Annotated in this window: 52 protein-coding genes and 1 pseudogene (2 of these 53 running past the window's edge); 26 read left to right on the top strand and 27 right to left on the bottom strand. The window is 72.1% G+C overall.

Going from position 1 to position 55,738, the window contains the following annotated elements; all coding sequences use genetic code 11:
- On the bottom strand, positions 1-1,279 hold the 5' portion of the coding sequence (locus BLT36_RS06315; protein WP_092093002.1) for a hypothetical protein. Its footprint begins 155 nt before the window's first position; the window shows 1,279 of its 1,434 coding nt (coding positions 1-1,279); its start codon is at positions 1,277-1,279; the stop codon falls past the left edge of the window.
- Positions 1,280-1,351: 72 nt separating this feature from the next.
- Here BLT36_RS06315 and BLT36_RS06310 point away from each other — a divergent pair, with 72 nt between their 5' ends.
- Complete coding sequence (locus BLT36_RS06310) at positions 1,352-1,636, top strand: GNAT family N-acetyltransferase (protein WP_092092999.1); 285 nt, start codon at positions 1,352-1,354, stop codon at positions 1,634-1,636.
- Positions 1,637-1,671: 35 nt separating this feature from the next.
- Here BLT36_RS06310 and BLT36_RS06305 read toward each other — a convergent pair whose 3' ends face one another.
- Positions 1,672-2,001 carry a hypothetical protein gene (locus BLT36_RS06305; protein ID WP_092092996.1) on the bottom strand — a complete coding sequence of 110 codons (330 nt, stop codon included), beginning with the start codon at positions 1,999-2,001 and terminating at the stop codon, positions 1,672-1,674.
- Positions 2,002-2,198: 197 nt separating this feature from the next.
- Here BLT36_RS06305 and BLT36_RS06300 point away from each other — a divergent pair, with 197 nt between their 5' ends.
- Positions 2,199-3,716: an AAA family ATPase gene (locus BLT36_RS06300; RefSeq protein WP_092092994.1), complete on the top strand. Its 1,518-nt coding sequence runs from the start codon at positions 2,199-2,201 to the stop codon at positions 3,714-3,716.
- Positions 3,717-3,757: 41 nt separating this feature from the next.
- On the opposite strand, the gene BLT36_RS06295 is transcribed toward BLT36_RS06300, so the two are convergent.
- A complete protein-coding gene (locus tag BLT36_RS06295; RefSeq protein ID WP_092092990.1) occupies positions 3,758-4,807 on the bottom strand; it encodes a lipoate-protein ligase LplAB in 1,050 nt (349 codons plus the stop codon).
- Between the two features lie 111 nt (positions 4,808-4,918).
- Positions 4,919-5,788: an alpha/beta hydrolase gene (locus tag BLT36_RS06290; RefSeq protein ID WP_092094391.1), complete on the bottom strand. Its 870-nt coding sequence runs from the start codon at positions 5,786-5,788 to the stop codon at positions 4,919-4,921.
- Positions 5,789-5,875: 87 nt separating this feature from the next.
- Between BLT36_RS06290 and BLT36_RS06285 the strand changes: the two genes are divergently transcribed.
- Positions 5,876-7,012, top strand: a complete 1,137-nt coding sequence (locus BLT36_RS06285) for an inorganic phosphate transporter (protein ID WP_092092987.1) — start codon at positions 5,876-5,878, stop codon at positions 7,010-7,012.
- Positions 7,013-7,023: 11 nt separating this feature from the next.
- Complete coding sequence (locus BLT36_RS06280) at positions 7,024-7,293, top strand: hypothetical protein (RefSeq protein ID WP_092092983.1); 270 nt, start codon at positions 7,024-7,026, stop codon at positions 7,291-7,293.
- 148 nt (positions 7,294-7,441) lie between these two features.
- On the opposite strand, the gene BLT36_RS06275 is transcribed toward BLT36_RS06280, so the two are convergent.
- Positions 7,442-8,194, bottom strand: coding sequence for an SDR family NAD(P)-dependent oxidoreductase (locus BLT36_RS06275; RefSeq protein WP_092092980.1), 753 nt, complete (start codon positions 8,192-8,194; stop codon positions 7,442-7,444).
- 115 nt (positions 8,195-8,309) lie between these two features.
- Between BLT36_RS06275 and BLT36_RS06270 the strand changes: the two genes are divergently transcribed.
- The gene (locus BLT36_RS06270; RefSeq protein ID WP_092092978.1) at positions 8,310-8,729 is read left to right on the top strand and encodes a MarR family winged helix-turn-helix transcriptional regulator; all 420 of its coding nucleotides are present in this window, start codon (positions 8,310-8,312) and stop codon (positions 8,727-8,729) included.
- The gene (locus BLT36_RS06265) at positions 8,726-10,072 is read left to right on the top strand and encodes an MFS transporter (RefSeq protein WP_092092975.1); all 1,347 of its coding nucleotides are present in this window, start codon (positions 8,726-8,728) and stop codon (positions 10,070-10,072) included. Before BLT36_RS06270 ends, BLT36_RS06265 begins: the two co-directional genes overlap by 4 nt.
- Positions 10,073-10,167: 95 nt before the next feature.
- On the opposite strand, the gene BLT36_RS06260 is transcribed toward BLT36_RS06265, so the two are convergent.
- Entirely contained in the window at positions 10,168-11,064 is an 897-nt protein-coding gene (locus BLT36_RS06260; RefSeq protein ID WP_175529515.1) for an alpha-E domain-containing protein, read from the bottom strand.
- A gap of 132 nt (positions 11,065-11,196) precedes the next feature.
- Between BLT36_RS06260 and BLT36_RS06255 the strand changes: the two genes are divergently transcribed.
- On the top strand, positions 11,197-11,712 hold the full coding sequence (locus tag BLT36_RS06255; RefSeq protein WP_092092969.1) for a MarR family winged helix-turn-helix transcriptional regulator: 516 nt from the start codon (positions 11,197-11,199) through the stop codon (positions 11,710-11,712).
- A 9-nt stretch (positions 11,713-11,721) separates the two neighbouring features.
- Positions 11,722-11,943, top strand: a complete 222-nt coding sequence (locus BLT36_RS06250) for a hypothetical protein (protein WP_092092967.1) — start codon at positions 11,722-11,724, stop codon at positions 11,941-11,943.
- Here BLT36_RS06250 and BLT36_RS06245 read toward each other — a convergent pair.
- From BLT36_RS06245 to BLT36_RS06215, 6 genes are all read right to left on the bottom strand, one after another.
- Positions 11,940-12,782 (bottom strand): NAD(P)-dependent oxidoreductase, encoded by an 843-nt coding sequence (locus BLT36_RS06245; RefSeq protein ID WP_092094389.1) that lies wholly within the window; start codon positions 12,780-12,782, stop codon positions 11,940-11,942. The genes BLT36_RS06250 and BLT36_RS06245 overlap by 4 nt on opposite strands.
- Before the next feature lie 85 nt (positions 12,783-12,867).
- Positions 12,868-13,998 carry a M23 family metallopeptidase gene (locus BLT36_RS18885; protein WP_217638263.1) on the bottom strand — a complete coding sequence of 377 codons (1,131 nt, stop codon included), beginning with the start codon at positions 13,996-13,998 and terminating at the stop codon, positions 12,868-12,870.
- Positions 13,999-14,018: 20 nt separating this feature from the next.
- Positions 14,019-14,372: a hypothetical protein gene (locus BLT36_RS06230; RefSeq protein ID WP_092092964.1), complete on the bottom strand. Its 354-nt coding sequence runs from the start codon at positions 14,370-14,372 to the stop codon at positions 14,019-14,021.
- Positions 14,373-14,503: 131 nt separating this feature from the next.
- Complete coding sequence (locus BLT36_RS06225) at positions 14,504-15,247, bottom strand: lysophospholipid acyltransferase family protein (protein ID WP_092092962.1); 744 nt, start codon at positions 15,245-15,247, stop codon at positions 14,504-14,506.
- A 76-nt stretch (positions 15,248-15,323) separates the two neighbouring features.
- A complete protein-coding gene (gene recQ, locus BLT36_RS06220) occupies positions 15,324-17,150 on the bottom strand; it encodes a DNA helicase RecQ (protein WP_092092959.1) in 1,827 nt (608 codons plus the stop codon).
- A 9-nt stretch (positions 17,151-17,159) separates the two neighbouring features.
- On the bottom strand, positions 17,160-18,287 hold the full coding sequence (locus tag BLT36_RS06215) for a CPBP family intramembrane glutamic endopeptidase (protein ID WP_139166390.1): 1,128 nt from the start codon (positions 18,285-18,287) through the stop codon (positions 17,160-17,162).
- 36 nt (positions 18,288-18,323) lie between these two features.
- Between BLT36_RS06215 and BLT36_RS06210 the strand changes: the two genes are divergently transcribed.
- Complete coding sequence (locus BLT36_RS06210) at positions 18,324-19,214, top strand: EamA family transporter (RefSeq protein WP_139166389.1); 891 nt, start codon at positions 18,324-18,326, stop codon at positions 19,212-19,214.
- A gap of 157 nt (positions 19,215-19,371) precedes the next feature.
- On the opposite strand, the gene BLT36_RS06205 is transcribed toward BLT36_RS06210, so the two are convergent.
- Positions 19,372-19,800, bottom strand: a complete 429-nt coding sequence (locus tag BLT36_RS06205) for a GNAT family acetyltransferase (RefSeq protein WP_092092951.1) — start codon at positions 19,798-19,800, stop codon at positions 19,372-19,374.
- 96 nt (positions 19,801-19,896) lie between these two features.
- On the opposite strand from BLT36_RS06205, the gene BLT36_RS06200 reads away from it, so the two are divergent.
- Both BLT36_RS06200 and BLT36_RS18650 read left to right on the top strand, forming a co-directional pair.
- A complete protein-coding gene (locus BLT36_RS06200) occupies positions 19,897-20,712 on the top strand; it encodes a class E sortase (protein ID WP_254787368.1) in 816 nt (271 codons plus the stop codon).
- Positions 20,709-20,885 (top strand): hypothetical protein, encoded by a 177-nt coding sequence (locus tag BLT36_RS18650; protein ID WP_175529420.1) that lies wholly within the window; start codon positions 20,709-20,711, stop codon positions 20,883-20,885. Before BLT36_RS06200 ends, BLT36_RS18650 begins: the two co-directional genes overlap by 4 nt.
- 19 nt (positions 20,886-20,904) lie before the next feature.
- On the opposite strand, the gene BLT36_RS06195 is transcribed toward BLT36_RS18650, so the two are convergent.
- The 4 genes from BLT36_RS06195 to BLT36_RS06180 form a co-directional block, all read right to left on the bottom strand.
- Positions 20,905-23,889, bottom strand: coding sequence for an AAA family ATPase (locus tag BLT36_RS06195; RefSeq protein ID WP_092092948.1), 2,985 nt, complete (start codon positions 23,887-23,889; stop codon positions 20,905-20,907).
- Complete coding sequence (locus BLT36_RS06190) at positions 23,889-25,052, bottom strand: metallophosphoesterase family protein (protein ID WP_092092946.1); 1,164 nt, start codon at positions 25,050-25,052, stop codon at positions 23,889-23,891. The genes BLT36_RS06195 and BLT36_RS06190 overlap by 1 nt, the downstream gene beginning before the upstream one ends.
- A gap of 61 nt (positions 25,053-25,113) precedes the next feature.
- A complete protein-coding gene (locus BLT36_RS06185; RefSeq protein WP_092092943.1) occupies positions 25,114-26,277 on the bottom strand; it encodes a S24/S26 family peptidase in 1,164 nt (387 codons plus the stop codon).
- A 119-nt stretch (positions 26,278-26,396) separates the two neighbouring features.
- Positions 26,397-26,996, bottom strand: a complete 600-nt coding sequence (locus BLT36_RS06180) for a hypothetical protein (protein WP_092092941.1) — start codon at positions 26,994-26,996, stop codon at positions 26,397-26,399.
- A gap of 162 nt (positions 26,997-27,158) precedes the next feature.
- Here BLT36_RS06180 and BLT36_RS06175 point away from each other — a divergent pair, with 162 nt between their 5' ends.
- Together BLT36_RS06175 and BLT36_RS06170 are read left to right on the top strand one after the other, a co-directional pair.
- On the top strand, positions 27,159-27,797 hold the full coding sequence (locus BLT36_RS06175) for a MarR family winged helix-turn-helix transcriptional regulator (RefSeq protein ID WP_092092938.1): 639 nt from the start codon (positions 27,159-27,161) through the stop codon (positions 27,795-27,797).
- 36 nt (positions 27,798-27,833) lie between these two features.
- Positions 27,834-28,343 (top strand): mycothiol transferase, encoded by a 510-nt coding sequence (locus BLT36_RS06170; RefSeq protein WP_092092936.1) that lies wholly within the window; start codon positions 27,834-27,836, stop codon positions 28,341-28,343.
- Between the two features lie 79 nt (positions 28,344-28,422).
- Here BLT36_RS06170 and BLT36_RS06165 read toward each other — a convergent pair whose 3' ends face one another.
- The gene (locus BLT36_RS06165; protein ID WP_092092933.1) at positions 28,423-30,570 is read right to left on the bottom strand and encodes a DEAD/DEAH box helicase; all 2,148 of its coding nucleotides are present in this window, start codon (positions 30,568-30,570) and stop codon (positions 28,423-28,425) included.
- Positions 30,571-30,836: 266 nt separating this feature from the next.
- Positions 30,837-31,691 carry a PPK2 family polyphosphate kinase gene (locus tag BLT36_RS06160; RefSeq protein ID WP_254787365.1) on the bottom strand — a complete coding sequence of 285 codons (855 nt, stop codon included), beginning with the start codon at positions 31,689-31,691 and terminating at the stop codon, positions 30,837-30,839.
- Positions 31,692-31,869: 178 nt separating this feature from the next.
- Between BLT36_RS06160 and BLT36_RS06155 the strand changes: the two genes are divergently transcribed.
- Together BLT36_RS06155 and BLT36_RS06150 are read left to right on the top strand one after the other, a co-directional pair.
- Positions 31,870-32,988, top strand: a complete 1,119-nt coding sequence (locus BLT36_RS06155; protein WP_092092928.1) for an alpha/beta hydrolase — start codon at positions 31,870-31,872, stop codon at positions 32,986-32,988.
- Between the two features lie 300 nt (positions 32,989-33,288).
- Entirely contained in the window at positions 33,289-33,624 is a 336-nt protein-coding gene (locus tag BLT36_RS06150; RefSeq protein ID WP_092092925.1) for a hypothetical protein, read from the top strand.
- Here the strand turns inward: BLT36_RS06150 and BLT36_RS06145 are convergent.
- The 3 genes from BLT36_RS06145 to BLT36_RS06135 form a co-directional block, all read right to left on the bottom strand.
- Positions 33,621-36,890 (bottom strand): efflux RND transporter permease subunit, encoded by a 3,270-nt coding sequence (locus BLT36_RS06145; RefSeq protein ID WP_092092923.1) that lies wholly within the window; start codon positions 36,888-36,890, stop codon positions 33,621-33,623. The two genes, BLT36_RS06150 and BLT36_RS06145, sit on opposite strands and share 4 nt — an antisense overlap.
- Positions 36,891-36,974: 84 nt before the next feature.
- A complete protein-coding gene (locus BLT36_RS06140; protein WP_092092920.1) occupies positions 36,975-37,640 on the bottom strand; it encodes a DUF6518 family protein in 666 nt (221 codons plus the stop codon).
- A gap of 99 nt (positions 37,641-37,739) precedes the next feature.
- Positions 37,740-39,194, bottom strand: a complete 1,455-nt coding sequence (locus BLT36_RS06135; protein ID WP_092092918.1) for a MocR-like transcription factor YczR — start codon at positions 39,192-39,194, stop codon at positions 37,740-37,742.
- Between the two features lie 60 nt (positions 39,195-39,254).
- Here BLT36_RS06135 and BLT36_RS06130 point away from each other — a divergent pair, with 60 nt between their 5' ends.
- From BLT36_RS06130 to BLT36_RS06120, 3 genes are all read left to right on the top strand, one after another.
- Positions 39,255-39,929 (top strand): membrane protein YczE, encoded by a 675-nt coding sequence (locus BLT36_RS06130; protein ID WP_092092914.1) that lies wholly within the window; start codon positions 39,255-39,257, stop codon positions 39,927-39,929.
- 76 nt (positions 39,930-40,005) lie between these two features.
- On the top strand, positions 40,006-40,851 hold the full coding sequence (locus BLT36_RS06125) for a DUF4097 family beta strand repeat-containing protein (RefSeq protein WP_092092912.1): 846 nt from the start codon (positions 40,006-40,008) through the stop codon (positions 40,849-40,851).
- Positions 40,848-41,429: a PadR family transcriptional regulator gene (locus BLT36_RS06120; RefSeq protein ID WP_092092909.1), complete on the top strand. Its 582-nt coding sequence runs from the start codon at positions 40,848-40,850 to the stop codon at positions 41,427-41,429. The genes BLT36_RS06125 and BLT36_RS06120 overlap by 4 nt, the downstream gene beginning before the upstream one ends.
- A gap of 142 nt (positions 41,430-41,571) precedes the next feature.
- Here the strand turns inward: BLT36_RS06120 and BLT36_RS06115 are convergent, their stop codons facing one another.
- Positions 41,572-42,360, bottom strand: a complete 789-nt coding sequence (locus tag BLT36_RS06115) for a MerR family transcriptional regulator (RefSeq protein ID WP_175529514.1) — start codon at positions 42,358-42,360, stop codon at positions 41,572-41,574.
- 130 nt (positions 42,361-42,490) lie between these two features.
- On the opposite strand from BLT36_RS06115, the gene BLT36_RS06110 reads away from it, so the two are divergent.
- The 4 genes and pseudogenes from BLT36_RS06110 (at position 42,491) to BLT36_RS06095 (ending at position 46,488) form a co-directional block, all read left to right on the top strand.
- Positions 42,491-44,731: an APC family permease gene (locus BLT36_RS06110; protein WP_092092905.1), complete on the top strand. Its 2,241-nt coding sequence runs from the start codon at positions 42,491-42,493 to the stop codon at positions 44,729-44,731.
- 59 nt (positions 44,732-44,790) lie between these two features.
- The gene (locus tag BLT36_RS06105; protein WP_092092903.1) at positions 44,791-45,546 is read left to right on the top strand and encodes a hypothetical protein; all 756 of its coding nucleotides are present in this window, start codon (positions 44,791-44,793) and stop codon (positions 45,544-45,546) included.
- A gap of 73 nt (positions 45,547-45,619) precedes the next feature.
- Positions 45,620-45,894: pseudogene (locus BLT36_RS06100) on the top strand (DUF3072 domain-containing protein).
- 153 nt (positions 45,895-46,047) lie between these two features.
- Entirely contained in the window at positions 46,048-46,488 is a 441-nt protein-coding gene (locus tag BLT36_RS06095) for a DoxX family protein (protein ID WP_092092900.1), read from the top strand.
- 63 nt (positions 46,489-46,551) lie between these two features.
- Here BLT36_RS06095 and BLT36_RS06090 read toward each other — a convergent pair whose 3' ends face one another.
- Positions 46,552-47,685: an NAD(P)-binding domain-containing protein gene (locus tag BLT36_RS06090; protein WP_092092898.1), complete on the bottom strand. Its 1,134-nt coding sequence runs from the start codon at positions 47,683-47,685 to the stop codon at positions 46,552-46,554.
- A 158-nt stretch (positions 47,686-47,843) separates the two neighbouring features.
- On the opposite strand from BLT36_RS06090, the gene BLT36_RS06085 reads away from it, so the two are divergent.
- The gene (locus BLT36_RS06085) at positions 47,844-48,065 is read left to right on the top strand and encodes a DUF3073 domain-containing protein (RefSeq protein WP_092092895.1); all 222 of its coding nucleotides are present in this window, start codon (positions 47,844-47,846) and stop codon (positions 48,063-48,065) included.
- 309 nt (positions 48,066-48,374) lie between these two features.
- Here the strand turns inward: BLT36_RS06085 and purM are convergent, their stop codons facing one another.
- On the bottom strand, positions 48,375-49,469 hold the full coding sequence (purM, locus tag BLT36_RS06080) for a phosphoribosylformylglycinamidine cyclo-ligase (RefSeq protein WP_092092893.1): 1,095 nt from the start codon (positions 49,467-49,469) through the stop codon (positions 48,375-48,377).
- Positions 49,470-49,541: 72 nt separating this feature from the next.
- Here purM and purF point away from each other — a divergent pair, with 72 nt between their 5' ends.
- On the top strand, positions 49,542-50,999 hold the full coding sequence (purF, locus tag BLT36_RS06075; RefSeq protein WP_092092890.1) for an amidophosphoribosyltransferase: 1,458 nt from the start codon (positions 49,542-49,544) through the stop codon (positions 50,997-50,999).
- An 84-nt stretch (positions 51,000-51,083) separates the two neighbouring features.
- Here purF and BLT36_RS06070 read toward each other — a convergent pair whose 3' ends face one another.
- Positions 51,084-51,497 carry a hypothetical protein gene (locus tag BLT36_RS06070; RefSeq protein ID WP_092092887.1) on the bottom strand — a complete coding sequence of 138 codons (414 nt, stop codon included), beginning with the start codon at positions 51,495-51,497 and terminating at the stop codon, positions 51,084-51,086.
- 109 nt (positions 51,498-51,606) lie between these two features.
- On the opposite strand from BLT36_RS06070, the gene BLT36_RS06065 reads away from it, so the two are divergent.
- Positions 51,607-54,192, top strand: a complete 2,586-nt coding sequence (locus BLT36_RS06065; protein WP_139166388.1) for a helix-turn-helix transcriptional regulator — start codon at positions 51,607-51,609, stop codon at positions 54,190-54,192.
- Positions 54,193-54,532: 340 nt separating this feature from the next.
- Here BLT36_RS06065 and BLT36_RS06060 read toward each other — a convergent pair whose 3' ends face one another.
- A complete protein-coding gene (locus BLT36_RS06060; protein WP_092094383.1) occupies positions 54,533-54,895 on the bottom strand; it encodes a sterol carrier family protein in 363 nt (120 codons plus the stop codon).
- Between the two features lie 57 nt (positions 54,896-54,952).
- Between BLT36_RS06060 and purD the strand changes: the two genes are divergently transcribed.
- Positions 54,953-55,738 carry the 5' portion of a phosphoribosylamine--glycine ligase gene (purD, locus tag BLT36_RS06055; RefSeq protein WP_092092882.1) on the top strand. Its footprint extends 483 nt past the window's final position, so 786 of the gene's 1,269 nt are visible here — the first part of the coding sequence; its start codon is at positions 54,953-54,955; its stop codon lies beyond the right edge, outside the window.

Genomic DNA, 55,738 nt, shown 5'->3' with positions numbered 1-55,738 from the left:
GCACGGTCGCCGACGCACAGTCGGTCTCGGACGTGAGCTCCCAGCCCGAGCACCCGTAGTCCACGCAACCGTCCGGCCAGGAGCCGTCCGCGTCCTGCTCGTCCGAGTCGAGCAGGGTCTTCGTCGTCCCGACCGGGCTCTTCGGGGTGGTGTCGCAGGTGACGTCCTCGATCCCGCTGTAGTCCTCGGTGCCCTGCTCGGTGAGGACCAGCGGGTACCTGGAGTCGAGCTGCACCGTGCGGGTGTCGGTCCGGACGTCACCGCCCCCGACGGTGTCCGAGAAGCCCATCCTGATCGTCGCGGGGCCGTCGCACTCGCTGTCGACCTCCCACGCCCAGCAGCCGTCGGTGAAGTCGATCGCGCCGCAGCTCGCCTGCCAACCGTCGTCGTCGCCGATGAACGTCGCGGTGGTCGCGCCGTCGTCGGACGTCCAGGTGGACGAGTCGTCAGCACCGGAGCCGTCCTCGGGAGCTGCGCTCGGCCCGGCGGGGTCGCTGCCAGGGTCGCTGCCCGGGTCGCTGCCGTCGTCGCCCTGGAGCCCGTGCGCCAGCGTCTGTCCGGCGGCGTGGGCCTGCACGGTCTGCACGACCGGAGCACCGACCGCGGTCGCACCGACCACCAGCAGGAACGCGGCCGCGCCCGCGGTGACACCGAACGCCAGCCGGGCGCTCCGCCGGAACGATGCGGGAACCGCGGACGGCGACGACGAGCGTCCGGCGGGTGCCGCCGGGGGCAGCGAGGGGGTCGTCTCGAGCGGCCTCGCCACCGGCAGTCCCCACGCCGCAGCGTCCCACGCGGCGAGCGCCTCGGTGGCGCCGAGGTCCGGGCGTGCGGCCCCGGCTCGGACCGGGAGCTCGGTGCGCCGCCACACGGCTGCGTCGTCACGGATCGAGACCGCGGTCCGCGCGGCGAGGTCACCGTGTCGCGATGCCGTCACGACGACGACCGCGAGGCCGGCGACGAGCGGTGCGAGGCCGAGCACCGCCGGGCCGCCGAGCGCGGCGACCACCAGCACGGCGACGAACGACACGAGCGCGACCGCCAGCCCGATGCGCTGCGTGAGTCGGAGCCTCCGGGCGCCGGCGGGCAGGTAGGTGCGGAAGACGCCGGGCACCGTCCGCCAGAACACCCACTCCGCGGGTGCCGGCGGGACCTCCGGGGCGGGCGACCAGCCCACGGCCGGCTCGGCGGCCTGGTGGAGCTGCACCCACTCGTCGGACGGCGTCGGCCATCCGGGCGGGGTCCGGAAGCGGAACGGCGTGGTCGTCTCGTGGCGCACGGTGCGACCCTAGCCCGGCGCACAGCGGTCACACAGGCCCTTCTTCGGGAGGTCCGGCGTAGCGTCGTCGCCATGGCATCACCCGAGGTCCGCAACGACACCGACAAGCACCAGTACTCCCTCGTCGAGGACGGCGAGGTGATCGGGTTCGCGGCGTACGAGGTCGACGGCGACGAGATCCGGTTCGTGCACACCGAGGTCGATCCGTCGCACCGCGGTGGTGGCCACGCATCGATCCTCGTCGAGCACGCGCTCGACGACGTGCGGTCCGGGTCACTCCGCGTCGTGCCGCAGTGCAGCTACGTGAAGGCCTGGATCGAGCGGCACCCGGACTACCAGGAGCTCACGACGCGCTGACCGCGCTCCCCGCGACGTGCGGTCGGGACACGGCGTCAGTAGCTGCGGTCGTGCGTCCCGGCGCGCGCTTCGTGCCGGCCGGCGCCGCGGACCGCGGGCACCTTGATGAGGACGGTGCCGCTCAGCAGGTCGTGGTCGTCGTCGGCCGGCGTCGGTGCCTCCCTCGGGAGGCGCGACTGCCGTTCGTACGCCGCTTGCGTCTCGTGACGGGTGGGCGCGAACACCTCGTCCATCATCGAGATCACGCCGCCGGATCCGCCGCTGCGTGTGGCCTTGTTCGACAGGTCGATCCACCCCACACGATCGGCGATCCACATCACGACGGCCGCGGCGGCCACCGCCCCCAGGAGGATCAACCAGTTCACGCTGTCGAGGCTACGTGGGCTCCGCGGGCCGGACATCAGCCGCGCGGAGGATTCTCGTGATCCGCACACGTCGTTCACCAGGAGGACGCCCACACTGGGTGTGCGGCCGCTCGGGACCCCCTCCCCGGGCGGCCGACCACGTTCTTGCCCTGTCGCGTCGGTCGCCGGCGTGCCAGGACGACGCTGACCGCGACCTCATGCGGGCCTTCGCTCGCTACATCGAGAAGGCGAACGAACTCGCCGCCGCCGAGCAGCAGGCGGTGCTCACCCCGATCGGCGAACGCATCCGCGACCACATCGGGGTCGACCCGCAGACGGTGCCCGTGGTCACCGAGGACTTCCCGGACCACCGGCTCGTCGACGCCGACATCGCCCTCGACGAACTGTCCGGCGGCGTTCCCGACGCCCTCGTCGGCATCGCCGGTGACGACAGCCGCTTCCACAGCTCGGTGAGCGAGCTGATCGCGAACCCGCACTCCCGCTGGGCGCCGGGTCCGGTGAGCTACGCGACCCGGGCGACGAGTGCTGACACGTCCCGGCGGGTCGTGTCGTTCGGCCTGCGACTCCTCCGGTTCGACGGCGCTCCGGTCGCCGTCGTCCAGCGATCCGCCAAGCCCGAGTACGGCCGGGCGCAGGCGTCGCTCGAGATCCTCTCCCCCGACCAGGAGGCCTCGTCGGCGTTCCTGCTCCGCCTGCGGGCGCTGATGATCGAGCGGAGCGTGCTGCGCGGTCAGGTGCTGTCGTTCGTCCAGTCCGAGTACGGGTCGGACGCCGGCGCCACGTTCCTCCGACGACCGGACGTCGACGCGGACGCGGTGGTGCTCCCCGACGGTGTGCTCGACGAGGTGGTCGACCACGTGGTCGGGATCGGTGAGCAGCGGGAGGCGCTCCTCGCAGCCGGGCAGCACCTCAAGCGTGGTGTCCTGCTGTACGGGCCACCCGGCACCGGCAAGACCCTCACCATCCGGCACCTGCTCGCGCGGACGCCCGGGGTCACGGCGATCCTGCTCACCGGGTCGAGCATCTCCGCGATCGGCGCCGCAGCCGAGATCGCCCGGACGTTCCAGCCGTCGATCGTCGTCCTCGAGGACATCGACCTCGTCGCCATGGAGCGGCACAGCTCCCCACAGCCGCTGCTGTTCGAGGTGCTCGACGCCCTCGACGGGCTCGACGGGGACGCGGACGTCGCGTTCGTGATGACCACGAACCGGGTGTCCGTCCTCGAGCGTGCCCTCGCGGACCGTCCCGGCCGTGTCGACCTCGCCGTCGAGATCCCGCTGCCCGACCTGCCCGAGCGGGTGCGGCTGTTCCGGCGGTACGCGTCGGCGTTGCCGTTCTCCGAGGACGCCCTCGCCGAGGCGGCCGAGCGTGCGGAGGGCACGACGGGCTCGTTCGCGAAGGAGCTGATGCGGCGGAGCGTCCTCGGCGCGGCCCTGCGTCGTGCGGACCCGCACGACGTCGACCTGCGGGCGGCGCTCGACTCGCTCCTCACCGAGCGTTCGGCGCTGACGCGGAAGCTGCTCGGCACCCGGAACCCCGCGGACCCCGACGAGGAGGGCGACGACGGCTTCGAGGACGAGGACGAGGTCACGTACTCGGGCTCGTACGTCGCGCTCGGTCCGATCCGGTCGGGCCCGGGATGGTCCGTCGGGACCGCGATGCAGCACGTCGACGCGCCGGACGCAGACGACGCCACCGAGGACGACGGCCACTGACGATGAGCCGCTGACGACAGCAGCCCGCCCGCGGCTGCGGCTCAGGGCACCCGCTCGAGCCACTCCTGCGTCTGGAACTTCGTGCGCACGAGCTCCTGCGCGCGCGCCCGCTCGGCCTCGGTCACGTGCCCCTCGTGCGCCCCGTACATGCGCGTGAACGTCGCGATGAGCCGGTCGATGATCTCGGCCCGGCTCAGCCCGGTCTGTGACCGCAGTGGGTCGACGCGCTTCGCAGCACTGGTCGTCCCCTTGTCGCTCATCTTCTCGCGGCCGATGCGCAGCACCTGCACCATCTTCTCGCCGTCCATGTCGTAGCTCATGGTGGCGTGGTGGAGGAGCGCCCCGGTGCCGAGTCGCTTCTGGGCGGCGCCGCCGATCTTCCCCTTCGTCGAGGAGATGTCGTTGAGCGGCTGGTAGTACGCCTCGATGCCGAGGGACTTCAGCGCCTCGATCACCCATTCGTCGAGGTACGCGTAGGAGTCGGCGAAGGTCATGCCCTGCACGAGGTCGGTGGGGACGTAGAGCGAGTACGAGATGACCGCTCCGGCGTCCATGAACATCGCACCGCCGCCGGAGATGCGCCGGACGACCTCGACGCCGTACTTCGCCGCACCCTCGGGGTCGACCTCGTTCTTCAGTGACTGGAACGACCCGATGACGACGGCCGGCTGGTCCCATTCCCAGATGCGGAGGGTCGGACCGCGGCGTCCGGCGCCCACCTCCTCGGTGAGGACCTGGTCGAGCGCGAGGTGCTCGTTCGGGCTGATCGGTCCCTCGTGGACGATCTCCCAGTCGTACTCGCGCCACGTGGAGGCGCGGGACAGGGCGCGGCGGACCACGACCCCGACGGACTCGGGGGTGAAGCCGAGCAGGACGGCGTCCTCGGGCAGGGCGGTGCGGACCGCCGAAGCGATGCCCGCGGCGTCGGTGGTGGACGGCAGACCGTTCACGGCCTGGTCGATGAGCGGGAGCGCGTCGTCCGGTTCGAGGAAGAAGTCCCCGGCCAGGCGGAACCCCTGGATCACACCGTCGACGACCTCGAGGTCGACGACGACCAGCTTCCCTCCGGGGACCTTGTACTCACCGTGCATGTCGCAACCCTATTCCGGTCCGGTGACGGTCCGGCGGTGGGCCGGGACGACGGCGGCCTGGAGGCGCGTGGCCGTGTCCGCCACGCGCCTCCAGGCCGTCCCTCGGTCGCGTCAGCGCGACGTGACCCGACCGAGCCACGCGACCAGGTCGGCGACGACCTCGTCGCGGTTGGTCTCGTTGTAGACCTCGTGCCGGGCGCCCTCGTAGACCTCGACCTGCACGTCGGAGAGCCGGCCACGACGGCGGTAGGCCTGCGCGAGCCGTTCGATCGAGCGCGGGCCGCCGAGCGGGTCCTCGGAGCCGACCTGCAGCAGCATCGGCAGGTCGTGCGGGATGCCCCGCCGCGGCACGCCGAGCAGCCGCAGCGTGTCGGCGAGCCCGAACAGCCCGATGACGTCCGCCTCGACCGCGAGCGGGTCGACCGACATCGCGTCGATGATCGCCCGGTCACGGGTCAGCCACTCGAACTTCGTCGGACCGGACCCGGCGTGCCGGGCGTTGAGGTCGCCGCTGTTCATCCACCCGGGCAGCCGGTACGCGCTGGCGGAGAGGACGACACCGTCGTAGGCCTCCGACGAGGTGTTCACGATCCGCTGCGCCATCAGCGAGCCCCACGAGTGCCCGAGGAGCACGAGCGGGACGCCCGGGGTGTCCTCCTTGGCGACCGCGGTCATCTGCTCGACGGCGGCGATGGCGGCGCGGAGCCCACCGGGGCCGAGCCGTCCGAGCTTGGTGTGGTCGCCATCCCACTGCGCGAGACCGGTGCGTCCGTGCCCGCGGTGGTCGTTGACGTGCACGGTGTAGCCGGCGCGGACGAGGTCCTGCGCGAGCGGCTCGTACCGGAGCCCGTGTTCCCCGACGCCGTGCGCGATCTGCACGATGCCCTTCGGCCGCGCCGCCCGCCAGGTCGAGTAGACGATCTCGACGCCGTGCGCGTCGGTGAACGAGGCGTCGCCTCGTGCTGCGGAGAAGGTGGGCACGTGCCGATCCTCCCAGATCAGGAGGCGGTCCAGCCTGTTCACCCGGCGTTCACGCAGCCGGTGCGGGGCGGGCCTACCGTCTCGCGCATGGACGTCCTCGTCACCGTCGTGCTGGTGATCGTCGTTGCCCTCGTGTTCGACTTCACGAACGGCTTCCACGACACCGCGAACGCCATGGCAACCTCGGTCGCCACGGGTGCCCTCAAGCCCCGCACCGCCGTGCTCATCTCCGCCGTCCTCAACGTGGTCGGCGCGTTCCTCTCCACCGAGGTCGCCAAGACCGTCTCGCAGGGCATCATCCGGGAGGGCCAGGACGGCGTCCACATCTCCCCGACGATGATCTTCGCGGGACTCGTCGGCGCCGTGCTGTGGAACCTCGCCACCTGGTACTTCGGCCTGCCGTCGTCGTCCACGCACGCGCTGTTCGGCGGGCTGATCGGGGCGTCGATCATCGGCGCCGGGATCAACTCCGTCGACTGGGCCACGGTGGTGTCGAAGGTCGTGCTGCCGGCGCTGCTCTCCCCGGTGATCGCCGGCGTGATCGCCCTCGTCGCCACCTACATCGCGTACACGCTCACGAAGAACGCGACGACGCACGGTGCGGCGACGGGCTTCCGGCACGGCCAGACGATCTCCGCGTCGCTGGTGTCGCTCGCCCACGGGACGAACGACGCGCAGAAGACGATGGGCGTCATCACGCTCACCCTCATCGCCGCGAACTACCAGTCGGCGGGCACGGGTCCGGCGCTCTGGGTGATCCTGGCCTGCGGGCTGGCGATCGGCCTCGGCACCTACGTGGGCGGCTGGCGGATCATGCAGACGGTCGGCAAGAAGATCTCCGACGTGCAGTCCCCGCAGGGCTTCGCGGCCGAGTCGAGCTCCGCGGCGACGATCCTCGTGTCCTCGCACCTCGGGTTCGCGCTGTCGACCACGCACGTCACGAGCGGGTCCGTCATCGGGTCGGGCCTCGGCAAGAAGCTCGCCGACGTGCACTGGTCCGTCGTCGGCCGCATCGTCGTCGCCTGGGTGATCACGCTGCCGGCAGCCGCCGTCGTCGGGGCCCTCGCGACCGCCGTCGCCGCCACCTCGACCATCGGACTCGTCATCGTCGCGGTGCTCGCACTCGCCGCGGGGCTGACGTTCTACTTCCTGGCGCGTCGCAAGCCGATCAGCGCTGACGACGTCCGCGACGAGGAGCCGGCCGCCGAGCCGGTCTCCGCCTGAGAGGGGACACCATGGACATCGACTTCGGAGCCATCGGGACCGTGGCGGGCGTCGGGTTCGTCGCCGCCGTCGGCGTGGTGCTGCTCTACACGCTCGGCCTGCGGCTGCTCGGGACGGGGCAGCCCGTCGACGCCGGAGGGGACCACACGGGGTACGCCGACGAGACCGCACGGTCCGGCCACACGCCGCCGCTCGCGATCGCGGGGGCCGGGCTGTGCTTTGCGGTGTGCGTCGCCGCGGTGCTGTACGGCATCTGGATGACGATCCCCCAGTTCCACTGAGGCGGGCGCGCGGCTGTTCGTTCCCCGTGCACGGGCGGGAGGAACACGAAACGGGCGTCCCTGGTCAGGAGTTCCGACCAGGGACGCCCGTTTCCACCAGGGACGCCCGGTTCGACAAGACGAGCCGATCGCCGGCGGGCGGCAGGCGTCAGTGCGCGCTGTACCCGCCGTCGACGAGGTGGTAGCTCCCGCTGATGAACGACGCCTTGTCGCTCAGCAGGAACAGCACGAGCGCGGCGACCTCGGCGTCGGTGCCGAGTCGACCGGCGGCGTGCTCGGACTCCAGGGCCGACAGCGCCTCGGCGGACAGCGAGGACCGGACGAGGGGGGTGTCGATGAAGCCCGGGCCGACCGCGTTCGTGCGGACGCCCTGGGCCGTGTACTCGAGCGCCGCGACCTTCGTCAGACCGACGAGCGCGTGCTTCGACGCGACGTACGCCGCGTTCTGCGCGATGCCCACCGAGCCGAGCACGGAGGACATGTTCACGATCGCGCCACCACCGGCGGCGAGCATCGCGGGGATCTCGTAGCGGAGGCCGTAGAACACCCCGTCGAGGTCCACCGAGCGGACGCGGTCCCAGGCGGCGACGTCGTACTCGCCGATGGGCTGCGGTGCGGCGCCGATGCCGGCGTTGTTCACGGCGAGGTGCAGGGCGCCGTAGGTGTCGACCGCGAACGCGACCATGCGCTCGTTGTCGGCGGCGATCGCCGAGTTCGCCTCGAACGCGCTCGCGGTGCCGCCCGCCTCGGTGATCGACGTCGCGACGCGCTCGGCGGCGTCCAGCTTGATGTCGGTGACGACGACCTTCGCGCCCGCCGCGGCGAGCTCCTTCGCGATGGCCTCACCGATGCCGCTGCCACCGCCGGTGACGACGGCGACCTTGCCCTCGAACTCGGACATGTTCTCCTTCTCTCTTGACAACACCTGTTGTCTACCTGCCCGAACGATACACCCGCGTCCTCTATTCCCCGCGGAACCAGTTCGTTCGCTGAACTAATGAGTTAGACTGACGATCATGCTCGACGTCTCCCTCTCGACCGACCTCCGGATCGCGGTGAACCGGCTGTCCCGGACGCTCCGCGGGCAGAAGGCCGACTCGACGATGACGGATGCCCAGTTCTCCGCCCTCGCCCGACTGCACCGCGACGGGGCGATGAGCCTCGCCGACCTCAGCCGGCAGGACGGGGTGACACCACCGTCGATGTCGAAGACCGTCGCCGTGCTGCTCGAGCGCGGCCTCGTGTCGAAGGTCGGGCACGGGGACGACCGCCGCAAGGTGCTCCTCGGGGCGACCCCGGCCGGTGCCGACTTCGTCGAGGAGACCCGTCGCCGCCGGGACGGCTGGCTCACGCCGCGTCTCGCCGAGCTCACCGACGCCGAGCGTCAGACCCTGACCGACGCCACCGAGATCATGAGGAGGCTGGCCCAGCAGTGACCGCCATGTTCCGCTCCCTGTCGGCCCGCAACTACCGCATCTGGTTCGCCGGCGCCCTGGTGTCCAACGTCGGCACCTGGATGCAACGAACCGCCCAGGACTGGATCGTCCTGACGAAGCTCTCGGACAACGACGCCATCGCCGTCGGCATCACGATGGCACTGCAGTTCGGCCCGCAGCTCCTGCTCCTCCCCCTGACCGGGCTCGCCGCCGACCGGTTCGACCGCCGCAAGATGCTCATGCTGACACAGGGGCTGATGGGCGCACTGGGGCTCGGCCTCGGCGTCATGGTCCTCACCGACACCGCCACGATCTGGTCGCTCTACGGGTTCGCGCTCGCGCTCGGCATCGTCGCCGCGTTCGACACCCCGATCCGGCAGGCCTTCGTCTCCGACGTGGTGCACGGCGACAACGTGGCCAACGCCGTCGCGCTCAACTCCGCGTCGTTCAACGCCGCCAGGCTCATCGGCCCCGCGGTCGCCGGTGTCCTCATCGCCGCGATCGGTTCGGGGTGGGTGTTCGTCATCAACGCCGGCTCGTTCCTGGCCGTCCTCATCGCCCTGCGGTTCGTCGACCCGGCGCAGCTCGCCGAACGGATCCGGCCGAAGCGGGGCAAGGGCCAGATCACCGCTGGCTTCCGGTACGTGCGGACGAGGCCGGACATCATCGTCGTGCTCTGCATGATCTTCGTCGTCGGCACGTTCGGCGTGAACTTCCCGATCTTCACCTCGACCATGGCACGCGTCGAGTTCCACAAGGGCGCCGGCGAGTTCGGGCTCCTCAACTCCGTCATGGCGATCGGTTCGGTCGCGGGGGCGCTGCTGTCGGCCCGACGCGACCGTCCGCGGATGCGCACCCTCGTGATCGCCTCCGCCGGCTTCGGCCTGGCCTGCGTCGCAGCCGCCGTCGCCCCGACGTACTGGACCTTCGCGGTCGTGCTGGTCTTCGTCGGGCTCGCCTCCCTGACGTTCATGACGACCGCGAACGCGCTGGTGCAGACCACGACGAAGCCCGCGATGCGCGGCCGGGTGATGGCGCTCTACATGGCGATCTTCGCCGGCGGCACCCCCATCGGCGCCCCGATCGTCGGTGCCGTCGCCGACGCCTGGGGACCCCGGTGGGCCATCGCCGTCGGCGCGGCCTCCGGGTTCGTGGCGCTCGCGATCGCCCTCGTCTGGCTCATCCGGTACGAGCGGTTCCGGGTCCGGTACGACGCGGACAACCGGCTCCACCTGGCCATCACGCACGCGGTCCCGGTGGTCGGGACGCGCGCGTCGCGCGCCGCACTCCGGCAGGACCTGGAACGCGACGAGGCGGTCGCCGACCGCTCCAGCGCGGTCTGACGAGACCCACCGACGGCCTGGAGGCGCGGGGCGGCGCCGCCCCGCGCCTCCAGGCCGTCACTGCTCGCGTCGCGAGCCCGCAGACCGGTGGCCCGTCAGCGGGCCGGCTCGGCGACGGCGAACACCCGTTCGTCGAGCGCCGCGACGACCCGGTCCGCCGCCGCAGCCAACCGTTCCCCCGCCGACCGTGCCGCCAAGAGCGCCGTGTCCTCGGACACCGACTCGAGCCGGGCGCGTGTCTCGACGAACGCCCGGACCTCGTCCTCGATGCACGACGGCGCCACGTCCGCCAGGCACTCGTCCGTCCGTCTGGCCAGGAACCGCAGCGACCGCGGACTGTGCTCGTCGAGGAGCAGGAACGCCGCGGCGTCCTCCGGACCCGGCGTGTGGTGGTCGCGCCCCCGCTGGAACGCCTCGCCGGCACCGCACGCCCGGAGCGCGTTCGCCCAGGACGGTCCGGACTGGGGGTCGAGGAGGCCCGACGCGAGGAGCTTCGCCGTCGCCGAGCACCGCTCCAGCGAGCGACCGAGGGTGAAGAACTCCCAGACCTCGTCGCGGCTCGCGTCCGCCTCGACGACCCCGATCGCGAGGGCACTGCGCTCCCGCACCCACCCGAGGAACTCGTGCGCACGGTCCGGCGCCACCTTCCGGGGCATCCGCGAGCGCGTCACGTTGAGGCAGTCCCACAGCTCGGTGGAGACGACGTCACGGGCGCGACGGGCGTTGTCCCGGGCGACGGCGACGGCGGACGCGATCGAGGCCGGCTCGTGCCGGTCGAGCGCGAGCGAGTCGATCGTCGCGGCGCGGTCCGGGTCGTTCGCCGGACCGGCTGACCCGACCACCGCCCGGAGCTCCGCCGCCACCGCGCGGTCCTGCTCGACACCGGACGGTTCCCGGCGCGCGACGTAGACGTCGAGCATCCGGGCGACGACGTCGGTGCGTTCGACGGAACTCCCGACGTGGAAGACGCTCCCCGCGAGTCGGCTCAGCACGTCGGCTCCTGCATGTCGTGAACCTACTGAGCGGGGATTGCCGGAGTGTTTCGTCGCCGCGTCACGGGTGTTGCAGCTCGCCGATCCGCGCACTCGCTAGACAATCTAACTAGAGCGTCTAGCATTGTGCCCATGACTTCCGAGGTGACGACGAGTGCCGCGGGATTCTGGTACGCCGAGGATTCCAGGGTCGACGCGGTGGACGTGCTCAACGCACTGCGCAGGTACCGGAGCGCCGAGGCCGCAGCCCAGCGGCGCGCTCGCGAGGCACTGGGGCTCGGCGAGAACGCCCTCCTGGCGCTCCGTGCACTCCTCGACGCCGAGGAAGCCGGACGCTCGGTCAACGCGAAGGACCTCGCCGAGCAGCTCCACATCACCGCCGCGTCGACGTCCGCGCTCGTCGACCGACTCGTGCGCAGTGGACACGTCGAGCGGAACCCCGACCCGAACGACCGCCGCGGTGTGATCCTCACCGCCACCGGTGGGTCGATGCGCCAGGTACTGCGCGTGATCGACCAGCTCGACTCCCGTGCGATCGAGGCGACCGACCACCTGTCGAGCGACGACATGGCGGTGATCGTCGCGTTCCTCGACGAGATGGTCCGGGTCGTCGACGACGTGGACTCAGCGCGCCGCCGGTCCGCGTAACCTGCTCCCATGGGAGACAGGGGCACGGACGGTCCCGCGCCGCACGACCCCGAGGACGACATGCCCCTCGCGGAGCTCGATGCCCGAGCCCGGGCGGACGCTGCCCTCCGTCGCATCCGTGCGGGTGCCGACCCTGCGCGTGAGGCGTTCGATCTGGCGAACACCATGAACGACGAGACCGTCGGACGGCTGACGAACGCCGTCCGACGGTTCCTCCGGCGGAGCCGCTAGAACGCCGTGCCGACGGCGGCGATGTCGTCACCGCCGTGGCCCGCCGCGCTGGCGTCGGCGTAGACACGGCCGAGCGCCTCGAGCAGGACGGTCGAGACGCCGGTGCTCCGCGCTGCCTCGGTGATCAGGTCGATGTCCTTCCGCAGACCGTCGAGCGCGAACTGGGCGGGGAACTCCCCGTCGATCATCGACTTCCCCTTGGTGTGCGCGTAGGCGGAGTCACTGGCGCTCCCCGCGATGGCCTCGAGGAACAGCGCCGGGTCGAGCCCCAGCGACTTCGCGACGGCGAGCGACTGTCCGGTCGCGGCGGTGATCGAGGCGATCCAGGCGTTCGCGGCGAGCTTGAGCGCGGTGCCGTCGCCGACCTGCTCCCCCGCGCGGACGGTCTTCGCCCCGATCGCGTCGAGCACCGGGTCGATCCGGTCGAGGACGTCGGTCGGCCCGGCGGCGAGCATCGTCAGCTTCCCCTGCTCGGCGGGCGCCTTCGTCCCGAGCATCATCGCCTCGACGAGTGTGATGCCGTACTTGCCGGCGAGCTGCACGACGGTCTCGGTCCCCGCGACGCCGATCGTCGACGCCTGCACCCACACGGCGTCGGTCGGCGCCTCGCCCGCGGCTGCCTCGAGCACGTCCACCACGGCGTCCGTGTCGAAGAGCGTGAGGAGGACGACCTCGGCGTCGGCGACAGCGGCTCCGGCGTCGTCGGCGACCGTCGCACCGCGCTCACCGAGCGGAGCGGCCCGGTCGGCGCTCCGGTTCCACACCGTCACCTCGTGGCCCTCGCGGAGCAGCGAACCCGCCACGCCGGCACCCATCGCCCCGGTTCCCAGTACCGTCACCCGCACGTGCGTCTCCGTCTCCCGGGCAGCACCCTGCCGCCCAGCCGACGACGCTACGCGCACCCCGCGGGGCGGGATCGGCGCGTCAGAGGAGCCCGCGGTGCTGCAGCCACGCGGCCGGGTCCACCGGGGTCCCGCCGACGATGACCTCGAAGTGCAGGTGCGCCCCGGTCGAGACGCCCGTGCTGCCCACGGCGCCGATCAGTTCGCCGGCACGCACCATCTGCCCGACGCGGACAGCGATGCGGGACAGGTGCCCGTAGCGGGTCTGCGAGCCGTCGGCGTGCTGCAGGAGGACCTGGTTGCCGTACCCGCCGAACACCCCGGCGGACACGACCCTTCCGGACATCGCCGCGACGACGTCGGTGCCGGTCGGTGCCGCGAAGTCGAGCCCCTTGTGGTCGGTCGAGCAGGCGCCGCACCCGCGCACCCAGCGGGAGCCGAAGCCCCCGGCCGTGGGGACGTCGCCCGCGACCGGACGGACCGAGGTCGGCCCGCCCGACGTCGACGGCGGCGGTGACGCCGGCTTCCGGATCGGGACGACCCCGATCGCGAAGGCGTCCCGCTGCACGCTGATCGTCGCGGCTCCCGCAGCGACCGCGTAGTCCTGCCCCTCGACGGACCCCTGGGTCACCTGCGGCGTGTCCGCCATCGCCGGCTGCGGGGTGGCGACGCTCACGAACAGACAGGCCGCGACCGCGGTCGCCGTCACGGGGACGGCCTTGGCCGAGCCGACGGCGCTGCCGATCGTCCGGAGCGGCAGCGTCACTGCCTGGGTGACCGCCCGCATCCCGCTCGCCGCGGTGGTCCGGTGCACCCGACGGAGCGTGCGTCGGGACGGGAGCGGAGCGGTGACGGGCCCGGAGGCGCGCCCAGCGTCCTCGGAGACGACCGGCAGCGGGCGCGTGGTCGGGTCGGGTGCGGTGGAGACCGGGGTGGCGGGAGGTGACACCGCCGACCCGGTGGTTCGAGGGGTGACGCCGTCGGGCGCCGCGGTCGTCACAGCTGCTCGGCGAGCGCGACGCGTCGGGAGCGGGCCAGCGCCGGCTTCGGTAGCGGTACCGGGAGCGGCCGTGGCGGGGGCAGCGTCCGTGGCGGCGGCGTCGGCCGTGGCGGCGGCGTCGGCCGTGGCGGCGGCCGTGGCGGCGGCCGTGGCGTTCGCGGCATCCCGGGCGGCGCCGCGAGGCCGCATCGGCAGCCCGTCCGTCGTGGTCATCGGGTTCGCCGGACCCGGGATCAGACGCGGACGACGCCGTCGCGGGCGATCTGCTCGAGCTCGACCGCCACGGCGTCGACCACGGCACGGGTGATCGCGTCGGCCACGGCCTCGACCAGGACGAGCTGCTCGGCGCAGACGACGTGGCCGGTCGGTAGCGCGGCGGTCATGCGGGCCGGGATCTCCTCGATCGCCCGGACCAGCGCCGCGGGGACGAGCGTCGATTCGCTCGCGGCGACCGGCGCCGACATCGGGGAGGTGGGAGCGGGGGTGAACGTCGCCCGGGTCTGCACCGGGCAGGTCTGCACCGGGTGGGTCTGCACCGGGCGGTCGGAGCGGCGGGCGATGGAGTCGAAGAGGGGCGTGGAGGACATGCTGCGAACGTCCGATCAGTGTCAGGCGGTCCGTTCTCGGGCGGACCGCGGGTGGAGTGTGCCCTGGGCACGACTCCATTGAACCATCGATATTTCACATGTGCAATAGTGCGTCTTGCGTCCCCGGGTGTTCAGTCGGGTTCGACAGCCTGGGTCGGGTCGTCGCGCCGCAGCGCCTGCCGTACCCGCTCCACGATCGTCGCCGGCGGGTTGTTGTACGCGTTCGCCGACTCCTGTCCGCTGAGCTCCTGGATCGCCGCCATCACCGCATCGGTGGCGTGCCGGCGGGCGCGCCCGGAGGAGGCCTCGCCGTAGCCGGAGAGGTCGAGGGGCTTCCCGAACTCGATCGTCACCCGCGCGAGCTTCGGCAGGCGCGACCCCACCGGCTGCACGTCCTCGGTGCCGGTCAGGGCGACGGGCACCACGGGAGCGCCGCTCGTCAACGCCAGCCAGGCAACGCCCGTCCGCCCCTTGTACAGCCGACCGTCGAGGGAGCGGGTGCCCTCGGGGTAGATCGCGAAGGCCTCGCCCGCCTCGAGCCGCTCGAGCCCGAGGTCGAGGGCGTGCTGCGCCGCCGCCCCCGCGCCGCGCTCGACACCGATCGCACCGATGCCCCCGAAGAACGCCCGCGAGAGCGCCCCCTTCACGCCCGAACCGGTGAAGTACTCCTGCTTCGCGAGGAACGAGACCTTCCGCGGCGCCATGAGCGTGATCGCGGGCGAGTCGATGAACGACCGGTGGTTGCTGGCGAGGATGACCGGACCGCGCTTCGGGACGTTCTTCCGGCCGATGATCCGCGGACGCCACAGCATGCGGGCGAGCGGCGTCACGACCGCACGGCTCAGCGTGGTGGTGAACTTCGTCGAACCGGACAACCGGGCCTCCTCGTGACGGGAGGTTCCGAGTGTAGTGACGGCCGTCGCAGCCACATGCCCGATGCGGAATGTGTCGTCAGTCCGCCGCGGCGACCACGTCGAGGACGGCCTTGCCGTAGCGCTCGAGCTTCGCCCCGCCGACGCCGGAGATCTCGGCGAGCTGGTCCTCGTCCGCCGGCTTCACGGCTGCGATCCCCCGCAGCGTGGCGTCGTTGAAGACCACGTAGGCGGGGACGCCCTGCTCGCGCGCCTGGGCCGCACGCCAGGCACGGAGGGCCTCGAACAGGCCCACCGCTTCCTGTGGCATGTCCGTCACGACGCTGCGACGGGAGCGACCGGCACGCGGTGCCTTCACCGGGTCGCGGCGCATCCGGACGGTGACCTTGCCCCCGAGCACGTCGGCGCTCGTCGGGCTGAGCACGATGGTACCGAAGCCGTCACCCGAGACGGCGGCGTAGCCCTGCGCGAGCAGCTGCCGGGCGACCGCGCGCCACTCGGCCTCGCCCAGGTCGTTGCCGATGCCGAACGTCGCGAGGGACTCGTGTCGGAGCTCCTGCACGCGCGGCGACGGCTTGCCGACCAGGATGTCGACGAGGTGCGAGACGCCGTACCGCTGCCCGCGCTCGCGGTCGAGCCGGACCACGGTGGAGAGGAGCTTCTGCGCCGGCACCGTGCCGTCCCAGGACTCGGGCGGGGCGATGCACGTGTCGCAGTTGCCGCACGCCGTCGACTCCTGCCCGAAGTAGGCGAGCAGCCGGACGCGCCGGCACTCGATCGTCTCGCACAGGGCGAGCATGGCGTCGAGGTGTGCGCTGAGCTGCCGGCGGTGGGAAGCGTCGCCCTCGGACTGGTCGATCATCCGGCGCTGCTGCACGACGTCGTTCAGCCCGTAGGCGAGCCAGGCGGTCGAGGGCAGCCCGTCTCGCCCGGCACGACCGGTCTCCTGGTAGTAGCCCTCGACCGACTTCGGCAGGTCGAGGTGCGCCACGAACCGGACGTCCGGCTTGTCGATGCCCATGCCGAACGCGATCGTCGCGACCATGACGATGCCGTCCTCGCGCAGGAACCGCGACTGGTTGCGCTCCCGCACCTTCGCGTCGAGGCCGGCGTGGTAGGGCAGTGCCGGGATGCCCTGCTCGGCGAGTGCGGCCGCCGTGCGCTCGACCGAGTTGCGGGACAGGCAGTAGACGATGCCCGCATCGCCGCTGTGCTCGGTGCGGATGAAGGTGAGGAGCTGCTGCAATGCCCCGGTCTTCGGTTCGATCCGGTACTGGATGTTCGGGCGGTCGAAGTCGGCGACGAAGTGCGCCGCGTCGTCGAGCCCGAGGCGTGCGGAGATCTCGCGGTGGGTGTGCGGCGTGGCGGTGGCGGTCAGGGCGATGCGCGGCACGGTCGGCCAGCGCTCGTGCAGGACGCTCAGTTCGAGGTAGTCCGGGCGGAAGTCGTGACCCCACTGCGCGACGCAGTGCGCCTCGTCGATGGCGAACAGGGCGACCCGTGCGCGGTCGAGCAGGGCACGGGTGGACTCGAGCCGGAGTCGTTCGGGTGCGAGGTAGAGCATGTCGACCTCGCCCGCGACGACGGCCCGCTCGACCCGGGTCCGCTCGTCCGGCCCCTGCGTGGAGTTGAGGAACGCTGCCTTGACGCCGTTCGCCGCGAGGGCGTCCACCTGGTCCTGCATGAGCGCGATGAGCGGCGACACGACGACGCCGACGCCGTCACGGACGAGCGAGGGCACCTGGTAGCAGAGGGACTTGCCACCACCGGTCGGCATGAGGACGAGGGCGTCCCCACCGCTGACCACCTGGTCGATGATCGCGGCCTGCTCGCCCCGGAAGTCGTCGTAGCCCCACACACGGCGCAGCACGTCGAGCGCGGCAGCAGGCGCGGGGGTGGTGCTCATGCCACGAGCCTACGGGCGACCGGCGACACCCACGGAACTGTCCACAGGCGCGGAGCCGCCCACGGCACTGGACCCGGCCGTGTCGTCGAGGCGGGGCGGTGCGCCCGCCCAGCCCGTGCCTCCAGGCCGGAGCCACTGGCGCCCACCTGCCCAGACCGGGGCCACACCGCGGAACCGCGGTGCCTGCTGGCCCGCGAACCGACGGTCGAGCTTCCGCCACTTCGCGAGGACCTCGACCATGCCCCAGTAGAGCAGCGACGTACCGAGGGTGATGAGCCACCCGCCGACCGTGCCGTTCGCGTCCTGCGAGGTCAGGTCGATGCGGGACCACCCCGGCGCCTGCAGCACGAAGATCATGATGTTGTTGAAGGCATGCTGCAGGACGGTGGCCTCCATGCCCCCGGTGCGGAGCACGATGATCGCGGCGATCAGGCCGAACGAGCCGACGTCGAGGATGCCCCACACGTTGTAGCCGTTCGGGATGTGCAACAGCGCGAACACCACGGTGGAGACCGCGACGGCGACGACCGTGCCGACGATCCGCCATGGGATCCACGAAGCGATCGTCTGCATCAGGAACCCGCGGAAGATGTACTCCTCGGCAGCGCCCTGGAACGGCACGAGCAGCAGGACCAGCACGATCGTGATCGTCAGGGTGCTCAGCGAGACAGTCGACTGCCCGATCGCCCGGTGGTCCCAACCGAAGCCGCCGGCGAACGTGAACATGCCCGCCGTCTGCGCGGAGAACATGATCGCGGCGATCACCAGCGTCGGCAGGAGGCACCACGCGGTCCACCCCCAGCGCACCCGGAAGCGCGTGGAGGACAGGATGCCCGCCGGTCCGATCCGCGCGACCTTCACCGCGAGCAGGATGCCCGGCAGCAGGACCACGAGCGACACGAGCGACATCGACAGCACGATCGGGTCGGTCGGGTCGAGGGCGCCCGAAGCCAGGTCGTCCTGCAGGTCCATCAGCCCCTGCGCACCCTGCGTCGCGCCGATCGGGAGGAAGTACGCGACGGCGATGACGACCTGCGAGGCGATGTACCAACCCGCCAGGAAGGCGAGGGCCACGAGCGGGCGCCACCACCTCCAGCGTGCATCGACGCGGGGCAGGCGGTGGTAGGGAACGCTCACGGTGCTCACGGTACCGGTCCGGGCAGGATGGGAGCCGTGCTCACCGTGCTCCTCGGCCTGTCCGGCGCCGTCGTCTACGGGGCCGCCGACTTCCTGGGCGGCCTCGCCTCGAAGCGTCTCCGCGCGGTGACCGTGTCGGCCGTCGCCGCAGCCGTCGGGATCGTCCCGCTCCTCGTCGGACTGGTGGTCGTCGGCGGGGTCGCCACGTGGACCGGCACGCTGTGGGGCGCGGTCGCGGGGGCCTCCGGCGGCATCGGGGTGCTCCTCCTCTACCGTGCGCTGGCGATCGGACCGATGAGCGTGCTGTCGCCGCTGACGGCCGTGTTCGCCGCGGTCGTGCCCGTGCTCGTCGCGGTGGTCCGCGGAACGGCGCTGTCCGGCCTCGCGATCGCCGCACTCGTGGTCGCCGTCGTCGCCGTGGTGCTCGTCGCCGCGGTGCGGGACACCTCGGGCGCGCGCGTCACGGTGAGCGGGCTCGTCACGGCTGCGGTCGCGGGGTGCGGCTTCGGCGGCATCGTGCTCGCCTACGACATGACGCCATCGGACTCGGGTGTCGCGCCGCTCGTCGTCGCGCGGGTGCTGCAGGCGGTGCTGCTCGGCGCGGCGGCGGTGGTCTCGGCACGGTTGGTCCGGCCTGGTGCCGATCCTGCCGTCCGTTCGGCACGCGCCGGCCGGTGGCCGACGCGGCTGCTGCTCACCGTCGTCGCCTGCGGTGTCCTCGACGCGATGGCGAACGTGTTCATCCAGGCGGGGCTGCACTCGAGCGACGACCCGGTGACGCTGCCCGTCGTGAGCGTGCTCAACGCGCTGTACCCGATCGGGACCGTCGTGCTCGCGGGCGTGGTGCTCCGGGAACGGCTCACCCCGGTGCAGTGGACCGGGATCGGGCTGGCGTTCGCGGCGTCCGTGGGGCTGGCGCTGGCGTAGCCGCCCGGGCGGGGCCGGCCGTCCCTGGCCGTCGACGCTGGGCCGAGTCTCGCGCTGGGCGACACTTCTCGGGCACCGGCGCGCGAGAAGTGTCGCTCAGGCCGAGACTCGGGCGGGCCGGGCAGGCGGGGCCGGGTGGGCGGGCGGGGCGGGACGGTCAGGCGTCGGGGATGAGCCGCTTCCCGAGCGACACCGTGTGGTCCGGGGTGAAGCCGAGGGACTCGTAGAAGCCGATCACCTGCTCGTTGCCCGCGCGCACCTGGAGGTTGAGCTTCGGGCAGCCGAGGTCCGTCAGCAGCCGCTCGAACTCCGCCATCATCGCCCGACCGAGCCCGGAACCCTGCAGGTCGGGTCGGACCGCGAGGTAGTTCACCCACCCGCGGTGCCCGTCGAACCCGGCCATTCCGGCGCCGACGACCGCACCGTCCGGCCCCTCGGCGACCAGGAACAGCTCCGGCTGCACGGTCAGCTTCCGGGCGATGTCCCGCCGGGGGTCGTTCCACGGACGGACGAGGTCGCACGATTCCCACAGGGCGACGACCGCCTCGGTGTCGTCGGGGGCGAAGGTCCGGATGACGTGCTGCATCTCCTCACGGTAACGGTGCTGTGGAGAACATCGTCACGGAGCCGTCGCCGTGGTCTGATAGACCTGTCCGACTACCCCACCCGGATCAGGAGCCACGTGACCGCACACGAGACACTCCCGTCGCGCCGTTCCCGCCGCGACGGTGACGCCGGTGCCGACCGGGCGAAGCGGCCGACTCGTCGTCGGCAGACCGTCGGCGGTGTCATCGTCTCGCTGATCGCCGAGCTCCTGATCATCGCGGGTGCCGGCACCGGGCTCTACGTGGTGTGGACGGCGTGGTGGACCGACGTCGTCGCCGTGAACCAGCAGACGAAGCTCGTCGAGGGACTCCACCAGAAGTCGACCCCGACCACCGGGACGGGTACCGAGCACCACGGGCCAGCGCCCGTGCTCGCCGAGCCACCGGACGTCACCGACGTGTTCGGCACGATGCAGATCCCCCGGTTCGGCAAGGACTACGTCCGGCCCATCGGCGAGGGCACCGATCGCGAGAAGGTGCTCAACACGATCGGACTCGGCCACTACCAGGACACCGCGATGCCGGGAGCCGAGGGCAACTTCGCCGTCGCCGGGCACCGGGTGACCTACGGCAAGCCGCTCAACCAGATCGCCGAGCTCAAGACCGGCGACGACATCGTCGTGCGGGTCACCGACGCGAAGACGAAGTTCGACGTCTGGTACGTGTACCGGGTCACCGACTCGCAGATCGTCACGCCCGACCACATCGAGACCATCGCGCCGGTGCCGAACAAGCCCGGCGTGGAACCCACCGCCGACGACCGCTGGCTCACCCTCACCGCCTGCCACCCGATGTGGTCCGCCAAGGAGCGCTACGTCACGCACGCCAAGCTCGCGTACTGGATGCCCGCGTCCGAGGGCACCCCGAAGGAAGTCTCGGAGACGTCGAAGTGATCTTCCCGTTCGTCTGGCGGATCCTGCCCGGTCCCGCCGCCCTGAAGGTGCTGGAGCTGCTCGTGCTCCTCGCCGCGATCGTCTTCGCGCTGTTCACGTGGGTGTTCCCGTGGATCGCCGCCGACATCCTGCCGCCGCCGGACGGCACGGTCGACGTCACGCCGTCGCCCTGACCGTCGGCACCGGCGTCGGTCACACCGTCGTGGTCACCCGTGAGCCACCCTCGGCCGTCCGCCGCACCGCGATCCGCTCCGGGATCCGCTGCTTGAGTTCCTCGACGTGACTGACGATCCCGACCTGCCGCCCGCCCGCGGTGAGCCGGGAGAGCTGCCCGATGACGTCGTCGAGCGTCTCCGGGTCGAGGGTGCCGAAGCCCTCGTCGACGAAGAGCGTTCCGAGCGACACCCCGCCCGCCTCGGCCTGCACGACGTCGGCGAGGCCGAGTGCCAGGCAGAGCGAGACCGTGAACGTCTCACCGCCGGACAGGCTGCCGGGAGCACGCCGTGTGTCGGTGGTCTGGTCGTGCACGGCCAGCGCGAGGCCGGTCCGCCGGGCACGTGAGCCGGACTCCCGCTCGTCGGAGGTCTCGAGCGTGAACCGCCCCGCGAGCATCGCCCGCAACCGGTCGTTCGCGGCAGCGACGACGTCCTCGAACCGGCGCATGAGGACGTAGGTGCCGAGCGTGATCCCGCTCGGGTTCACCGCCGGCACACCGGCGGCGATGTCGGCGAGGCGCACGACGGCCCGGCTGCGCGCGGACGTTTCGTCCCGGGCGCGCATCGCGGTGGCGAGGTCGGCGGCGCACCGTTCGGAGGCACCGGCACGATCGGCCGCCGACGTCGCGATGCGCGTGGCCTCGTCCGCCGCGAGGGCGGCGCGCTCGCGCGCGGCCCTGGCTCCGTCGAGGTCGAGCCGTTCGGGGTCGTCGTCCTGTGCAGCGACCACGGCGGGTTCCGCGAGACCGGCGTCGACCACGGCACGTTCCCGGTCGGCCGTCGCGACCTCGGCGCGGAGATGCTCGGCGTCCGCCCGGTCGAGCACGGCGGCACGCGCCGCTTCGACCGTGTCGAACTCCTGCTCGGCCAGGACGCGCTCGACGTCGGCCACTCGTTCCTGCACGGCAGCGGCGGCGGCAGCGGCCCGGTCGTCCGCGCGGGAGACCTCGTCGAGGAGTCCGACGAGGACGTCGAGCTGCCCGACACCGACCCGCAGCGACTCCGGTGCGCCGGGTTCGTCACCGAGGTGCTCGGTGACCCGGACGACCGCGTCCTGCACGGTCGCGGCGTCCTGTTCGAGGCGCTCGGCGTCGGAATCGGCCGATCCGGCGAGGACCGCACGCTCGGCGTCCACCTCGTTGCGCTGGCGTTCGAGCGACCGGGTCTGCTCGTCGTGTGCAGCGCGCTGCTGCTCGAGCTCGCGGACCCGGACCGATGCGTCGTGCGCGGCGCGGACCCGGGCGGCGGCGGCTTCGGCCATGGCGTCGACCGTGTCGGCGTCGGTGTCACCGAGGACGTGCTCGAGCCGGGCCAGTTCGGCGCGCTCGAGCGCGAGCGTCGTCACCGCGTCGGCCAGGACCTGTTCGGCACCCCGGGCGGCGGCGGCCGCTGCGTCGACGGTCGCCGTCGTCGGGTGGTCGTCCTGCGGGGTCGCCAGGACGGGGTGTTCCCGCGAGCCGCACACCGGGCAGGGATCCCCCGGTGCGAGGGCTGCGCCGAGTTCACCGGCGAGTCCGGCGATGCGGCGCTCCCGGAGCTGCTGCTCCGCCCGCACGAGCTCGAGGGCGGTGGCTCCGGCGTCGGTCTTCGCCTGTTCGGCGCCGCGTACCCGCCGCTCGGCGTCGATCCGGGCGGACAGGTCGGCACGGACCCGGTCCACCCGCTCGACGTCGTGGCGGGCGGCCTCGGCCCCGGCGGCGAGCGCAGCCGCGGCGCGGGCGTCCTCGACGATGCGGGCACGTTCGGCGGGACGGGCCTCGAGCGCGGCGTCGAGTTCGGTGAGCCGGGCGGCGAGCTCCTCGCCGCGGGCAGCGGCGTCGACGAGGGCACGGCGGCGAGCGGGCAGACCGGCTTCGACCGGGAGCAGGTGGCGCACCGCGGTGAGGCACTCGGTGACGGCGGCACACTGCCGGACGAGGGAGTCGCCCCGGGCGGAGACGTCGTGTCGGGAGCGGAGGGCGTCAGCCGCCGTGCTCGCTTCGGCAGAGCGGGCCCGGGCGGTGTCGAGACCGTCGGCGACCGCCGTCACGTGCGCGGCCCGCTCGCCGAGGGCCAGACGAGTCCGGACGGACTCGATCCGCGCAGCGTCGTCGTCGAGCAGCCCGCGGCGCCGGAGGAGGTCCGTGCGGCGCTGGAGGGCGGCGGCCCGGGCGATGACGGCCTGCTCTTGCTGGGTGGCCGCGGCGGCCGTCCGTACGGCGGCGGCACGGTCCGCTTCGGCAGCGTCGGCAGCCCCGCGGAGGCTGCTGACGGTCGCGGCGACGCTCGACTCGTCGGGTTCGTCGACGCCAGCGGCCTGCCCGAAGCGGTTGAGCGCATCGCGCACGCGCGCGTCCGCACCGTCCACCTCGGCCTGCACGGCGCGACGGCGTGCGGCGAGTTCGTCGGCGGTGCGGTCGTAGACCTGCGTGCCGAACAGGGACTGCAGGAGCTTCCGGCGCTCTTCCCCCGGAGAGCGGAGGAACTTCGCGAACTCGCCCTGGGGCAGCACGACGGTCTGCAGGAACTGGGCGCGGTCGAGCCCCACGATCCGGGTGATCTCGAGCCCGACCTCGGGGATGCGGGACGACACCGGTTCACCGGAGACGTCGGCGGGTCCGGCGAGCCGGAAGAGCTGCGCGGACGCCTGCTGCTTGACGGTGCCGCTGCCGCGCTGCTTCGGCCGGTCGTACTGCGGGGTGCGTCGGACCCGGTAGACCCCCGCACCGGTCTCGAAGACGAGTTCGACGAACGGTTCGACCGCGGGGTCGGCGTGCTGGCTGTGCAGCCGGTCGTCGGTGGCGTCGGCGCCGGCGAGCTTGCCGTAGAGCGCGAACACGACGGCGTCGATGATCGTCGACTTGCCGGAGCCCGTCGGCCCCTCGAGCAGGAACACCCCGGACGCGGCGAGCGCCGCGAAGTCGATGGTGACGAGGTCGGGGTAGGGACCGATCGCCCGGAGTTCGAGGCGGTGCAGGTACATCAGCGGTCCCCCTCGCGCTGGAGTGCGAGCACGGCGGCTTCGTACGCCTCGGTCAGGATCGCGCGGTCGTCGTCGCTCGCCACGCCACCCGTGGCGAAGGACACGAAGTCGGCGGCCACCTCGACCGGATCGGACGTCGCCGTGACCGCACGCGCCGCGGCACGCTCGCCGCGGTCGGCCGGTTCGTGGGTGATCGCCAGCGCGTGCGGGAAGCGGTCCTTCACCCGGGCGTACATGCGCTCGGGGTGCACGGTGTCCGTCACGGCGACACGGACCCAGGCGTCGGCCGCCGCAGCGAAGACACCGGACTCGATGTCGTCGATCCCGCCGCGGACGTCGACGAGCCGCCGGGGTACCGGTGCCGGGACGAGCTCGGCCGTCACGTCTCCGGCCGCATCGAGGTCGACGACCGTCACCGACTTCCGCTGGTGCTGCTCGCCGAAGGAGAACGCCAGCGGGGAACCCGCGTACCGGATCCGGTCGGTCCCGCCCACGCGCTGCGGGCCGTGCAGGTGCCCGAGCGCGACGTAGTCGACGCCGTCGAACACGGACTCGGCGACGCGGTCGACCCCGCCGACGCGGATGTCCTGCTCGCTGTCGCTCGGCTCGGTGCCCCCGACGAAGGCGTGCGCCACGACGACGCTCCGCGTACCCGGACGACCGGAGAGGTCTGCTCGGACGCGCTCCATCGCCGCGCCGACGACCGCCTGGTGCGACCGGGCGAGGGGTTCGTCCGGCACCGCCGCGAGGGCGTAGCGCGTGAGGTCGGGGTGCAGGTACGGGATGCCGTAGACCGCCACCGGCCCGTCGGCGTCGTCGACGAGCACCGGCGTGCCGATGCCCGCTGGTTCGGCGAGGATCCGCACACGGGAGTCCATCACGCCGGCGCCGAAGCCGAGCCGGGCGGCGGAGTCGTGGTTCCCCGGGGTGAGCACGACGGTCGTCGTCTGGGCGAGGCGTTCGAGCACGCCGGACAGCATCCGGACGGCGTCGATCGGCGGGATCGCCCGGTCGTAGACGTCGCCCGCGATGACGACGAGGTCGACGGACCGCGCGCGGACCAGGTCGACCAGCCAATCGAGGAAGGCGGCCTGGTGTGCGAGCAGGTCAGCGCCCAGCAGCGTGCGGCCGAGGTGCCAGTCGCCGGTGTGCAGGATGCGCATGCCGTCACGGTAGCGCTGGCCACGGACATCACCGGACGCCCCGCGGTGCCCTGTGGAGAACTCAGGCGCAGCTGAGGTTCGTGCCGATGAGGGCGGTCTGGATGCGGGCGGTGGCACTGCTCGTCGACGTCCAGTTCCCGAGGTAGTTCACCCGCACGGTCACCGTGTAGACCTGCCCCAGGTTGAGGAGCCCGGACCCGGTGACCCGGACCGGCGACGTCGCTCCCGTGGCGAGCGCGTTCGTGCCGTTGAGCACGGTGAACGACGTGGCGGCGGGGCCGCCGTACGCGAAGGCGATGTTCACGCTGCCGTCACCGTTCGGCGTGCAGAGGAGTGCCGTCGCCGGCGGCACGGTCAGCGCCCCGAAGCTCGACGTCGGGTTCACCGTGGTCCTCGACCACGGGGCCGCCACCGCCTGCCCGGGCAGCAGCAGCCCGGCCCCGCCCGCGAGCACGAGGACGGCCGCCACACCGCCCAGTCGGCGGAGCCGACGCGCGCGGCGCTCGTGCCGACGCGCGTCACGGCGGGTGGGACCCGGGGACACCGCGGACTGGAGGCCCGTGGCGGGGTCGACGCGTGCCTCCAGGCCGTCGTCGGCACCGCCCACCCCACCGGGGGCCGCGTCGTCGTCGTCACCCGCGGAGTCGTCCTCGTCCTCGGTCTCGTCCGTCGGGACCAGCCGACGGAGCGACCCGTCGACCGTGCACAGCGCGAGCACCGCGACCAGCCCGAGCGCCAGCAGCCCGACGCGGAGCCACTCGCCCTCGCGGACCCAGACGATCGGCGACCCGACGAACGGCACCCGCAGGAAGGCGACCCCGTGCACGGCGGAGGGTTCGAGGGAGGTCGAGTCCCGCTGCGGGTTCGCGTCGCCCTTCGTGACGAGCGTGCCGTGCGGACCGTCGTCGACGTACCGGTGCATCCGGAGGTGCCCGGGCTGGTCCGGGTCGTCGGCCAGCAGGACCTTGCCCATCCGGACCTCGTCCGCGTGCACGGGCCGCGAGACGACGACGTCGCCCGGGGTGAGCCGGGGCTCCATCGAGCCGGTCATCACGGTCGTCGGCTGCCAGCCGATCACGGCCGGCGCCGCAGCCCAGAGCGCCAGGCCGAGCAGGGTCGCGACGACGCCGCGGGCGAGTGTGGCGACGACGACGCGCCCCCACTCGACGGCGTCACGGAGCGCGTCGTGCGGTGTGGGACCACCGTGCACTGCGATGCTCGTCATGACTGCCTTCGACCGGGGGCGCGTTGTCTCGGGGTGCGACGGACGGGACCGCGACGGATGCGGTCCCGGACGTCGGCGGGAGGTGGACGGCGTGGTGGTCACGCCGCCGCCGGCCCCGCTCAGCTGTTCTGGGCCTCCCAGGTGAGGCCGAGGGCCGCGGTGCCGCCCTGCACGGTGTTCGGCGCAGTGCTCGAGACCGTGTAGGTGAAGCGGTAGACGCGCGACTCCGAGCCGCTGCCGGTCGGGGCCCAGGTGCCGAGCCCGGTCGCGAAGTTGGTCGAGGCGCTGCCGAAGCCGGCGACGGTGCCCGTGTAGAGGTTGCCGCTCGTCGCCGCCGGGGTGAAGCCGGTGCACGAGCCGAAGCCGCCGCCGGTGCCCTGCTCCACGGTGAGGTTGATGTTCGACGCGAGGGCGTTCGTGGTCGCGGCGTTGGTGCCGTAGAGCTTCACTGTCGAGGGCAGCGAGCCGGTCGAGGTGACGGTGATGCAGTTCGCACCGGTCGAACCCGGCTTGAGGCCCGTCGCGGTGAACAGCGCGGTGTTGTTGTCGTCGTCGGTGAGGGCGACGCTGCCGGCGGTCCAGTTGCTGGTCGGGTTGACCGTGGTGGCCGAGAAGGCCGAGTAGGACGCCGTCGAGACGACGACACCCGAGGCCACGAGGGCGGCGGGGATGGCGATCCAGGCCGCGAGACGGGCGGCGCGAGGGGTGACACGAGACATGGCGGGGCTCCTGATCCAGATGTGGCACCGGACCCGCGGTGGTTGGTCGCGCTTCGGTGCCGTGGTTGCTACGACCATCAAGCTACTTGGGGGTCGTGCTGGTCACAAGTGAAGCATCGCCCCCACTGCTGGGGGTACCTCGATCACCGAGATGCTTGTTCAATGAGCAGCACGGCGACATGCCCGTGTCACCACCCGATCGTCCCCGCGATCACCCACCTCGAGAAGAGCCGCCCGATGACGGACACCGCCCCCGCGCTCCCCCAGGAGCTCCCGTCGGAGCTGCCCCCGGCTCCGGTCTCCCCCACCGTCAGCATCCCCGAGACGACACCGGACACCGACCTCGGCAAGCTGATGACCGCGTTCCGCGTGCTCCAGATGCAGCACGCACGGGTGCTCCACCACGAGAGTGCGGCGCGGGGGCTCGGGGCCACGGACGCCCGGTTCGTGTTCTTCCTCGCGGCAGCCGACGGTCAGGGCGTCACCCCGAAGCAGGCAGGCGAGTACCTCGAACTGTCCACCGGGGCGATGACGTCACTCATCGACCGGCTCGAGAAGCGCGCACACATCGAGCGGCGTCCGAACCCGGAGGACCGCCGCAGCATCCTCATCCACCTCACCCCGTCGGGGTCCGCGGTCGCCCGGGAGATCGGCGCGGTCTACAGCGCCGCCTTCCGCGAGGTGGTCAGCCCCGCCGACCGCCTGCGACTCGCTGAGGCCTTCGACCAGCTCGGGAACGCCCTCGACCGGCACTCCCGCGCAGTCGTCCGATCGGAGACGGTCCTCGGCCTCAGCGGGTGACGCCGGGTGTCGGGGACGCCGCGTAGCGTCTCCGGCATGACCCCCTCAGAACTCCTCATCGAAGCGTTCTCCCGCGTGCCCGCGACCGTGTCGCGAGCAGTGGACGGTCTCTCCGAGGACCAGCTGGCCGCACGGCCGGCCGCGGGCGCGAACACCCTCGCCTGGCTCGCGTGGCACATCGCCCGCGGGCAGGACGCGCAGATCGCCGACCTCGCCGGCACCGAGCAGGTCTGGACCGCGGACGGCTGGGTGGAGCGGTTCGGCCTGCCGTTCCCCGCCGACGCCCTCGGGTACGGCATGTCCCGCGACGACGTCGGACGCGTCCGGGCCTCCGCCGACCTGCTGCTCGGCTACCTCGGCGCGGTGCACGAGCGCACCGTCGCGTACGTGTCGACGCTCGGGCCGGACGACTTCGACCCGGTGGTCGACGACGCGTGGGACCCGCCGGTCACCAGGGGCGCGCGACTGGTCAGCATCCTCGACGACTGCACGCAGCACGCCGGTCAGGCCGGTTACGTGCGCGGGCTGCTCTTCTTCAACCGCTGACGCGGCCGGACGCGATGCGGACAGACGGGAGGCCCGTGGCGGATCCGCCACGGGCCTCCCGTTCGTCCTGTGCTCGCGACTACCGCGCGGCGAGCTCCGCGACGATCCCGTCACCGGGAGCGGCGTCGACGAGCTCCGCCTCGATCTCCGCGTGCTCGAGGATGCCCTCGATCTTGCGGCGACGGCTGCGCGGGACGATCGTCACGACGGTGCCCTCCTTGCCGGCACGCCCCGTGCGGCCGGAGCGGTGCATGTACGCCTTGTAGTCGTCCGGCGCGTCGGCCTGCACGACGAGCGAGACGTCGTCCACGTGGATGCCACGCGCGGCCACGTCGGTCGCGACGAGCACGTTCACCCGGCCACTCGTGAGCAGCTGCAGGTTCCGGGTGCGACGCGACTGGTTGAGGTCGCCGTGGAGCGAGGTCGCGCGGATGCCGGCGTCCTCGAACTGGTCGGCGAGGCGCTCGGCGTACGCACGGGTCCGGGCGAAGACGATCGTCTTGCCGTCGCCGGCGACGAGCTCCTCGAGGAGCTGGTCCTTCTGGCGCTGCTCGACCACGAGCACGCGGTGGTCGATGGTCGAGGACGCCTGGTCCTCACCGGCGACCTCGTGGACGGACGGCTCGTGCAGGAACTGCTCGACGAGCGCCGCGACCTGGGTGTCGAGCGTCGCGCTGAAGAGCAGCTTCTGCGCGCGGTTGCCCTGCGGGGTGACCTCGGCCGTGGCGGAGAGGATCTCCTGCACGGGCTCGAGGAACCCGAGGTCGCACATGTGGTCGGCCTCGTCGAGCACGGAGATGATGACCTCGCTGAGGTCGAGCTTCCCCTTGTTCATGAGGTCCTGCACACGACCGGGGGTGCCGACGATGATGTCGACGCCGCGCTCGAGCGCGCCCTCCTGACGGCCGTAGGGCACACCGCCGTAGATCTGCGTGGTGAACAGGCCCACCGAACGGGCGATGGGCTGCACCGTGCGGTCGATCTGCAGGGCGAGCTCACGGGTCGGTGCGAGGATGAGCGCACGCGGGGCGCGGCCCATCTTGCGCTTGGTGCCGCCGCCGTGCTCCATGAGCTTCTCGACCAGCGGCGCACCGAACGCGATGGTCTTGCCGGAGCCGGTGCGGCCACGGCCGAGGACGTCCTTGCCGGCGAGCACGTCGGGGATCGTCGCCGCCTGGATCGGGAACGGGCTGGACGCGCCGAGTTCGGCCAGGGCACGGGAGATGTTGCCACCGATGCCGAGGTCGCCGAAGGTCACGCCCTCGACGTCGGCCGCGATGGTGGACTCGGCCTGGAGCTTCTCGAGCTTGACGTCGTCCGCGGGCACGAAGGGCTTGCGGTCTGCGTCGTCGCGTCGGGGTGCGCGGTCGCGGTCGTCGCGGTCGAACCGACGCGGCGCGCGGTCGTCGCGGTCGAACCGACGCGGGGCGCGGTCGTCGCGGTCGGAGCTGCGGCGCGGGCGGTCGTCCGAGTCACGGCGCGGGGCACGGTCGTCACGGTCGAAGCTGCGGCGCGGGCGGTCGTCCGAGTCACGACTCGGGGCACGGTCGTCACGGTCGAACCGACGCGGGGCACGGTCGTCACGGTCGAACCGACGAGGAGCGCGGTCGTCACGGTCGCACCGACGCGGGGCACGGTCGTTCGAGTCACGACGCGGGGCACGGTCGTCACGGTCGAACCGACGAGGAGCGCGGTCGTCACGGTCGAACCGGCGGGGCGCACGGTCGTCCGAGTCACGGCGCGGGGCGCGGTCGTCACGGTCGAACCGACGCGGCGCACGGTCGTCACGGTCGAACCGGCGCGGGGCACGATCGTCCGAGTCACGACGCGGAGCACGGTCGTCACGGTCGAAGCGACGAGGCGCACGGTCATCACGATCGAACCGACGCGGGGCACGGTCGTCCGAGTCACGACGCGGAGCACGGTCGTCACGGTCGAACCGACGAGGAGCGCGGTCGTCACGGTCGAACCGGCGGCCACCGCGGTCGTCACGCTCGGGACGGCGGGCGCCGGCGTCACGCGGCTCCCAGTTCGGGCGGGCCGGACGCTCGCCCTGGGCCGAGCGACCACGACGCTCCTCGGCGTCCCAGCGCTGCTTCTGCCGAGGCTGCGACGGGTCCGCGGCGCGGAAGCCGCGGTGCTTGCTGCTGCGAGCGGCGGGGGTGCCGTTCGGGTGGCGGACACGGTCGGAGGCGCGGTTGTCCGCGCCCTTGTTGTACGGGGCCATGGCTACTTTCTCGGGGTGCAGACGTACCGCAGCGCCCGGCAGCGACATCGGCGGGGGCTGAATGCGGAGGGGGTTCTTCCCGTCGCGGATCGACGTGAATCCAGCCCTCGAGCAACACACACCCAAACGAAAACTCCGTGATCACAATGTCACGGCGCCGAAGGCCGACCGAGCGAGTCTACGCGATCACGCGCACTGGGACCAGCCCCCAGGGGACAGGTGCTGTCCGACGGGGGTGATCCGTGCCTCCAGGCCGGGTGTCGGGGTCAGGACTCCGCGAGCCGCTGGCGCTGCTCGGCCACGTCGAAGTCGGCCGCGGGCCACGAGAGCTGCATGTCCTCGAGCGTGCGGAGGAGGAGCTGCTGGACCGCGAGCCGCGCGTACCACTTGCGGTTCGCCGGGATCACGTACCAGGGCGCGCGCGACGTCGACGTCCGGTCGAAGACCGTCTGGTAGGCCTGCTGGTAGTCGTCCCACAGCAGCCGCTCGTCGATGTCGCCCGGGTTGAACTTCCAGTGCTTGTCCGGACGGTCCAGGCGCTCACCGAGGCGCTCGCGCTGCTCGTCCTTCGAGATGTGCAGCATCACCTTGACGATGCTCGTACCCGACTCGACGAGCCGGTCCTCGAAGTCGACGATCGCGCCGTAGCGCCGCTCGATCTCCTCCGGCGGAGCGATCGAACGCACCTTCTGGATGAGGACGTCCTCGTAGTGGGAGCGGTCGAAGACGCCGAGCTGGCCCGCTCCCGGCAGCTGCCGTTCGACGCGCCAGAGGAAGTCGTGCTCGCGCTCCTCGGCTGTGGGCGCCTTGAAGCCGGCGTAGTGCACGCCGTTCGGGTCCACCGCGCCGACCACGTGCGAGACGATGCCGCCCTTGCCGGCGGTGTCCATCGCCTGCAAGACGAGGAGGACGCGGCGCTCATCGCCTGCGGTCGACGCGGCCCAGAGTCGCTCCTGCAGGGCCGAGAGGCGGGAGGCGCCGGCGGCGAGCGCCTCGAGGCCGTCGATCTTGCGGCCCGGGAAGCCGGGGGTGTCGTCCGGGTCGACACTGTCGAGCCGGAAGCCCTCCTCGACGCGGAGCAGGGGTTCGGGGTCGGCGTTCCATGCCTTGCGACGGCTCACGGGTCCTCCAGGGTCGAGTCTCATCCTGGCACCCCGCGTCGTGGTTCGTCGCGGTTCGTGCCGTTCGTCCGGTTCGTCCTGTTCGACCGGGTCGTCCGGTTCGTCCGGTTCGTCCGGTTCGTCCGGTTCGTCCTGTGGGTGGACGCCGGGCGACGTCCGTCGGGTTACCGTTGAGCCGATGAGGTCAGGCCGTCGCACGCTGCTCGCGCTCGTCGCCGCGGTCGTGGCGCTCGGCGTGGTGTCGTCGTGCAGCTCGGACCCGGTCGGGGACGAGAACCGCACGGTGACCGCGGGGCCCGTCATCTACCCGCTGTCGCTGCGGTACCACGGCATCGATGTGGTCGCCGACGTGCCGTACGGCTCCGATGCCCTGCAGCGGCTCGACGTGTGCCTGCCGGCGGACAGCGCGCCGGACGCGACGGCGACGCCCTCGGGAGGCCCGACGGTGGCGCCGTCGTCGTCCGCTCCTCCGGCGACGTCTGCTGCTGCCGCGTCGCCCGCCGCTTCGTCGTCCGCCGCTGCCTCCTCGCCTGCCGCTTCGTCGTCGCGTGCCGCAGCGGACACGGCCGCAGCGGCCGCCGCTTCCACGAACGGCACCCGCCCCGCCGTGCTCATGATCCACGGCGGCAGCTGGTCCCACGGTGACAAGGCCACCGCGGCCTACCGCTCCGTCTGCAAGTACCTGGCGTCCCAGGGGTTCGTCACCTTCAACGTCGACTACCGGCTCGCCCCGACGGACCCGTTCCCGGCCGGCCTCGACGACGTCCGCCGTGCGCTGGACTTCGTCTTCCGGCCGACGACCCTCTCCACCTACGACGTCGACCGTGAGCGCGTCGGGGTGTTCGGCGGCAGCGCGGGCGGGAACCTCGCCGCCATGCTCGCCGTCACCGACCACGAGTCCACCGCCTACGCCGAGGGTGACCGGATCCGCGCCGTCGTCGACCTGAGCGGTCCGACGAACCTCACCACCCGCTCGACCCGGGCGGACGGGGTCTCGGCGGCGTTCCAGCGGAAGCAGCTGCTCTACCTCGGCTGCCGGACCTACACGAACTGCCCGGCGGCGACCCGGGCATCGCCGGAGTACCACGTCACCGACGACACGGCGCCGTTCTTCATCGGGCACTCCACGGACGAGTTCATCCCGCTGTGGGAGTCGCAGGAGTTCGCGGAGACCCTGCGGAAGCACGATGTCCCGGTCACGTTCGTGGCCGTCGAGGGGACGGCGCACTCGATCGCGCAGCTCGACCAGGCGATGAGCGGCCGGGTCGTGGCGTTCCTGCACCGCCGGTTGGGCTGACGCGGGGGTCCGGGCTGCCGGGGGCCGGGGGGGCGGCCAGTTGGGTGTGGCGCCGAAGCGACGGTGTCGCGCGGAAGCGACGGTGTCGCGCGAGAGCGACAGGGTGGCGCGGAAGCGACAGTGCGCTGAGGAGGCCCCGCGTCCTGTCCGCCGAAGCGACAGTTCTCCGGGGAAGTACGGCGGGGATCTGTCGCTTTGGCGCCGGTTGCCGGGCCGGGCAGCGCCGGGCAGCGTGCCCCGGGCGGGTGGCACCCGGAGTCGGGACTGCCGCGGGAAGCTCAGGCCCCGCAGACTTCGGGGGTGACCGACACCTCGACCCGATCCGTGCGCCCGGACACCCGCTGGGAGCGACACTCGTCCACGCAGACGCTCGCCGAGCTCCTGCTGGGCCTGTCGTTCATCACCGCCGTGGCCGCCGGCGGGTACTCGGCGGCGACGGGTCAGCTCACCGTGCTGTCCCAGGGCGCCGGGATCGTGTTCCTCGTGACGCTGACGTGCGTGCTCGTGTCGTGGTTCCGGTCGGTCGAGCGTGAGGACACCCCGGACGACCGCACCGTCGCACAGGCAGCCCGCTCGACCGCCGCGACGACCGCTCAGGACTCGATCGCCGCGATCGACGCCGAGTACCGCCGCTAGTCAGCACCCCCCGGAGTCGCCGAGGGCGGAGCCGTCGCAGCCTCCTGCGTCGCGGACGAGCCGGACGAACCAGACGAACCGGACGACGCACCGACGCCCGCCCGCTCCGCGCGACGATCGGCACGGCGCTCGAGCCACCGCTCGACGACGAAGTACAGCGCGGGCAGCACCACGAGCGTGAGCAGCGTCGACGAGACCAGGCCGCCGATCACCACGAGCGCGAGCGGCTGCGAGATGAAGCCCGAGCGACCGGTGAGCCCGATGGCCATCGGCAGCAGCGCGAAGATCGTCGCCAGCGCCGTCATCAGGATCGGCCGGAGTCGCCGGGTGGCGCCCTCGATCAGGGCTTCCCGGACGCGGAGCCCTCGCCGCCGGTACTGGTTGACGAGGTCGATGAGCACGATCGCGTTCGTCACGACGATGCCGACGAGCATGAGCACGCCGATGAGCGAGGCGACGCCGATCGGGATTCCCGACGCGATCTGCAGCAGGATCGCCCCCGTCGCGGCGAACGGCACCGAGACGAGCAGCACGAGCGGCTGGTGCAGGCTGCGGAACGTCGCGACCATCACCACGTAGACGATGAGGATCGCGATCAGCGCGGCGAGCAGCAGCTGACTGAAGGCCGACGACTGACTCGACGCGACACCGCCGATCGTGGCCGAGGCGCCGCGGGGCAGGTCGAGCGCATCGACCGCGCTGGTCACCGACTGCACGGCGGCACCGAGGTTCGTCGCGTCCGGGGTGACCGTGATGGTCGCGGTGCGGACGGCGTCCGAGGTCGTGACGCTGGTCGGTCCCTCGGCTTCCTCGATCGTCGCGACCCGGGACAGCGGCACCGGCCCGGTCGCCGTCGGGAGCGAGAGCCCTCGGAGCGCGGCCGAGGTCGTCGGCGGATTCGGATCCGCGATGTAGACGTCGAGTGAGGCGTCGTCGATCTCGACGGTGCCGGTGTCCTGCGGGGACACCGCGGCGGCGACGATCCCGCCGACCTGGGTCTCGCTGAGGCCGAGCGCCGCGGCCTTCACCCGGTCGACCCGGACTGCGAGGTACGGCTCGGCGGAGGACAGGTTGCTCGTCGCCCCGGTGGTGTCGTCGACCTTGCGCATCTCGCGGAGGACCTGGTCGGCCGCGGTGCGGAGCTGGGCCTGGGTGGGCGCGGTGACGTCGACCTCGATGTCACTGCTGCCGCCGAAGCCGCCGCCCGCCGACGAGACGGTGACGTCGCCCGCGCCGTCGATTCCGTCGAGTCGCTTCCGGGTGTCCGACTGGATCGTCGCCTGGTCGGCGTCGGCGTCCGTCGTCACCGCGTACTGGATCGACGCCGTCGCTCCCCCGCCGAACGCCGCCTGGATCGACTGCCCGCTCGTCCCGATCGTGGTCTGGACCGTCTCGACGCCGTCGACCGCGCGCAACTGCCGCTCGACCTTGCGCGCCGCGTCGGACTGCACGTCGAGGCTCGAGCCCGGCGCGAGGTCCTGCGTCACCGTGAAGGTGTTCTGCCCGGAGTCGCCCAGGTAGTTCGTCTTCACGAAGGGCAACGCCGCCGCCGTGCCGCCGAGGACCACGATCGCCAGGATCAGCACGGTCCACGGGGTGCGGAGGACCCAGCGGAGCACGGGTTGGTACCCGCGGCGGAGCCGGTCCGGCGCGGCGGCGTCGTGCAGGTCGGCTGCGGACGTCAGGGCGCCGTCGGTCGCGGACGGGCCGGGAGGCACGGTGCCCGCAGTCGCGTCGGCTGCGGACTCGGGAACGGTCGCGGTCGCACCGGTCGAGGGAGCGCCCGCGTGCTTGTGCACCTTCGGCGGCCGCAGGAACCAGTACGCCAGCACCGGCACGATCGTCAGGGCCACGAGCAGCGACGCGACGAGCGCCATCGTCACGGTGAGGGCGAACGGCCGGAACAGTTCGCCGACGAGCTCGGCGACGAACGCCACCGGCAGGAAGACGACCACCGTGGTGAGCGTCGACGCGGTGACGGCGCCGGCGACCTCACGCACGCCGTCGAGCACCGCCTGCCGTCGGTCCACCCCGGGTTGCAGGTGCCGCTTGATGTTCTCGATGACCACGATCGAGTCGTCGACCACGCGGCCGATCGCGATCGTGAGGCCGGCGAGGGTGATGATGTTCAGCGTGTAGTCCGCCGCGCGCATGCCGATCGCGGCGAGCAGCACCGACGTCGGGATCGAGATCGCGGTGACGATCGTCGACCGGACGGACAGCAGGAACAGCAGGATGACGATGACGGCGAACCCGAGGCCGAGCAGCCCCTCTTCCGCGAGGGAGTCGATCGACTGCTGGATGTAGGGCGCCTGGTCGAACACCACGGTGAAGTCCGGGTTGCCGGTGATCTTCTTCTCGATGCCGGGCAGTGCGTCCCGCACGGTGGTCGAGACGTCGACGGTGTTGGCCTCCTGCGTCTTCGTGATCGCGATCGTGAGCGCCTGCTCGCCGTCGACGCGGCTGATCGAGGTGCGCGGGGATTCCTTGATCGCGACCTTCGCGACGTCGCCGATGGTCGTCGCGCTCGAGCCACCGGTGAGCGGCAGCGCCTCGATGTCGCTGAGGGACGCGATGCGTGCGCCGCTCTGGACCGACAGGGTCTTGCCGTCCTGGGTGATCGTGCCGCCGGGGATGAGCGTGCCGTTGTCGTCGAGGGCGTCCTTGATGGCGGTCTGCGAGAGCCCCCGCTCGGCGAGGGTCGTCTCGTCCGGGGTGATGACGACGCGACGGCCCGGGTTGCCGAACACGTCGGCCTCGCGCACACCGTCGAGCTTCTCGAGGTCGGGGATCGCGGTCGCGTTGAGCCGGTCGACGAGCTGCTCCTGGTCGCCCTTCGCCGACACCGCGAGCTGGATCACCGGCAGGTCGTCGAACGACCCGGTCACGATCTGCGTCTGCACCGAGTCCGGCAGCGACAGCGCGTTGACGACGGTCTGGATCTTGTCCTCGGCGCTCGCCAGGTTCGAGCCGTAGGCGAACTCGGCGGAGACGACGCTCTGCCCGGTGGACGAGGTGGCTGTCGTGGACTTGAGGTCCGGGACCGCCTGGATCCCCTGCTCGATCTTCGTGGAGACGTCGTTCGACACGACCTCGGGCGTGGCACCGGGGTACGCGCTGACGATCGCGACCTGGGGGAACTGGACGCTCGGGATGAGCTCCTGCTTGAGGCTCGTCAGCGCGATGGCGCCGAACACCGCGACGACGATCGTGACGAGCGCGATGAGGGCCCGGTTGCGGAGGCTGAAGACCGAGAGGAGGTGCACGGTCCGATCTTTCCAGGGGACGACCGAGCGCGGACGCGATCCGACGGATCCGTGGAGAACCCGCGGTCCGGTCGGGACGGCCCGCTACCCGCCGAGCGCGAGGTACGCGGCGAGCACCCCGACGGTGCCGAGCACGCCGGTCCCGAGCGCCACGACGCGGCCGAGCGGCGTCCGGGCGGTCAGCACACTGAACACGAGCACGGCGACGCCGACCGCGATCTCGACGATCCAGGCGACCACCCCGGTCGTCGCCGCGATCTGGAGCAGCGCCCGGACGCCCTCGCCGACGAGGATCGCCGCCGTCACCCCGAGCGCCGCTCCGCGCCACCGTACGTCCGGCGCACGGACGGACACGGCGACGGCGCCGGCGAGCAGCCCCGCCGGGATCCCCATCAGGACCCAGAAGTTCGTGACCGACAGGAAGTCGGGGTACCCGCGGAGGTTGGACGTCGCCCAGTAGCCGACGTGCATGAGCTCGAGGAGCACGACGCCGAGGGCCATCGCGAGCGGCAGCGCGACGCGGCCGGCACGGACCCCGGCGAGGACGCAGAGGGCCACGGCCACCACGAACCAGGGGCCCGCGGAGTTCGACACGGACGACAGTCCGGGCACGGCCTGCCCGAAGGATGTGAGGACGCCGGCGAGCAGCGCGCCCGTGAGCGCCATCGAGACCCGGGCAGCGGCCGGCACCGCGGCGACGGCACCGGTGGCGGGACGCGGAGCAGCGGTGTGGACGGTCTGAGCAGCCATGCCCCCAGGGTCCCGCGCCGAGTGGCCACGCCGCATCACCCCGCGGAGCGAGAAGCGCCCGCGCGCGTCACCCCACAGGATGACGGCGGGACGCAGTGGTCACACCACCGCGGCGAGCGATCCCCGGACCCCGGCTGCGTCACCACCGATCCGAGCCCACGACCGCTCGAGCACGTCGACGAGCCGGACGCGGTCGGCGGGCGGCATCGTGAACGGCACGCGCAGGAACCGCTCGAACCCGCCGTCCGGCCCGAACACCCCTCCGGACGCGAGCACCACCCCCTCGGCCCGCGCGGCGAGCACCAACGCGCTCGACACCGGACGCCCGAGGCCCACCCACGTCGTCAACCCACCCGCCGGGGACGGGACGTCCCACTCGGGGAGCCGCGCACGCAACGCGCCCACGACGTCGTCCCGACCCTGTCGGAGGTATGTACGCCGCGCCTCCAGGACCGCCGCCGTCCGTGGGACCAGCTCCCTGGCGACCAACTGGTCGAGGACGGGTGTGCCGAGGTCGCCCGTCGGGCGGGCGAGGAGCAGCCGCTGCAGGAGATCGGGCGACGCGCGGATCCACCCGATGCGCAGCCCGCCCCAGAACACCTTGTCCGCCGACCCGATCATGACGACCGACGCACCGGAACCCCCGCCCCACGCCGCCAACGGCAGCTCCGGCGACCCGTCGATCCGCAGCTCCCCCATCGTCTCGTCCGCGATCACCGTCGTCCCGGTGGTCGCCGCGACCGCGAGGAGCCGCTCCCGTGCCGCCCCGGACATGGTCGCCCCGGTCGGGTTGTGCAGCTCCGGCATCACGTACGCCACCGCCGGCGCCGTCCGTCGCAGCGTGGTCTCGAGCGCCGCCTGGTCCCACCCGGTCCGTGCGTCGACGGGGACGCCGACCAGCCGCCCGCCGGCTTCGCGGAACGCCTCGTGTGCGTGCGGGTAGGTCGGTGACTCGACGAGCACCGCGTCGCCGCGACGGACGAGCACCCGGGCGAGCAGGGCGATCGCGTGCTGTGCGCCGATCGTCACGACGATCTGCGACGGGTCGGTCGGCAGCCCCCGCTCGGTGTACCGGTCGGCGATCGCCGCACGGAGCCCGGGGTCGCCGACGGTGTCGTAGCCGATCCCGGCGAGCGCCGCGGGCACGTGCCGCGTCGCCCGTTCCACCGCTTCGGCGAGGCCGGGCGCAGCATGGAGTGCGGCCTTCCGGAGGTCGAGCACGTCGTCCTCGACCACACCGCCGAGCCGCTCCGGGTCGGGCCGTCCGATGAGCCCTGCGGGCAGCCGCACGACACTGCCGGAGCCCCGGACCGAGACGACGAAGCCGTCGGAGCGGAGCCGGGAGTACGCGTTCGCCACCGTGGTGCGCGAGACGCCGAGCGCGGTCGCGAGTCCGCGTTCGGCCGGCAACCGCACACCCTGCGGGATGCGGCCGTCGATCACCAGGACACGCAGGGCGTCGGACAGCGCCTCGTACGCCGGTGCGTCGGTGCCGGCGCGCCAGTCGGTGAGGAGGAGCGCGGCGGATCGGGCACTGAGGAGGACCGGGATCATGGATCCACGGTACCGGGATTGGCTCTCGACGTGCAGTCCAATCCGCACCAGCATCGAGCCATGCCCCGCTCGACCGCCCTCACGCTCCGTTTCGCCCAGCTCTTCGTCGGCCTGTTCCTCTACGGCGCCTCCACCGCGCTGCAGGTCCGCGCCGTCGTCGGGGTCAGCTCGTGGACGGTCCTCACCGAGGGTCTCGAGAACGTCGTGCCGTGGTCGTTCGGCGTCATCACCGTGGTGTCGAGCGGCGTGATCCTGCTGTTCTGGATCCCGCTCCGCCAGAAGCCCGGCATCGGGACGCTCCTCAACGCCCTGGCGATCGGGCCGTCCGCCGACCTCGTCCTGTGGCTGGTGCCGACACCGTCGGAGCTGTTCGGCCGCGTCCTGCTGTTCGTCGCCGGACTGCTGCTCCTCGCCGTCGCCACCGCGTTCTACATCGGTGCGGGCTTCGGCACGGGTGCTCGGGACGGCCTGATGGTCGGCCTGCACGAGCGGCTCGGCTGGCCGGTGTGGCTGGCGCGGACCCTGATCGAGGTGACGGTCGTCGTGATCGGCTGGTTCCTCGGCGGTGACGTCGGCGTCGGTACGGTCGTCGCGGCCTTCGCGATCGGTCCGATGGTCCAGCCGCTGATGCCCCTGTTCCGCCGGTTCCCGTGGAGTCCGGAGCGCACGAGCGTCGCGCCGTCCGAACGCGTCGGCCTGGAGGCGCGTCCCGCCTCCGTCTCGGAAGTCGCCTGACGCTCTTGCGCACTGCCAGGTCGCGATATAACGTGTCTGCCACAGACGCGATACATCGCGAGTTGGAGGATGCAACATGGCCCAGGAGAAATGGCTCGTCGAGGAGCCGAAGGTGATCGACACCGGCATCGTCCGCACGCTGCGCGTGGGACTCGCCGGTGGTCAGGTCGACGTCGTCGCGCACGACGAGCCGACCGCCCGCGTCGAGGTGCACAGCGTGTCCGGCAAGCCGCTCAAGATCGAGCTGGACGGCGACACGCTCACCATCGACCACCCCCAGATCCGGTGGGACGACCCCATCGGGTTCCTGAAGTCCTTCCGCGGCAAGGCGCACGCCGACGTCAGCGTGCTCGTTCCCCGCGACGCCGGCGTGACGCTCGGCATGGTCTCGGCGGGCGCGCTGCTCTCCGGCACCGACCGCGGCGCGACGCTCAACACGGTGTCCGGCGACCTCGTCGTCGACGGGCTCGTGGGTGACCTGACCGTCAACGCGGTGTCCGGCACCACCACCATCCGCGACCTCGACGGCGCGCTCACCGTGCACACGGTGTCCGGTGACGTCGTGGCCACCGGTGCGATCCCGCGGTTCTCGGCGGACGGCGTCTCCGCCGACGTCGTGCTCGACCTGCACGGCACCCCGGACTCGGCACGGGTCAACACCGTGTCCGGTTCGGTGAGCGTCCGTCTCGAGGACGGGGTCCCCTACCGCTGCACCGTCAGCACCGCGTCCGGCAAGCTGCAGTTCGACGACGCCGAGATCCGTGGCGTCCGCGGCTCGTACGTCAAGCAGGGCGGGGAACTGTCCGGGCAGTGGCTCGACCTCAAGGTGAACTCGGTCTCCGGCGACATCGCGGTGTTGCACGCGCCGCCCGTCGCACCGACCACGACCACCACGACCACGGACAGCGAGGTGCCCGAATGAGTCCCGTGTTCGCGCACGGCCACCTGCGCCTCTACCTGCTCGTCCTGCTGGCCGACCACCCGATGCACGGGTACGAGGTCATCCAGGCCCTCGGCGACCGCTTCGGCGGCACCTACGTCCCGAGTGCCGGCACTGTCTACCCGCGACTGGCGAAGCTCGAGGAAGAGGGCCTCGTCACGAAGTCCGCCGACGGCCGCAAGACCGTCTACGCCATCACCGAGGCCGGCCGGGCCGAGCTCGATGCCCGCGCTGACGAGATCGCCGCGGTCGAGAACGGTGTGAACGACTCGGTGAAGTCCCTCGCCGACGGGGTCCGCGCCTCGGTCGGCGAGGCGATGCGGTCCCTCCGCGCCGACCTCGCCGCCAGCGCCCAGGCACCCCGCGGGCAGACCGCCGACGAGCCCGTCGACGTGCCGTCCGAAGGTGCCCGAGCACTCCGCGACGTCGAGATGGCGCTCGCGTCGTTCCGGCAGCAGGTGCGTGCGGACCTGCGTCGCCGCGCGACGCGCGGGTCGCTCACGGGTGACACCGTGACCCGCCTGCGGGACGGCCTGGAGGCACTGCGCAAGTCCCTCTGACGGGCGCGCGCCGACAGGCGGTCGCGCCCCGCGCCTCCAGGCAGTCGGCGCGGAACCAGGTTCCGGACACGACACCACGATGTTCCGTGGTGCGGGGTCCGGAACCTGGTTCCGGCCGGGCCGGCGGTGCCGCTCCCGCTGGCTAGAGCCCGCGGTCGGCGAGCGCGTGCATCGCGTCCCGCAGCGCACGCGACGCCCCCGCGCCGGCCCACTCGTACGCGTGCGTGAAGCGCTCGTCCTGCACGTACATGTCGGCGAGCGTGCGGAACCGGTCCGCCGTCAGCTCGGCCGGCGGCGTCGCCTGGGCCAGCCACGCGAACTGCCGCCGCGCCAGCGCGATCCCGGCGTCCGACGCCGGGCCGTCGCCCGACGCGGCGAGCGCTGCCGCGTCCTGGGCGATCGCGCGCTGTTCCGCCTGGAACGCCTCCTTCGCGGCGGGGTCCTTCGAATCCCACCAGCGTGCGCCGCGGTCCCAGGCGTCGGCGCCCCAGCGCTCGGACACCTCCCGCTTGAACCTCGTCTGGTCGAACCCGTCGAACGCGTCCGTGGTGTTCATGTCGACTCCTTCCTCGATCCTGGTGATGGTGGTGCGCACGGCCGCGAGCTGCCGGGCGATCCGGTCCCGCTCCCGCTCGAGCAGCGCGACGTGCGCGGTGAGGGCGGTGACGTCGTCCTGCTCCCCGTCGAGGACCCGGCGGATCTCGGACAGGCCGAGCCCCAGGCCGCGGAGCAGCAGGATGCGCTGCAGCCGGACGAGCGCGCGGTCGTCGTAGCGGCGGAGTCCGCCCTCGCCGACCGCCGTCGCGGGCAGCAGCCCGATGGCGTCGTAGTGCCGCAGCGTGCGGCTCGACACGCCTGCGGAACGCGCCACGTCGGCGATGCCGTGGGGTGCTTTCGCAGCTGCACCACCGGTGTCTGTCGAATCCCTCATGCAGGTCACCGTAGAGGTTGACGCAGCGTCAACCGCAAGGGGTCTGCGGTGTTCCGGGCGGCGGTTGTTCGGCGAAGGCGGAATAACGGTCCGGCCACCCGTGTTGACTCGCGCCCGGAAATGAGTAGGTTTGCCGCTCGTGACGAACGAGATCCGGTCGTTGAAAGCACGACTGATCGGGGATCCACTCCCCTCCGAGAAGCTCGAAGGACAGCTCCTCCCGAAGCACCTGGCGCTGCCCATCTTCGCGAGTGACCCGCTGTCCTCCGTGGCGTACGCGCCGCAGGAGCTCCTCATGATCCTGCTGCTCGGCGGGATGTCGTTCCTCACCTTCGCCCCGTGGGTCGCCGCACTCGTCGTGCTGCTCCTGCTCGTCGTGGTCGCGTCCTACCGGCAGCTCATCAAGGCGTACCCGTCCGGCGGCGGCGACTACGAGGTGGCGCACCGGAACCTCGGCGAGAAGGCCGGGCTCGTCGTCGCGTCCGCGCTGCTCGTCGACTACGTGATGACCGTCGCGGTCTCGGTGGCCTCCGGCGTGGACAACATCATCTCGGCGCTGCCGGTGCTCAACGAGTTCCGCGTGGAGCTCGCACTGCTCTTCGTCGTGCTCCTCGCCGCCGCGAACCTCCGCGGCGTCCGCGAGTCCAGCAAGGCCTTCGCCGTCCCGACCTACCTGTTCGTCGGATCCGTCTTCGTGATGGTGGTCACCGGCCTGTTCCGGGCAGCGCTCGGGAACACCCCGGTCGCCGAGTCCGCCGCCTACTCGGCGCAGAACGTCGAGCACACGACGCAGGCAGCCTTCATCCTGCTGCTCCTCCGTGCGTTCGCGTCCGGCTGTTCCGCGCTGACCGGTGTGGAGGCGATCGCCAACGGCGTGCCGGCCTTCCGACGCCCCAAGGTCAAGAACGCGCAGATGACCCTCGTGTTCATGGGGTCGATCGCGATCGTGCTGTTCGTCGGCCTGATCACCCTCGCGCTGCTGTCCCGGGTGCACTACGCCGAGAACGCCTGCGACCTGCAGGGCTTCGCGGCCTGCGCCACGACGCCGCAGCGGTCCCTCATCGCGCAGATCGCGGCAGCGACGTTCGGTAACAACACGGTCCTGTTCTTCGTGATCCAGGCCACTACGGCAGCCGTGCTGCTCCTCGCCGCGAACACGGCGTTCAACGGGTTCCCGCTGCTCGGCTCGATCCTCGCGCGCGACTCGTACGCGCCGAAGGCCCTGTCCACCCGCGGTGACCGGCTCATCTACTCGAACGGCGTGATCGTGCTGGCGCTCGTCGCGGCGGCGCTGCTCATCGTCTACCGGGCGAACGTCACGAGCCTGATCCAGCTCTACATCATCGGCGTGTTCGTGTCGTTCACGCTCGGGCAGAGCGGCATGGTGCGGCACTGGACACGGCTGCTGCGGGCGGACCGGGCGGGCATGGCGGCGCGCGGCGAGGCCGGGGTCGAGGACGGCGAGCCGCTCAACCGCGGCCAGGTGTACCGCTCCCTGACCATCAACGCGATCGGCGCGACCTTCACCTTCGTCGTCCTGGTCATCGTGACCATCACGAAGTTCACCCACGGCGCGTGGCTGGTCTTCGTCATCATGCCGATCCTCTTCGTCCTGATGCTCGGCGTGAACCGGTACTACCGCGACGTCTCGCACGAGATCGAGGCGGACGTCGAGACCCAGTTCGGCGCGACCGGCGACCACGCGATCGTCCTGGTGAACAAACTGCAGAAGCCCGTCCTGAAGGCGCTCGACTACGCGATCGCCGCGAAGCACGCGAGCTTCGAGGCGGTGCACGTCGCGATCGACGACGCCGATGCCGCACGGCTCCGCGAGCAGTGGGCGGCGCACGGCATCGAGGTCCCGCTGACGATGATCCCGAGCCCGTACCGGGACATCTCGATGCCCCTGATCAAGTACATCAAGGCGCACCGGCTCGAGCACGGTTCCGAGGTCGTCACCGTCTACACGCCCGTGTTCGTCGTCGGCCACTGGTGGGAGGGGCTCCTGCACAACCACCGCGGCCGTCGGATCCGCAAGAAGCTGCTGCTCGTGCACGGCGTCACCGTCGCGCTCGTGCCGTGGCTCCTCGACTCGTCGGAGCTGCTCTACGGTCGCCGGTCGCGTCCGCTGCCCGGACAGGAGCGCCGCGGTGAGCCGATCCGCCCCGCCCTCCGCCGCTCGCCGGACGGGGTGTTCCAGCACGACGCACAGGACGACCGGCTGCTCCGGTCGGCGCAGCGCAACAGCCTGCAGCCGCGTCGTGCCACCCGGCCGGCGGGTCCCGCCGAGGGCGTCGACCAGGCCCAGTGCACCGGTGAGATGTCCGTCCTCGTCCCGTCACCGCCGCGGAACGACGGCCGTGCGTCGTAGCGCACCCGCGACCGGCCGGCCGTGCGTCGCGCCGGTCCGGCGTCGTAGCATCTGACGTCATGACGATCTCCGACCTGCGCACGTTCGCCACGTTCGACGGGCACGGCGGCAAGGTCTCCAAGCGGGTCGAGGTGCTCGACCACGAGCCCTCCGCCAGCGGCCCCTACGAAGGGCTGGTCCCCGTCCGCGGTGAGCACCCGCTCGGCGCGATCGACGAACGCGCCGCCGACGAGTCGGCAGCGCTCGCACGCGGCGCCGCGAGCATCGGCTGGGTGGACCCCGCCACCCTCCGCGACTGGTACCGACCGGACCGCGTCGTCGTGTCCCGTCTCGAGGCGCGTCGCTCCGGCCTCGAACCCGGCACCTACGCGGATTCGCGCGGTCGCGGACGGGTCCGCGTCGACGGCCTGGAGGCACGGCTCGCCCCCGACGGTCGGCCTGCGTTCCGCGCACTGGCCGGCTCTGCGGACGCTCCCGTCGTGGACGTGCCGCTGCCCACCGACCAGGCCGTCCGGCTCGTCTCGGTCCGCGCCGTCGACGAGGGCCTCGAGGTCGTCACGGCCCCGGTGTCGCCGTTCCTGTCACCCGGGCGGTACGAGACCTTCGACGACGACGTCGTCGGACTCCCGCCCCGCCCCGCCACGGGCCACGTGCTCGTCAGCGCCTCGGTGCTGCTCGACGGCGAGCTGCACGAGGTCGAGCGGATCGACGAGCGGGCAGCGACGATCTGGATCCGTCAGGGCGAGCGGACTGTGCCGATCGCGGCGAGTTCGATCGGCCCGGACCTGGTGCGGTACCGGCCCGTCCCCGACTGAGCGTCTCGCCGGGGTCGGTCGGGGGACACGGTGGTGGGCGTCGCGGTCGGGGGTCCGGCGTAGCGTCGCGGCCATGAGTGACGCAGACCTGTCCCAGACCCCGCCGTCCGACGAGCACGACGCCCCGGAGACCCTCGGCGGCCCCGGCCCGACCCGTCGACCGACGCCAGCAAGGACCCCGAGGACTGGGTGACCGGCGACGAGCCGATGACCGGCCCGCAGCGCAGCTACCTCGACACCCTCGCCCGCGAGGCCGGCGAGGAACTCCCCGCCGACCTCACCAAGGCCGAGGCGTCCGAGCACATCGACCGGCTGCAGCAGCAGACCGGGCGCGGCAGCGGTTCCTGAGAGCGGGTCCGCCCTTCTGCGGACCCCGGGCTGGGCATGTTCTGGGCATGTTCTGGGCATGTTCTGGTCAAGTCGTGGTGATGTCCTAGTGATGTCCGAGCAGTCCCTCGAACGAGAGTCGTCGATGACGTGTCAACCGCTAGCTTCGTCGCCATGCGAACGACATCGACCTCCATCGGCCTGACCGCGCTCCGCATCGTCCTCGGGGTGGTGTTCATCGCCCACGGCGCCCAGAAGGCGGCGCAGGGGATCCCCTCGGTGACCCAGGGCTTCTCGGGCATGGGCGTCCCGCTCGCCGAGGTCGCGGAGCCCCTCGTCGTCGGGCTCGAACTCGTCGGCGGGGTGCTGCTCGTGCTCGGCGTCGCCACCCGGATCGTGGGGGCGCTCCTCGCGGTCGACATGGTCGTGGCGGGGTTCCTCGTCCACGCCACGGCGGGCTTCTTCTCGCAGGACGGCGGGTTCGAGTACGTGCTCGTGCTCGCCGTGGCGTCCCTCGCGGTGGCGCTCACCGGCCCCGGGCGCATCTCGGTCGACGCGCTGTTCCTCCGGGCGTCCCGCCGTCGCCGTGGCGTCGAGGAGCCCCTCCCCGCCTGACGGGACCCTTCCGCTGCCTGCCCACGCGTCGGATGCAGGGCCCGCGCCTCGTTCGGTGCGAGGTCAGCGGCCCGCGAGCACGTCCGTGACCTGACGCGCGATCCGACGCCCGGCACGGTTCGCGCCGATCGTGGACGCCTGCGGCCCGTACCCGGCGAGGAACAGTCGCGGTTCGTCCACCGATCGTCCGTCCTCCACCACGATCCCGCCGGCCGAGGTGCGGAGGTGCAGCGGCGCGAGGTGCCGGAGGTCGGCTCGGAAGCCCGTCGCCCACACCACGGCGTCCGCGTGCACGTGCTCTCCCTCGGCCGTCACCACGCCGGTCTCGTCGAGGCGCGCGAACATCGGGGACTCCCGGAGCACGCCGCGGTCAATGCCGGCCCGGATCCGCCGCGACACCGGGACGCCTGTACCGCTGACGATGCTCGGCAGGGTCTCCCCCGCCCGGGCAGCCCGGTCCTGTTCGTCGACGGCGGCCACCGCGGACTCCACGTCGAGCGCCGACGAGTCCGACCAGACCACCGGGCGCCGTGTGAACCACCGGGTGCGTGCGGCGACACCGTCCAACTCGAGCAGGAACCCGATCGCGCTCGTCCCCCCGCCGACCACGACGACGTCCTGCCCGGCGAACTCCGCTGCGCTGCGGTACTCCGTCGTGTCGACCTGCCGCCCCCGGAACACGTCACGGCCGGGGTACCACGGGACGAACGGCGTCCCCCAGGTGCCCGAGGCGTTCACCACCACCTCTGCGCTGATCCGGCTCGGACGCCCGTCGCCCGAGCGCGTGGCGACGCAGAGCGCCGACGCGCCGGGAGCCGCGTGCTCGTCGATGCGGGAAACGGACGACACCGCGACCGGTCGTCGGACCCGCAGGTCGTAGTGCTGCTCGAACCGCCGGTAGTACTCGCCGACGACGTCACGGGCGGGCCGGGCGCGATCGGCGTCGTCGAACCGGAGCCCCATCGCGTTCATCCCGGGCAGGTCGTGCACCCGGTGCGCCGCGCCGAGGCGGAGCGCCTCCCAGCGGAACTGCCACGCTCCGCCGGTGCTCGGGGCCCGGTCCAGGAGCAGCAAGTCGCTGCCGGGCTCGAGGCCCAGTCGGCGCAGGTGGTATCCCACGGAGAGACCGGCCTGTCCCGCGCCGATCACCACGACCTGGGCGTGCTGTTCGGCCGGGGGCGGGGCGTCGTCTGTCATCACTTCGATTCTGCTGTGCGCGGGACCGTCGCGGCGACGTCCAGATCGGGGTACATGGTAGAGTGATCGGCAGATTTCAACCACGAAACCGTTCGGATCCCCCGGGTGACTCCTCTCCCGCCAGGACCGGACCAGAGCCGATCACGAGGGGGTCACGCATGGGGCGCGGCCGTCAGAAGGCAAAGCACACCAAGGTCGCCCGGGAGCTGAAGTACTTCAGCCCGGAGACGAACTACGGTGCGCTCGAACGCGAGCTCTCCGCCGGGCAGCACTCGGACGAGAACTCCTACGTCGACCGCTGGGCAGACCAATACGGTGATGACCAGTACGGCGAGGGCGACGAGCTCGAGACCCAACAGGACCAGAACAAGTCCGCCTGACCTGCACCCTCGGCTCAGCACCACGGCTCAGCGTCGACGCCGCGCATCCCCTCGGGAGCGCGGCGTCTGTGCGTGAGCGCCCTTGCGGTCTTCGCGTGTGCGCAGTTCGTATGCGCAGGTGTTGGCGGCCGACGCGGAACGACATCGTCGGTGTCGCACGACATCGGTTCTGTCGTCCTCCCGCGACCGCAACGACCAGCGTGTGCAACGAACGACGAGGTCGATGTCGTACGACATCGACCTCGTCGTTCCACGTCGGAACCCAGGCCAGGCGCACACCCGGGACGAGCGCGAGCCCGAGCGTGCGCCTCAGCCCGCGTAGCTCCCCACGAGCCGCACGGCACCGCCGTCGACGCCCTTCGCACCCTGCTCGAACCCGGTGAGGTCGCGCGCGCCGGTCGAGATCGTCCCGACGGACCACGATGCGAGCCCAGCGGCCCCGAGCGACGCGACGACGTCCGACGCAGCGGCGGCCGAGACGACGGCGAACATGCCGATGCCGAGGTTCCACGTGCCCTCGGTGTCCTCGATCGGGGTGCCGGCCATGTCGGCGAGCACCCGGAACACGGGCAGGGGCTCCCACGTGGCGCGGTCGACCTCGACCCAGGAACCGACGGGCAGGACGCGGGCGAGGTTCGCCGCGATGCCCCCGCCGGTGACGTGCGACAGCGAGTGCACGGCACCCGGGTGCGCGGCGATCACGGACAGCAGCGGTGCCGTGTAGAGGCGGGTGGGCTCGAGCAGGGCCTCGCCCACCAGGCCGCCGAGCTCCGGGAGCGTGTCCGTGTAGCCCACGCCGCGCGACGACAGGATGTGCCGGACGAGGGAGTACCCGTTCGAGTGCAGCCCGGAGGACGCGATCGCCAGGACGACGTCACCGTCCTGCACGAGGTGCGCGCCGAGCTGCGAGCCGGCCTCGACCGCACCGACCGCGGCACCGGCGACGTCGTAGTCGTCCGGGCCGAGGAGGCCGGGGTGCTCCGCCGTCTCGCCGCCGACCAGCGCGGTGCCGGTCTCGGCGCAGCCGCGGGCGATGCCGGCGACGATGTCCGCGATCCGCCCGGGCACGACGCGGCCGCAGGCGATGTAGTCCGTCATGAAGAGCGGGGTGGCGCCGACCACCACGATGTCGTCGACGACCATGCCGACGAGGTCCTGGCCGATGGTGTCGTGCTTGTCGATCGCCTGCGCGATGGCGACCTTCGTGCCGACGCCGTCGGTCGAGGTGGCGAGCAGCGGTCGTTCGAAGTCCTTCAGGAACGAGACGTCGTAGAGTCCGGCGAATCCGCCCACACCCCCCAGCACGGACGTGTTGTGCGTCGCCGACACGGCGGACTTCATGAGCTCGACTGCGAGGTCACCGGCAGCGGTGTCCACGCCGGCCTCTGCGTACGGGTTGGGCATGCGTAGTCCTCCGCTTGGGCATGGCAGACTTGTTCGGTACCACCCGATTCTACGGTCTGGAGCACTCCGCGAATGTGCGGCATCGTCGGCCTCGTTGCGCAGGGGCCTGCAAACCAATCCATCTACGACGCTCTGCTCCTCCTGCAACACCGGGGACAGGACTCGACGGGCATCGCCACGGTCGAGGGTCACATCCACCACATGCACAAGACCCGCGGTCACGTGCGGGAGTCCTTCCGGACCCGTGACATGCGTGCCCTCCTCGGCACGATGGGCCTCGGCCACGTCCGGTACGCCACGAAGGGCGCGGCGAGCAACGAGGAAGAGGCCCAGCCGTTCTACGTGAACGCGCCGTACGGCATCGTCCTGGTGCACAACGGCAACCTGACGAACACGCGGGAGCTCACCCGTGAGCTGTTCGACATCGACCGTCGGCACCTCAACACGAGCTCCGACACCGAGCTGCTGGTGAACGTGCTCGCGCACGAGCTCCAGGGGCAGGTGCGCGGCAAGGACCTCGACCCGGGGCAGGTGTTCGACGCGGTCGAGCGCGTGCACGAGCGGGTCGAGGGGTCGTACGCCGCGATCGCGACCATCGCCGGTCACGGTCTGCTGGCGTTCCGCGACCCGTTCGGCATCCGGCCGCTCATCCTCGGGCACAAGTTCGACGACGCCGGCAAGTCCGAGTGGGTCGTGGCGTCCGAGTCCCTGGTGCTCGAGTCCGGCGGCTACGAGATCGTGCGCGACGTCGCCCCGGGCGAGGCCGTGTTCATCGAGATGGACGGCACGATGCACGCCCGCCAGTGCGCGCGGAACCCGCGCCTCGTGCCGTGCTCGTTCGAGTACGTCTACCTGGCCCGTCCCGACTCCGTGATGAACGGGATCTCGGTGTACGACGCCCGACTCCGCCTCGGCAACCGTCTCGCCGACACCATCGCGCAGTACGCGCCGACGGGCGACATCGACGTGGTCATGCCGATCCCGGACTCCAGCCGTCCCGCAGCGATGCAGGTCGCGCAGAAGCTCGGCATCGAGTACCGCGAGGGCTTCTACAAGAACCGGTACGTGGGCCGGACGTTCATCATGCCGGGGCAGGCGGAGCGGAAGCGGTCCGTCCGTCAGAAGCTCAACGCGATGTCGTCCGAGTTCAAGGGCAAGAACATCCTCATCGTCGACGACTCGATCGTGCGGGGCACGACCAGCAAGGAGATCGTCGAGATGGCCCGCGCCGCCGGGGCGAACGAGGTCACGTTCACGAGTGCCGCTCCCCCTGTCCGGTACCCGCACGTGTACGGCATCAACATGCCGACCCGCGCCGAACTGATCGCGCACGACCGGAAGATCCCGGAGATCAACAAGGTGCTCGGCAGCGACCACCTGATCTACCAGGAGATCGGCGACATGCGCGATGCGATCATCGAGGGCTCCGACGTCACGGACCTCGAGATGAGCTGCTTCACGGGCGAGTACGTGACGGGCACCGTCAGCCCGGAGTACCTGTCCTGGGTCGAGGCCAACCAGCTCAGCTGAGCGGGGGTCGCGAACGCGACGGACCACGGACGGGAGGCGCGGTGCCAGCTGGCACCGCGCCTCCCGGCGTTCACGGGGTCGCGTCTACCGCGTCTGGTCGCCGCGTTCCGGAGCGTCGCCGTGGTCCTCGATCTCGCCGTCCACCGTCTCCGGGGGCAGTTCGACCTCGACGCGCTCCGCGGTGAGGCGGGCCGAACGACGGGAGAACACACGGTCGAGGACGACCGCGACGACGGCGCCGATGAAGGCGCCGATGGTGACGCCCCACAGGCTGAAGTACCCCACCAGGCTGCCGAAGCTCGAGGTCTCCTGCTGGTCGCCGCGGTCGATGTTCATGGTCAGCGACACCACGATGAGCGTCGCGACGAAGCCGAGGACCGCGCCGCCCACGATGAACACGCCGAACTTCGGGGCACGACGGATCGTGACCTCGTCGGAGGAGGAGACGGCGTTCGGCGCCGGGGCCGGTCGTTCGTCGGGTCGATCGGTGTCGCTCACGTCTCCATTGTCCCCCACTGTGGGACGTGCTCCGGCCTGTCCGGTCGGCTCGTTCCGGGAGAGGATGGTTCCAGACCGACCGGTATCCCACGCAGAGGAGGTGAGGCGGATGCGCGAACGGATGGCTCCCGGACGGGGCCGAGCGCCCCGCGTGCCCGCCCGCGTCGCGTGGCCGATCCTCCAGCGTCGCGAAGAGGACCGCGCCGTCTCCGTCGTGGCCGAGCACCGGTGGAGCGTCGCACTCGTCGGTGCTCCCGGGCTCGGCAAGAGCTCGTCGGCCGCACGGGTCACCGACCGCGTCGCCGGTCGGGACCCCACGGGACGCACCGTCGTGGTGCCGATCACCGCCGTGGCCGCGAGCCGGTCGATGCCGTTCGGTGCCGTCTCGGAGCGGTTCGGCGAGCTGCCCACCTCGCTGACGGACCTCGTGCACGGCGGCAGCGCCGAACAGCGGCTCCAGGCCATCGAGGACCTCGCCGACCGCGACGTGCTGCTGCGCGTGGACGACGCCGACCACCTCGACGCGATCTCGGCCCGCTACGTCGCCTGGCTCGTGCGCGAGCAGGGCGCACGGCTGGTGCTCACCTGCCGCGACTTCGCGGCCCTGTCCGAACCCCTCCGCGCGCTCTGGCAGGACGACCTGCTGGAGCGCATCGACCTCGAGCCGCTCGACCTGCACGAGACCTCGTCGCTCATCGCCGAGGCGCTCGGGGCCCAGCTCGAGACCGCCTCTGCCGAGCGGGTGCACCGGGCGACGGCCGGCAACCCGCTCTACGTCCGCGAGGTCGTGCGGGCAGCACTCGCCTCGGGCGCCCTCGAACAGACCTCGTCCGGGTGGTACTGGCGGGGGCGGGTCACCGCGTCGAACAGCCTCGCCGACATGTACCGCACCGAGCTCGGCACGCTGCCGGAGGACCTCCGCGACGTCGTCGACATCGTCGCCCTCGCCGACCCGATCCCCCTCGCCCGGCTGCTCGGACTCGTCACCGGCGGGGACGTCGATCGGGTGGTGGCACTCGGGCTCGTCCGCGTCGAGACGCTCGAGGACGGCACCGCGGTCGTCCGGCCGTCGCACCCGCTCGTCGGCGAGGTCGTCCGAGCGCTCGTCCCGGTCGCCCGACGCACGGCCCTGTTCGCCCGCGCCAACGCCTTCCGCACCGATCGCCCCGAGGGCTCCTCGCCCGCAGCGCGGCTCCGGGCGGCGCTGTGGTCGCTCGAGTGCGGGGTGCTCCCCCCGGTCGACCAGCTCCTCGACGCCAGCCAGGTCGCCGTCCGGCTGCAGGAGCACGAGAGCGGTATCGCCCTCGCCTCCGCCGCACTCCGCACCACGCTCAGCCCCGCCGAACGCGTCGCCGCACACTGCCTCCGGTCCCTCGCCCACTCCTACAGCAGCGGGCGCGAGGCCGGCCGCTCCGACGCCGAGGCCGCCTGGGCCGTGGTCCGCGCGGCTCCCGACGAGGTCGACGACCACGCCGTGATCGAGGCGTGCGAGACCCTGGCGAACATCCGCCAGTTCCACGACGACGACCCCGGGGCGGCGGTGGCCCTGACGGACGTCGCCGCACGGTTCGTGACGCCCGACGGCGCCGAGCGGCTGCGGCTCCTCCGGCTCGCGCACATCGGGTGGGGTGGTCGTTTCGACGAGGTCCGCGCCGAACTCGACCGGTCCGGGATCGTGCACGCCGCCACCGTCCCCTTCTCCTTCCTCTGCCTGGCACCCTGTGCCGTGATGGCGCTCGCCACCGCGGGACGGCTCGACGAGGCCGCCGCCTTCGGCCGGGCCTGCCTCGCGACGGCGATCGAACACCTGGAGGACGCCCCGTGGAGCGTCGGCGAGGTCGTCTCCGTCCTGCACCAGGTGCAGGTCTGGCGCGGCGACATCGCCGACCTGATCACCGAGGTGCCGGTCCGTCGGTCCAGCCCGTACCTGAAGTACGACTTCACGCTCGAGCTCATCGGCGACGGCAACCTCGCCATCGCCCGACGCCGCTGGGACGACGCGATCGCCGCGTTCTCGGCCGCTTGCGAGCGCTACGACGTCGCCGACCACGGCGGCTTCGCGGCCTACCCCTGGGCGCGGCTCGCGATGTCCTACGCGTACGCGGGCCGCACGGAAGAGGCGACCGCGGCGCTCGAACGCGCCCGCTCCACGCCGCTCCGGGCGATGCGGATCACCGGCGAGCAGGTCGCCGTGACGATCGCGTGGACCGAGACCGTGCTCGGCAACCCGGCGGGGCTCCGGCACGCCGACGAGATCATCGAGCGCAGCACCGCGAACGGCTCCTGGACGCACGTCATGTACGCACAGACGCTGCACTACACGAACGACATGGTCCACGGGCGCGACAGCGCCGCCTCGCTCGAGCGGATGCGGGCGGCCGCGGCGAAGGTGGACGGACCGCTCGCCGCTGCGATCGTCGAGTACGCGGACGCGCTCCGTGCCGACGACCGCACCCGGATCATCGCGGCGCAGGGCGTCCTCGCCACGCACGGCATGGCGGTGACTGCCGGGCGTACGAAGACGCCGCTCACGAACCGCGAGTACGAGGTCGCGAGCCTGGCGGCGCAGGGCCTCAGCAACCGGCGGATCGCCGAGACGCTCGGACTGAGCGTGCGGACGATCGACGCACACATGTCGCGCGTCTTCACGAAGTGGGACCTGCACGCACGCACGGAGCTCAGCGAGCTGCTCTGATCGCCGGGCTCCACGCACGCCGGGACCGGGCCGCATCACGCAGGTTCGTTGCGGAATGCAGCACGACTCGCCGCACCGGTTGACACGGTGTGACGAATGTCGCGTACCTTGGTCCCTGTCGCCGGGTTCGGACCCGTTCGGGTCGGGTCCGAATCCCGGCGACTTCTACGGTAGGCGAGCGGTCGCCGACGTCACATCAGTAGGCGTTACCTAATTCGCGTAGCGGATCTAAGCAACGCGTGTGGTCGGGTCCTGGAGGCCCGTGGCGGGCCCGCACCGCGCCTCCCGTCCGCATGCCAGGTCGGCTCGGACCGCGCTCGCGTCGTCGACGTGCGTCGCGTCAGACGTCCAGTCGGACCGGCAGGAACGCCGTCAGGTCGGCACGCGATCCGGAGGCGCTGACGCGCGACTGCGCAACCGCTTCATCCCAGGTCAGCGCGCCGGTGGCGAGCGCCAGCCACGTCGTCGCGTCCGTCTCGACGACGTTCGGCGGCGTCCCGCGGGTGTGCCGCGGGCCGGGCACGGCCTGGACCGCCGCGAACGGTGGCACCCGTACCTCGACGCTGTTGCCCGGCACGTCATCGGCGAGGCGCTGGAGCGACCACCGGACAGCCGTCGCCAGGGCCGGACGCGCCGCGCTGCCCTGCTGCACGGCGGTGAGTGCCGCACGCCCGTCCGCGTCCTCGATCCTCCTCGGTGGCATGTCCACAGGCTAGCCGTCGCATCGCGTGCGGCGAGTCGGGCTGGGTAGGGTGATCGGGTGCGAATCCTCGTCCTCGGTTCCGGTGCCCGCGAGCACGCCATCATCACGGCCCTCCTCGCGGAGCAGGCCGGTCACGTCATCACGGTGGCACCCGGCAACGCCGGCATCGCCGCCGACGTCGAGACGGTGTCGCTCGACCCCACGAACGGCGCACTCGTCGCCGAGTACGCGCTCGAGAACGGCGTCGAGCTCGTGGTCGTCGGCCCCGAGGCCCCGCTCATCGCGGGCGTCGCCGATCCGGTCCGCACCAGGGGCATCCCGGTGTTCGGCCCGAGCAAGGCCGCCGCGCAGCTCGAGGGCTCGAAGGCGTTCGCGAAGCGGATCATGGCCGAGGCCCAGGTCCCGACGGGCCGCCCGGTCTACGCCGGCACCGTCGAGGAAGCCGTCGCCGCGATCGACGAGCTCGGCGCCCCGTACGTGGTGAAGGCCGACGGGCTCGCAGCCGGCAAGGGCGTCCTGGTCACCGAGGACCGCCAGGCCGCGATCGACCACGCCACCTACTGGCTGCAGCACGGACACGTCGTGGTCGAGGAGTTCCTCGACGGCGAAGAGGTCTCCCTGTTCTTCCTGAGCGACGGGCACGACGTCCGCCCGCTCAGCCCCGCCCAGGACTACAAGCGCCTGGGCGACGGCGACGTCGGTCCGAACACCGGCGGCATGGGCGCGTACTCGCCGCTGCCCTGGCTCGCCGACCGCTGGGAGTCGGAGCAGGCGTTCGTCGCCGAGGTCACCGACCTGGTCGCCCTGCCCACCGTCCGGCGCCTCGAGCACGAGGGGACCCCG

It is taken from the genome of Curtobacterium sp. UNCCL20 (assembly GCF_900101675.1).
Taxonomy (GTDB): Bacteria; Actinomycetota; Actinomycetes; order Actinomycetales; family Microbacteriaceae; genus Curtobacterium.
This window is presented reverse-complemented; position numbering and strand designations above follow the sequence as displayed.

What these genes read in the sequence shown, in the direction of transcription:
- BLT36_RS06310 (WP_092092999.1), top strand. Translation starts at nt 1,352, where the DNA reads ATGGCATCACCCGAGGTCCGCAACGACACCGACAAGCACCAGTACTCC.
- BLT36_RS06300 (WP_092092994.1), top strand. Translation starts at nt 2,199, where the DNA reads ATGCGGGCCTTCGCTCGCTACATCGAGAAGGCGAACGAACTCGCCGCC.
- BLT36_RS06295 (WP_092092990.1), bottom strand. Translation starts at nt 4,807, where the DNA reads ATGCACGGTGAGTACAAGGTCCCCGGAGGGAAGCTGGTCGTCGTCGAC.
- BLT36_RS06285 (WP_092092987.1), top strand. Translation starts at nt 5,876, where the DNA reads ATGGACGTCCTCGTCACCGTCGTGCTGGTGATCGTCGTTGCCCTCGTG.
- BLT36_RS06280 (WP_092092983.1), top strand. Translation starts at nt 7,024, where the DNA reads ATGGACATCGACTTCGGAGCCATCGGGACCGTGGCGGGCGTCGGGTTC.
- BLT36_RS06275 (WP_092092980.1), bottom strand. Translation starts at nt 8,194, where the DNA reads ATGTCCGAGTTCGAGGGCAAGGTCGCCGTCGTCACCGGCGGTGGCAGC.
- BLT36_RS06270 (WP_092092978.1), top strand. Translation starts at nt 8,310, where the DNA reads ATGCTCGACGTCTCCCTCTCGACCGACCTCCGGATCGCGGTGAACCGG.
- BLT36_RS06255 (WP_092092969.1), top strand. Translation starts at nt 11,197, where the DNA reads ATGACTTCCGAGGTGACGACGAGTGCCGCGGGATTCTGGTACGCCGAG.
- BLT36_RS06250 (WP_092092967.1), top strand. Translation starts at nt 11,722, where the DNA reads ATGGGAGACAGGGGCACGGACGGTCCCGCGCCGCACGACCCCGAGGAC.
- BLT36_RS18885 (WP_217638263.1), bottom strand. Translation starts at nt 13,998, where the DNA reads ATGACCACGACGGACGGGCTGCCGATGCGGCCTCGCGGCGCCGCCCGG.
- BLT36_RS06230 (WP_092092964.1), bottom strand. Translation starts at nt 14,372, where the DNA reads ATGTCCTCCACGCCCCTCTTCGACTCCATCGCCCGCCGCTCCGACCGC.
- recQ (WP_092092959.1), bottom strand. Translation starts at nt 17,150, where the DNA reads ATGAGCACCACCCCCGCGCCTGCTGCCGCGCTCGACGTGCTGCGCCGT.
- BLT36_RS06205 (WP_092092951.1), bottom strand. Translation starts at nt 19,800, where the DNA reads ATGCAGCACGTCATCCGGACCTTCGCCCCCGACGACACCGAGGCGGTC.
- BLT36_RS06195 (WP_092092948.1), bottom strand. Translation starts at nt 23,889, where the DNA reads ATGTACCTGCACCGCCTCGAACTCCGGGCGATCGGTCCCTACCCCGAC.
- BLT36_RS06190 (WP_092092946.1), bottom strand. Translation starts at nt 25,052, where the DNA reads ATGCGCATCCTGCACACCGGCGACTGGCACCTCGGCCGCACGCTGCTG.
- BLT36_RS06185 (WP_092092943.1), bottom strand. Translation starts at nt 26,277, where the DNA reads ATGACGAGCATCGCAGTGCACGGTGGTCCCACACCGCACGACGCGCTC.
- BLT36_RS06180 (WP_092092941.1), bottom strand. Translation starts at nt 26,996, where the DNA reads ATGTCTCGTGTCACCCCTCGCGCCGCCCGTCTCGCGGCCTGGATCGCC.
- BLT36_RS06175 (WP_092092938.1), top strand. Translation starts at nt 27,159, where the DNA reads ATGAGCAGCACGGCGACATGCCCGTGTCACCACCCGATCGTCCCCGCG.
- BLT36_RS06170 (WP_092092936.1), top strand. Translation starts at nt 27,834, where the DNA reads ATGACCCCCTCAGAACTCCTCATCGAAGCGTTCTCCCGCGTGCCCGCG.
- BLT36_RS06165 (WP_092092933.1), bottom strand. Translation starts at nt 30,570, where the DNA reads ATGGCCCCGTACAACAAGGGCGCGGACAACCGCGCCTCCGACCGTGTC.
- BLT36_RS06155 (WP_092092928.1), top strand. Translation starts at nt 31,870, where the DNA reads ATGAGGTCAGGCCGTCGCACGCTGCTCGCGCTCGTCGCCGCGGTCGTG.
- BLT36_RS06140 (WP_092092920.1), bottom strand. Translation starts at nt 37,640, where the DNA reads ATGGCTGCTCAGACCGTCCACACCGCTGCTCCGCGTCCCGCCACCGGT.
- BLT36_RS06135 (WP_092092918.1), bottom strand. Translation starts at nt 39,194, where the DNA reads ATGATCCCGGTCCTCCTCAGTGCCCGATCCGCCGCGCTCCTCCTCACC.
- BLT36_RS06130 (WP_092092914.1), top strand. Translation starts at nt 39,255, where the DNA reads ATGCCCCGCTCGACCGCCCTCACGCTCCGTTTCGCCCAGCTCTTCGTC.
- BLT36_RS06125 (WP_092092912.1), top strand. Translation starts at nt 40,006, where the DNA reads ATGGCCCAGGAGAAATGGCTCGTCGAGGAGCCGAAGGTGATCGACACC.
- BLT36_RS06120 (WP_092092909.1), top strand. Translation starts at nt 40,848, where the DNA reads ATGAGTCCCGTGTTCGCGCACGGCCACCTGCGCCTCTACCTGCTCGTC.
- BLT36_RS06115 (WP_175529514.1), bottom strand. Translation starts at nt 42,360, where the DNA reads ATGAGGGATTCGACAGACACCGGTGGTGCAGCTGCGAAAGCACCCCAC.
- BLT36_RS06105 (WP_092092903.1), top strand. Translation starts at nt 44,791, where the DNA reads ATGACGATCTCCGACCTGCGCACGTTCGCCACGTTCGACGGGCACGGC.
- BLT36_RS06095 (WP_092092900.1), top strand. Translation starts at nt 46,048, where the DNA reads ATGCGAACGACATCGACCTCCATCGGCCTGACCGCGCTCCGCATCGTC.
- BLT36_RS06090 (WP_092092898.1), bottom strand. Translation starts at nt 47,685, where the DNA reads ATGACAGACGACGCCCCGCCCCCGGCCGAACAGCACGCCCAGGTCGTG.
- BLT36_RS06085 (WP_092092895.1), top strand. Translation starts at nt 47,844, where the DNA reads ATGGGGCGCGGCCGTCAGAAGGCAAAGCACACCAAGGTCGCCCGGGAG.
- purM (WP_092092893.1), bottom strand. Translation starts at nt 49,469, where the DNA reads ATGCCCAACCCGTACGCAGAGGCCGGCGTGGACACCGCTGCCGGTGAC.
- purF (WP_092092890.1), top strand. Translation starts at nt 49,542, where the DNA reads ATGTGCGGCATCGTCGGCCTCGTTGCGCAGGGGCCTGCAAACCAATCC.
- BLT36_RS06065 (WP_139166388.1), top strand. Translation starts at nt 51,607, where the DNA reads ATGCGCGAACGGATGGCTCCCGGACGGGGCCGAGCGCCCCGCGTGCCC.
- BLT36_RS06060 (WP_092094383.1), bottom strand. Translation starts at nt 54,895, where the DNA reads ATGCCACCGAGGAGGATCGAGGACGCGGACGGGCGTGCGGCACTCACC.